The organism is Duganella sp. Root1480D1 (genome assembly GCF_001427305.1).
In the GTDB taxonomy this organism is placed as follows: Bacteria; Pseudomonadota; Gammaproteobacteria; order Burkholderiales; family Burkholderiaceae_D; genus Rugamonas.
In genome coordinates this window covers 111,699-169,369 of the sequence record NZ_LMFZ01000050.1, presented here as the reverse complement: position 1 = coordinate 169,369, position 57,671 = coordinate 111,699, and the positions used below count along the sequence as shown (strand labels likewise).

Genomic DNA, 57,671 nt, shown 5'->3' with positions numbered 1-57,671 from the left:
CGGCCAGATCTTGTCCGGCAGCGGCGATGGGGTCGGGTTCTTGCCGCCGCCCTTGCCTTTGCCGTTGCCATTGGTGCTGCCGTCCGGCGCCGGGTCGGTGTTTTTCCACGCGCCAGGCGATTTGCCGGCGCAAGCGCCCGGATCGTTAGGGCGAGCGCTGACCAGGCCGGACTGGAAGCCGGAAGGGCCGGCGCAAACGACCGCTGCCATGCCGGGCTGGCTGTGCAGGGTCAATAGAACGCCGGATGCTGCGGCACCGGCGCGGGTAAAGCGGCGGCGCGCAGCGCCTTTAGCGCTCAGTTGCTTGCCTGGCTGTTGTTCAATGGCCACGTCGTCGTCCTTGCGAATTGAGAAGGGCAGCTCTGCCACCCGCGATACTTAGTGAAGAAGCAAGTACCGTTCCAGATACGAGTTTCCCCTATGGAATAGCTGGAAAATCAGGCGCTTAGCCTCGCCAGAAGGGCTCAGGAAACCCCTCGGCCGGCTATCATACTATCTTGAACTGTAAGAATTCTCGACACCTACAGGAAACTATCCGTTTGATACTTCCAGTTTAGAAGAAGCTCTCCGGAATCACCAGGATATCGCCCGGGCGCATCGGCACATTGGCCGAAATATCGCCATCCTTGATCAGGTCGTTCAAGCGCACGGTGAACTGCTGCTGCTTGCCGTCGACCATGCGGATGATGCTGGCCTTGTTGCCGGCGGCAAACTCGGTAACGCCGCCCACGGCAATCATCACGTCCAGGATCGACATATCGCGGCGGTAAGGCAGCGATTGCGGCTTGGCGGCCTGGCCGATTACCCGGATCTGTTCGCCATAAGTACCGACGAAGCCGGTGACGATGACGGTGACGACCGGCTGCTGGATGAACTTGGCCAGCGCTTTTTCGATATCGCGCGCCAGTTCGGTCGAGGTCTTGCCGCTGGCCGGCAAGTCTTCCACCAGCGGGGTGGTGATCTTGCCGTCCGGGCGCACCGGCACCACTTGCGACACTTCCGGGTTGCGCCAGACGATGATGCTCAGGTTATCGCCAGGACCAATCAGGTAGTCGGTTTGCGGCACGACGCCGGCATCGGCAGGGGCGCCACTGTGGGGCGTGGAGCAGCCGCCCAGGCCCAGTGCACCGAGCACCACGGCGCTCGCGGCGAAGAGGCGGGCCAGCTTGGTTTGCATATTCACTTTATTCTCCTTGTTTGCTTTTTAGCATTGCCTGTTATACCACGAGTCTTGCAATTTTACCTTGCTATTTTTGTGCGCCGCCCTGCTGCAGCAGCTCATGCACGTGGCGCACCGGGATGGCATAGCTGATGCCGCTGGGGTCGGAAATCGCGCTTTCCTTCATGCCCTTGACCAGGGTCATATTAATTACCGCCACCACGGCGCCGGTTTCGGGATCATACACGGGGCTGCCGCTATTGCTGGGGTAAGCCGTGCCGTCGAGCTGGTAAATCGTGAACGGTGCGCCACGCTGGAGCTGCATTACGGCGCGCGGGTTGAGGCCGCGCGAATTCGGGGTCGGCAGGATGGCCGGCGTCTGCGCCGCCAGCAGGGCGCGGTGGGTGACCGGGTTCAGGCCCAGCATGATGCCCAGCGGGTAACCTGTAAACACCAGGTCACTTCCTTCGTCCAGCATATCGCTGCTGCCCAGGGTCAACGCCGGCAGCGGCGCGCCTTTCATGCGCAGGTGCACCAGGTCGTGCGCGCGGTCGATGGTGACCACGCTGGCCTCGCGGAACTGCAGCTGGTCGCCCTTGCCGGTGACGATGCCCAGGGTTTCCAGCTTTTCCGAATCGAGCGCGGTGACCGCATGGGCATTGGTGATAACCGACAGTCCGTCACCCACCACAAAGCCGGTCGCATGGAATACGATGGCGGGACTGCGGGTACGGTTGAAGGTGCCGATGCCGACCACGCTGGGCTTGACCGCGGCAATGGTGCGCGGCAGCGGAGCGGCCCCGGCCAGCGGGCTGGCGCAGCCCAGGCAGGCTGCCAGGAAAAGTGAAATCAGCTTGAGCATGCCGCCTCCAAAGTGGTGAATTGCCATAGGGAAATGTTAAATTCTTTTCGTCAGCAGTGCGCAACAGACATAAATTAATAGTAACAGGCAGCGCGTTCTGCTGTATGATAGAGATTAGATGTTATTTAGGCAATATTAGATGTGGGCATTGCGACAGTTTGCCTGCCTAACCAGGGATGAGTGATCGAGATGGCAGAAATTTTGGCATTGCTGTTGACCTTCTTAAAGGCAATCGGGAAATACCGCTGGTATGCAGTAGCAATCGCCTGGCTGGTCGCCGTGATCGGCTGGGCGGTGGTGTACCGCCTGCCCAATGACTACCAGGCCTCGGCCCGGGTGTATGTCGATACCCAGAGTATTTTGAAGCCGCTGATGTCGGGCATGACCACCACGCCCAACGTCGAGCAGCAAGTGATGTTCATGCGCCGTACCCTGATCAGCCGCCCCAATGTGGAGCGCGTGCTGCGCATGGTGGACCTGGATATCAAGGCCAAGGACAGCAAGGAAAAGGAAAAGCAGGTTGACGAGCTGATGACCGCGATCAAGGTCACCGGCACCGAGCGCGACGACATCTACACTATCTCCTACAAGAACGAGAACGCGAAACTGGGCAAGGACGTGGTGCAGGCGCTGCTGACCATCTTCGTCGAAGGCTCGTTTGGCGGCAAGAAGCAGGACTCGGAAAAGGCCGTGCAGTTCATCGACGACCAGATCAAGATGTATGAAGAACGCCTGGCAGCCGGCGAGAATGCGCTGAAGGAATTCAAGATCCGCCACATGGGCCTGCTGCCCCGCCAGGGCACCGACTACTCGTCCAACCTGGGCGACCTGTCGGAAAAACTGAACCAGGCGCGCCTGGAACTGCTGGAAGCCGAGCAGGCGCGCAATGCCATCAAACGCCAGATTGCCGGCGAAGACATGGCGCCCGCTGCCGATGCCACCAATATCGCCAACCCGGAACTCGACGGCCGTATTTCGACGCTGGAAAAGCAGCTCGACAGCCTGCGCATGCAGTACACCGAGGAACATCCGGACATTATTTCCACCAAGCGCCTGATTGCCAACCTGCAGCAGCGCAAGAAGGATGAGGCCAAGAAGGCGGCCAAGAACGGCGACCCGGGCATGGGGTACAGCCCGATGCTGCAGCAGATGAATGTGGCGCTGTCGGCGGAAGAAGCGCGGGTGGCGTCGCTGCGGGCGCGCGTCGGCGAATACTCCTCGCGCATGGAGCGCATGCGTTCGCAGAGCTCGGCTGCGCCGGAAGTGGAAGCGCAACTGGCCCAGCTCAACCGCGACTACTCGATCAACAAGGAAAACTATGAGAAGCTGGTGCAGCGCCGCGAAGCGGCCAAGCTGTCCGGCGACCTCAGCTCGGCGACCGACATGATGAGTTTCCGCGTGATCGACCCGCCGATCGTGCCGCAAACCCCGGTCGGCCCGAATCGCGCCCGCTTCTACTCGATCGTGTTCGTGGCAGCCCTGCTGTCCGGCCTGGGCAGTGCTTTCCTGATGAGCCAGGTCCGTCCTACCTTCCTCAGCCAGCACAGCCTGCGCGAAGTCACCGGCGTGCCTATCCTCGGCACCATTGGCATGAACTGGACCGAGCAGCAGCGCTCCTCGCGCCGGCGCCGGCTGTATGCCTTCGGCCTGGCTGTGGCCTCGCTGCTGACCGCCTTTGGCGGTGTCATGACCGTTACCTTGCTGCGCGCCGGTTGAGCTGCGCAACACCCAGGGAGTCCACCAAGTGAGCATTATTGAAAAAGCCGCCAACCGCCTCGGGCATCCGCGTCCTGCCGACGCCGCTGCCGAGGCCATCATCCCTCCGGCACCGGCCGCGGCACCGGTAGCTGAAGCAGTCCACGCGGCCCCGGCCGCTGCTGCTCCGGCTGCTGCCCCAGCCCCGGCTGCTGCGGCCCCGCTTGCAGCAGCGCCGGCCCCTGCGCCGGCAGTGCCGGCAGCGCCTGTCGCGGCACCTGTGGTGTCGGGCATGGCCACCTTGCAGCCGCATGGCGATGCCAGCCGCCGCACCACCCATACCGTGGAACTGGACCTGATGCGCATGCATGAGTCGGGGCTGGTCACGGCCGCCGGCGGCCGTACCGCGCTGGTGGAAGACTTCCGCATCATCAAGCGCCCGCTGATCAAGCGCGCCTTCGCTGCCCGCAAGCCGGGCGACAATCCGGGCAACCTGATCATGATTACCAGCTCGCTGCCGGGCGAAGGCAAGACTTTCTGCGCCATCAACCTGGCCATGAGCATTGCCATGGAACTCGACCACACCGTGCTGCTGGTGGACGCCGACGTGGCGCGCCCGTCGGTGCTGCGCACACTGGGCCTGCCGGCCCAGCGCGGCCTGATGGACATCCTGCTGGACGACAATGTCGACATGGCCGACGTCATGCTGCGCACCAATGTCAACACGCTGTCGATCCTGCCGGCCGGCACCAGCTCGCCGCGCGCGACCGAGCTGCTGGCCTCGCACATGATGAAAAACCTGGTGAATGAAATCGCGAACCGCTACCCGGACCGTATCGTGATCTTCGATTCGCCGCCGCTGCTGCTGACTTCCGAATCGCATGTGCTGGCCTCGAACATGGGCCAGATCGTGATGGTGGTGGAGTCGGAACGTACCACCCAGCACGCGGTCAAGGAGTCGCTGCGCCAGCTCGAGGGCTTGAGCAACGTCAACCTGATCTACAACAAGTCGCGTGAATTCCCGGGTACTGAAACCTATGATTATCACTATGGCTAAGCGCAGCCGCCTGGCCCTGCTGCCGCTGGCAGCGGGCTTGTGCGCAGCGTTCCCGGCCCAGGCCGCGTGGGATTTCACGCCGACCGCCATTGCGCGCGGCACCTATTCCGACAACGTCGCCCTGGCGCCGGACGAGCGCGCCGAAGGCGGCTTCGTGCTGCAGCTCACGCCCGGCTTCCAGCTGCTGAACCGTTCGCAACGGTTCGACTTCAGCCTCGACTACGCACTCAACCTGTACCAATATGCCGGCGGGCGCCCGAACAGCGCCAAGCGCCACAGCCAGGACTTGAACAGCCGGCTGAAGGCGCGCCTGGTGGAGGAAATGCTGTTCCTCGATGCCCAGGCCGGCATCCACCAGCAAGCGACGTCGGCCTTTGGCCCGCTGCAGGCCGGCAACGGCTATGCCGGCACCAACCGCAATGAAGTGCGCAGCTACCGCGTCAGCCCTTACCTGGTGCACCGCTTCGGCGCCTTTGCCAATGGCGAGCTGCGCTACAGCCACGATTCCCTGAGCACCGATAACGTCGGCATGCGCCGCAGCGATGGCAATACCCTCAGCGGGCAGTTGAGCAGCGGTCCCACCTTCCGCCGCTTCAGCTGGGATGCCAGCATGATGCGCGCGGTGATCGACGAGGAACTGCCGGTTCCCGGCGGCGCCAACCGCTCGCAAACCACCAGTTCCAAGGCCGCCAATGTCAATTTGCGCTATGCCGCCACGCAGCAGCTGAACGTTGGCGTGTTCGGCGGCTATGACGATTACGATTACAGCGGCCTGGGCGGGGCCCAGTCCGGTGCGGCCTACGGCGCCAACCTGCAATGGACCCCTTCGGCGCGCACCTCGGTGCAGGCGTCGGCCGGCCACCGCTTCTATGGCCCCAGCTACAGCCTGGCGCTGCAGCACCGCAGCCGCGGCACCGTCTGGAATGTGGTGTACAGCGATTCGGTGAGCAGCTCGCGCAGCCAGTTCCTCCTGCCGCAAGCCATCGACACCGCCGCCATGCTGGACAACCTGTTCCGCGCCCAGATTCCCGACCCGCTGCTGCGGGCTGCCGCGGTGCAGGCCTATATCCAGTCGGCCGGTCTGCCGCCCTCGCTGGCCACCAGCGTCAACTTCCTCAGCAACCGCTATTCGCTGCAGAAGCAGTTGAACGCTTCGGTGGCCTGGCAACTGGCGCGCACCACCAGCACCCTTAGCGTGTTCAAGAACAAGCGCCAGATGCTGTCCAGCCAGCAGGTCGACAGTGCCCTGCTGGGCAGTTCGCTGCTGTCGCTCAACGACAATACCGAGCAGACCGGCGCCATGGCCAGCATCAGCTACCGGCCGGGGGCGCAGACCGTGGCCAGCCTGATCGGCAACGCCATGAACATCAAATCGCTGAGCGATGCGCGCACCAGCCAGCACCGCGACCTGCGCTTCAACCTGTCGCGCACCTACAGCTCGCGCACCAGCGGCATCCTGGAGCTGCGCCACGTGAAGGGTTCCTCCGGCGTGGGCGGCCAGCAGTACACGGAAAATGCCGTGGCCGCCACGCTGACAACCAAATTTTAAGCAGTAAGGTTTGCCATGTATGAAAGTTACTACGGGCTAAGCGACAAGCCCTTCCGCCTGCGGCCCGACCCGCATTTCTTCTTCGGCAGCAAAGGCCATAAACGGGCCATGGCTTACCTGGAGTACGGCCTGTCGCAGGGCGAAGGTTTCATCGTGATTACCGGTGAAGTCGGGGCCGGCAAGACCACCCTGGTGCGCAACCTGTTCAACCAGATCGAGTCGGACAAGATCGTCACCTGCCACCTGGTCAACACCCACCTCAATTCCGACGACGTGCTGCGCGGCGTGGTCGGCGGTTTCGGCCTGCCATGCGAAGATACCGCCAGCAAGACCACCCTGCTGGGCCGCCTGGAAATCTTCCTGCGCCAGTGTGAGCAGGAAGGCAAGCGCGCGCTGCTGGTGGTTGACGAAGCGCAGAACCTGACGCCGAAAGTGGTGGAAGAATTGCGCATGCTGTCCAATTTCCAGACCGACGAGAAATCGCTGCTGCAGACTTTCCTGCTGGGCCAGCCGGAATTCCGCGCCACCCTGCACAGCCCCGGCATGTCGCAGTTGCGCCAGCGCGTCATCGCGACTTACCACCTGGGCCCGATGGACAGCAGCGAAAGCAATGCCTATATCGAGCACCGCATGCGCACCGTCGGCTGGAGCGGCAACCCGCACCTGACGCCGGCCGCCTATGCCGCCGTATTCGAGTACACCGGCGGCATCCCGCGCAAGACCAACCACCTGATGGACCGCCTGCTGCTGATGGGCTTCCTGGAAGAGATGACGGAGTTCTCCGATGCCGACGTCGAGACGGTGATCCGCGACATCCAGCAGGAGTTCCAGCCGCCGCCGGCCGCTGCGGCCGGCGATGGCGCCGCCGCGCCGGCTGCCAATGGCGCGGCCCATCAAGACATGGAAGCGGGCATGATGTTCGGCAGCCAGTACCCGGCGGTGCTGGACGAACGCATGATGCGCGTTGAAAAATCCCTGGCGTCGGTGCTGTCGATCCTGAAGAAGATCGTGCGTTCGCCTTCGTCTTACAACATCCACCAGGACAGCAACGAATGAGTGCCTTCCGTATCCTGTGCGTCGTCGGCGCGCGGCCGAATTTCATGAAGATGGCGCCGATCATGGCAGCTTTCGCCCAACTGAAACCGCAGGTTGAAGCGCTGCTGGTGCATACCGGCCAGCACTACGACGTGGCCATGAACCAGCAGTATTTCGATGCGCTGGGCATCCCGAGCCCGGACATCAACCTGGAAGTCGGCTCCGGCAGCCACGCCCAGCAGACCGCCGAAGTGATGAAGCGCTTCGAGCCGGCCATGGATGAAGTGCAGCCGGCCGCCGTGCTGGTGGTGGGCGACGTCAATTCCACCATCGCCTGCGCGCTGGTGGCGGCCAAGAAGGGCGTGCCGGTGATCCACGTGGAAGCGGGCCTGCGCAGCTTCGACCGTGCCATGCCGGAAGAAATCAACCGCGTGCTGACCGACCAGTTGTCCGACCTGCTGTTTACCACCGAGGAGAGCGGCGCCGACAACCTGGCCAAGGAAGGCATCGGCGCCGGGCGCGTGCACTTCGTCGGCAACGTGATGATCGATACCCTGCGCGCCAACCTGGCGCGCGCCATCCCGGCGCCGCAAATCGCAGCCGACGCCGGCCGCGCGGACTTCAAGGCCGGCAAGGGCGAATACGCCGTGCTGACCCTGCACCGCCCGTCGAACGTGGACGACAAGGCCGTGCTGCAAGGCCTGCTGGAAACCGCTGCCAGGATCTCCGAGCGCACGCCGGTGATCTTCCCGGTGCACCCGCGCACCCGCGCCACCATCGAGAAATTCGGCCTGAGCCACCTGCTGGACCGCCCGGAAGTGCTGCTGTTGCCGCCCATGGGCTACCTGGAGATGCTGGGCCTGATGAAGGATGCCCGCGTGGTGCTGACCGATTCCGGCGGCATCCAGGAAGAGACGACCGCGCTGGGCACGCCGTGCATCACGCTGCGCCACAACACCGAGCGCCCGATCACGGTCGACCAAGGCACCAACACCATCGCCGGCAACGACCCGGCGCACATCATGGCCGCCTACGAAGCGCAGCTGGCCGGCGCCGGCAAGGCCGGCCGCATCCCGCACTTCTGGGATGGCCGCGCCGCCGAGCGCATTGCCGCCATCGTGCTGGACTGGCTGAAGGCGCGGGGCTGAACATGGGCGCGGCCGTTCGCAATGCGATGACCATCGACGTGGAAGACTACTTCCAGGTGTCGGCGTTCGCGCCGCACATCAGCCGCGAGAGCTGGCCCCAGCGCGAGTGCCGGGTGGAAGCCAACATCGACCGCGTGCTCGGCATCCTGGACGACGGCAAGGCCAAGGGCACCTTTTTCACGCTGGGCTGGATCGCCGAACGCTATCCGGACATGGTGCGCCGTATCGTGGCTGGCGGCCATGAACTGGCCAGCCACGGCTACGGCCACCTGCGCGCGTCCGACCAGTCGCGCCAGCAGTTCATGGAAGATATTGCCAGCAGCAAGAAAATCCTGGAAGACATCGGCGGCCAGCAGGTGATCGGCTACCGTGCACCCAGCTTCTCGATCGGCCCGGCCAACCTGTGGGCGCTCGATGTGCTGCAGGAGGCGGGCTACCGTTACAGCTCCTCGATTTACCCGATTGCGCACGACCATTACGGCATGCCGGATGCGCCGCGCTTTGCTTTCCACCCGAACGGCGAGCAAGGCTTGCTGGAAGTGCCGATCACCACGGTGCGCATCGGCCAGCGCAACCTGCCGGCTGGCGGCGGCGGCTATTTCCGCCTGCTGCCGTATGCGCTGTCGCGCGGCATGATGCGCCGCGTGAACAGGGAAGACGGCCAGCCAGCCATTTTCTACTGTCATCCGTGGGAGCTCGATCCCGGCCAGCCGCGTCCTGCAGGCCTGGGACTGAAGACGCGCTTCCGCCACTACGTCAACCTGCATCGCATGGAGTCGCGCATCAGGGCCCTGACGCGCGATTTCGCGTGGGATCGCATGGACCGCATTTTCCTGGGGCAGCAATGACCTCGATTATCGAAGCGGCGGCAGAGCGCCGCGCGGCACGGGCCAAGGCCGAAGCGGAAGCGGCGACTGCGCTGGCGGTGGCTGCCAGCAAACCGGTAAGCCAGGCCCAGACCCAAGGGCCAGGCCCCGCTTCGCCGGTTCTGGTCCAGTTGCTCGGCAGCGGCGCCGACGAACGCGCCCGCTGGGACGCCTTCGTCCAGGCCTGCCCCGCAGCGACCTTCTTCCACCGCAGCGGCTGGCAAACCGTCATCGAGCAATGCTATGGCCACCCGACCTGGTTCTTCTATGTGGAAGAAGGCGGCGTGATCACCGGCGTGCTGCCGCTGGCGCGCATGAAAAGCCGCATGTTCGGCCACTACCTCGCCTCCCTGCCGTTCTGCGTCTACGGCGGCGTGGCAGCCAGCACCGACACCGCGCGCCAATTGCTGGACAAGGCCGCCGCAGAACTGGCCGCCGCGCTTGGCGTCGGCCACCTGGAGTACCGCAACTACGCGCCCGCCCATCCGGACGATCCGAAATGGCAGGGCAAGGACCTGTACTACACCTTCCGCAAGGCGATCAGCGGCAACGACGAAGAGAATATGAACGCCATCCCGCGCAAGCAGCGCGCGATGGTACGCAAGGGCATCAAGCTCGAGCTGCAAGGCGAGGTGGACGGCAACGTCGACCGCATGTTCACCGCCTATGCCCACAGCGTGCACCGCCTCGGCACCCCGGTATTCCCGAAGAAATATTTTGCCCTGCTGAAGGAAACCTTCCAGGACGACTGCGAGGTGCGCGTCATCACGCAGGACGGCAAGCTGGTGGCCGGGGTACTGAGCTTCTTCTTCCGCGATGAAGTGCTGCCTTACTATGGCGGCGGCATGGATATCGCGCGCGAAGTGGCCGGCAATGACTTCATGTACTGGAACCTGATGCAGGCCTCGGCCGCCAAAGGCTACCGCATGTTCGATTTCGGCCGCAGCAAGAAAGGCACCGGCGCCTTCGACTTCAAGAAGAACTGGGGCTTCACGGCCCAGCCGCTGCCTTACGAATACCAGCTGTTCGCGGCCGACGCGCTGCCGGACGTGAACCCGCTGAACCCGAAATACCAGCTTTTCATCAAACTGTGGAAGGCGATGCCGCTGCCGCTGGCGAATGCGCTCGGCCCTTTCATCGTCAAGAACCTGGGGTAAATCGTGGACGACCTGCTGCTGCTGGTGCATCGCATGCCCTATCCGCCGAACAAGGGCGACAAGATCCGCTCCTGGCATTTGCTCAAGCACCTGGCGCAACGCTATCGCGTGCACCTGGCCACTTTTGTCGACGATCCGGACGACTGGCAGCATGTGCCCGCCGTGCAGGCGGTGTGTGCTTCGTCGCACTTTGCCAAACTGTCGCCGCGCGCCGCGCGCGTGCGCAGCCTGGGCGCCATGCTGCGCGACCGCGCGCTGTCCTACGACTACTACCGCGACGCCGGTTTGCAAGGCTGGGTGAACCAGGCCATGCAGCAGCACGGCATCAGGCGCATCGTGGTGTTCTCCTCGCCGATGGCGCAGTTTGCGGAACCCTGGCCGCAAGCGCGCCGCATCATCGACTTCTGCGACGTCGATTCCGACAAATGGCGCCAGTACGCCGAGCGCAAGCCATGGCCGGCCAGTGCGCTGTTCGGTTATGAAGCCAGCCGCCTGCTGCGCTATGAACGCAAGATTGCCGCCGCCTTCGACGCGTCGCTGTTCGTGTCGGCGCCGGAAGCGGAGTTGTTCCGCACCCTGGCGCCGGAAAGCGCGGCGCGCACCGGCTGGTTCAGCAACGGCGTCGACACCGCCTATTTCGCCCCGGGCGATTTCGCCAATCCCTATGCGGCCGGCGACAAGGCGCTGGTGTTCTGCGGCGCCATGGATTACTGGCCGAACGTCGATGCCGTGCAGTGGTTCGCGTCCGAGGTGCTGCCTCCGCTGCGCGCGCGCGACCCTGCGCTGCGCTTCGTGATTGTGGGCGCCCGCCCATCGGCTGAAGTGCAGGCGCTGGCCGCACAACCGGGCATCACGGTCACCGGCACCGTGCCCGACGTGCGGCCTTACGTGGCGCATGCAGCGCTGTCGGTGGCGCCGCTGCGCGTGGCGCGCGGCATCCAGAACAAGGTGCTGGAAGCGATGGCGATGGCGAAGGCCGTGCTGGTCACGCCGCAGGCGCTGGAAGGCATCGATGCCGGCAGCGGCCGCGAACTGCTGCTGGCCGACGGCGCGCAGCAATGGATCGCCGCTGTTGGCGCGGCGCTGGCCGGCCCGCCAGCCGAACTGGACACCCTGGGCCAGGCGGCCCGCGACCGCGTGCTGGCAGCCTATAGCTGGGATGCCCGCCTGGCGCCACTGGATCGCATGATTGAAACCCCTGCTGCGCAGGATGCTGCTGCAGCTCCAGCCCTTTGGACCCCGGCATGAATACCGTACCTTCCACCGGACCAGCCGCCCAGCCCGGCGCGGCCCGCAGCCCTGTCGCCGCCGCCCGCAACGCGCTGCTGGTGGCCCTGGTCATGTTGCTGCCGCTGCTGGTGTTCCACGAAACGGCCTTGAGCGTGGCCGAAATCTGGCGGCGCTCGGAAACCTTTGCCCACGGCTTTTTGATCCTGCCCATCAGCCTGTGGCTGGTATGGCGCCAGCGCGCTGCGCTGCAGGAATTGCCGCTGCAGCCGTATTGGCCGGGTTTGCTGCTGCTGGCCGGCTGCGGCGCGGCCTGGCTGCTGGCCGACCTGGCCGAAGTGGGCATCGTGCGCCAGTATGCGCTGGCCGCCATGCTGCCGTTGACCGTGCTGGCGGTGCTGGGCAAGCGCATTGCCGGCGCGCTGCTGTTCCCGCTGGCCTTCATCCTGTTCGCGGTGCCGGTGGGCGAAAGCCTGGTGCCGCCGCTGATCGACCTGACCGCCAACTTCACGGTCGATGCACTGCGCCTGAGCGGCATCCCGGTGCTGCGCGACGGTAATAACTTCTCCATCCCCAGCGGCAACTGGTCGGTGGTGGATGCCTGCAGCGGCCTGCGTTACCTGATCTCCTCAATCACCCTGGGCTGCCTGTTTGCCTATCTGAGCTACCGCACGGCCTGGCGCCGCGCCGCCTTCGTGCTGGCCTCGATCCTGGTCCCGGTGGCAGCCAATGGCGTGCGTGCCTATATGATCGTGATGATGGGCCACCTGAGCGGCATGACGTTGGCGGTGGGCGTCGACCACCTGATCTACGGCTGGGTATTCTTCGGCATCGTGATGCTGCTGCTGTTCTGGGTCGGCAGCTTCTGGCGTGAAGACGGCCAGGTGGAAAGCAGCAGCCCGGCCGCCGCCGCGCCGGCGCTGCCGTTGCCATTGCGTCCGCTGGCCGGGGTGGCAGTCGCCGTGCTGGCCGTGCTGGCGGTGTGGCCGGCGCTGGCCTCGCGCGCCGAACAAGCCGCGCCGCTGGCGCCGGCAGCCACGCTGGCGCTGGCCTCGCCGACGCCGGCCGGTCCGGAGTTCACGTCCTGGCAGCCCGACTATGCCCCGGCCAGCAGCACGCTGCGCCAGTTCTTTGCCGGCACGCCGCCGGTCGGCCTGAACGTGCTGTTCTACCGCGATGCCCCGGGCAGCGCCAAGCTGGTCAGCTCAAGCAACCGCCTCGGCCAGCCCAAGGCCGCCTTCCGCGAAAACAGTGCCGACCTGCGCGACGAAAGCTTCGGCGGCCGCCATATGGCCGTGCGTGAAGCCATGCTCGGCTATGAGGGGCGGCGCCTGCTGGTGTGGCAATGGTACTGGGTGAATGGCAGCATGACGAGCAGCAACTATGTTGGCAAATTGTTACAGATCAAGGGGAAACTGCTGTCCGGCAACGGCGATGGCGCAGCCGTGATGGTATTCTCGCCTTACGACGAAGACCCAGCCGTGGCGCGCGCCGCCATGCGTGCCTTCCTGGATAGCAACCTCGCGCCGCTGGATCAGTCGCTGGCCCTCACCCGACGTCCCTGATTTCCTGCCATGAACGACATCCCCCTCATCGTCCACCTGACGTATGCGCTAGATTTTGGTGGCATGGAAAACCTCATGGTCGAGCGCATCAACCGCATGCCGGCCGAGCGCTACCGCCACGCCATCGTGTGCCTGACGCGCGTCAACCCGGACTTCGTCAAGCGCATCAACAAGGCGGGCGTCAGCGTGCACACGCTGGGCAAGCGGCCCGGCCTGTCGCCGGCCACCCATGGCGTGCTGTGGCGCCTGCTGCGCGAGCTGCAGCCGGCCGTGCTGCACACCTATAACTTCTCGGCCATCGAATATGCGCCGGCGGCGTTGCTGGCCGGGGTGCCGGTGCGCGTCAACGGCGCCCATGGCCGTGACCATACCGATCCGGACGGCAGCAACCGCAAGCACAATTTCCTGCGCCGCCTGATGCTGCCGTTCTACGACGTGTGCTATGCCAATTCGGCGGCCATGGAGCAGTGGAACCGCGACGTGATCGGCGTGCCGCCGGCCAAGAGCCGCATGCTGGCCAACGGCATCGACGCCGAGCGCTTCCGCGCGCGCGGCGAAGGCGAGGCGCGGCCCTTCTTCAACGACGGCGAGATCGTGATCGGCACCGTCGGCCGCGTGCAGGACGTGAAAGACCACGCTACCCTGATGGATGCCTTCCTGCTGCTGCGCGACCTGATGCCGCAACAGCGCGAGCGCCTGCGCCTGGCGGTGGTCGGCGACGGTCCGCTGCTGCAGAAGCTGCGCGAGAAGGCGGCGGCTGCCGGCATTGCCGACGCGGTCTGGCTGCCGGGCGCCCGTAACGACGTACCGGACATCCTGCGCAGTCTGGATGTCTTCGTGATGTCCTCGATCGCCGAGGGCACGCCCGGCTCTGCGCTGGAAGCCATGGCCAGCGGCTTGCCGGTGGTGGGCACGCGGGTGGGCGGCATTCCGGAAGTGATCGACAACGGCGTCACCGGCCAGCTGGTGCCGCCGTCCAATGCAGCGGCCATGGCGGTCGCGCTGAAGCACTATGTGGAAGCGCCGGCGCTGGCGCGCCGCCATGGCAATGCGGGACGCGAGCGGGTGCTGCGCAAATACAGCATGCCGGCCATGGTCGCCGGCTACCAGGACATGTACGACAGCTTGTGCGAACGCAAGCTCAAAATAAGAAAGCCAGTACCATCATGTGCGGAATAACAGGGATCATGGATGCGCGCGGCGAGCGCGCGGTGGACGAGGCGCTGCTGCGCCGCATGAACGACACCCAGCACCATCGCGGGCCCGACGAGGGCGACGTCTACATCGAGCCGGGCGTGGGCTTCGGCCACCGCCGCCTGTCGGTGATCGACATCGCCATGGGCCAGCAGCCGCTCGGCAACGAGGACGGCAGCGTGATGGTCTGCTACAACGGCGAGATCTACAACTACCGCGAACTGACGGCGCAGCTGAAGGCGCTCGGCCACACGTTCAAGACCAGGAGCGACACCGAAGTGATCGTGCACGCCTGGGAAGAGTGGGGCGAGGATTGCGTGCACCATTTCCGCGGCATGTTTGCCATCGGCCTGTGGGACCGCAACAAGCAGGTGATGTTCCTGGCGCGCGACCGCCTGGGCGTCAAGCCGCTGTACTACGCCATGACGCCGGACGGCTGGTTCGCCTTCAGCTCGGAACTGAAAGCGCTGCGCATGCACCCGTCGCTGCCGCGCGACATCGATCCGCATGCGGTGGAAGACTATTTCGCCTATGGGTATGTGCCGGAGCCGAAGACCATCTACAAGGGCGCGCTCAAGCTGTCGCCAGGTTTCCGCCTGACCCAGAAAGTCGGCGCGCCGCTGGCCGTCCCGGAGCAGTTCTGGGATGTGCCATTCAAGCTGCACGAAAAGATGACCGAGAGCGATGCCCAGGGCGAGCTGGTGGAGCGCCTGCGCGAAGCGGTCAAGATCCGCCTGGTGGCGGAAGTGCCGCTGGGCGCCTTCCTGTCCGGTGGCGTCGATTCTTCCGCCGTGGTGGCGATGATGGCCGGCCTCGACGAAGGCGCCGTGCACACCTGCTCGATCGCCTTCAAGGACAAGGCTTTCGACGAATCGGAATACGCGCAGCAGGTGGCGCAGTTGTACAAGACCGACCATTTCGTGGAAACCGTCGACACCGACGACTACGGCCTGCTCGACACCCTGGCCCACCTGTACGACGAACCCTATGCCGACAGCTCGGCGATCCCGACCTACCGCGTGTGCCAACTGGCGCGCAAACGCGTCACCGTGGCGCTGTCGGGCGACGGCGGCGACGAGAACCTGGCCGGCTACCGCCGCTACCGCTATGCGATGGCGGAGCAGAGCGTGCGCGGACGCATTCCGGAAGCGCTGCGCAAGCCGGTATTCGGCACCCTGGGCCGCGTCTATCCGAAGGCCGACTGGGCGCCGCGCGTATTCCGCGCCAAGACCACCTTCGAAGCGCTGTCGCGCGACCTGGTGGAAGGTTATTTCCACGGCGTGTCGATCATGTCGGACGCCATGCGCGCGCGCCTGTTCTCGGCCAGGTTCCGCGCCGGCCTGCAAGGCTATAGCGCGATCGACGTGATGCGCGGCCATGCGGCCAAATCGCCGACCGACAATCCGCTGTCGATGATCCAGTACCTGGACATGAAAACCTACCTGCCGGGCGACATCCTGACCAAGGTCGACCGCGCCTCGATGGCGCACGCGCTGGAAGTGCGGGTGCCGCTGCTGGACCACAAGCTGGTGGAATGGATTTCCGGCCTGCCGCCTGACATGAAGCTGAAAGGCAGCGAGGGCAAGTACATCTTCAAGAAAGCCATGGAGAAGTACCTGCCGCACGATATCCTGTACCGCCGCAAGCAGGGCTTTGCCGTGCCGCTGGCGGCCTGGTTCCGCGGCCCGCTGCGCGAGCGCGTGCAGCAAGCCTTGCTGGGACCGACCCTGGCCGATACCGGCATGTTCAACCAGGACTACCTGCGCGAACTGGCGGAGCAGCACCTGTCCGGCCGACGCGATTACAGCGCCCCGATCTGGTCGCTGCTGATGTTTGAAGCCTTCCTGAAAAAAGAGATGCAGGCATGAGTATCCGTATCCTGCACGTGCTGGACCATTCGATCCCGCTGCACAGCGGGTATACCTTCCGCACGCGCTCCATCCTGCAGGCGCAGCGCGCGCGCGGCTGGCAGACCTTCCATATCACCAGCCCGAAGCAGGGCGCGTCCAGTGCGGCGCGCGAAACGGTCGACGGGCTGGAGTTTTACCGCACGCCGCCGGCCAGCGGCCCGCTGGCCAGGCTGCCGGTGCTGAACCAGGTGGCAGTCATCAACGCGCTGGCGGCGCGCCTGCTGGAAGTGGCGAAGGAAGTGAAGCCGGACGTGCTGCACGCGCACTCGCCGGCACTGAACGCGGTGGCTGCCTTGCGCGTGGGCCGCAAGCTAGGCATCCCGGTGGTATATGAGATCCGCGCCTTCTGGGAGGACGCCGCGGTCGACCACGGCACCAGCAAGGAATGGGGCCTGCGCTACCGATTGACGCGCGCCATGGAAACCTGGGCGCTGCAGCGCGTCGATGCAGCCACCACCATCTGCGAAGGACTGCGCAGCGAGATCATCGGGCGCGGCATCCCGGCCAGGAAGATTGAAGTGATCCCGAACGCGGTCGATATCGGCGATTTCGCCGTCGGCGGCGCGCGCGACGAAGCGCTGGCGCAGCAACTGGGCATGGACGGCAAGACCGTGCTGGGCTTCATCGGCTCCTTCTACGCCTATGAAGGCCTGGACATCCTGCTCAACGCCTTGCCGGCCATGCTGGCGCAGCGTCCCGAGATCCGTGTGCTGCTGGTGGGCGGCGGGCCGCAGGATGCGGCGCTGCGCGCGCAAGCCAGGGCGCTCGGCGTCGAAGACAAGGTGGTGTTTACCGGCCGCGTGCCGCATAGCGAGGTGCAGCGCTACTACAACCTGGTGGACGTGCTGTGCTACCCGCGCCACAAGATGCGCCTGACCGACCTGGTCACGCCGTTGAAGCCGCTGGAGGCGATGGCCCAGGGCTGCCTGATGGTGGCCTCCGACGTCGGCGGCCACAAGGAATTGATCGACGACGGCCGTACCGGCGTGCTGTTCGCCGCCGGCGATGCCGCGGCGCTGTCGAAGCAGGTGCTGGCGCTGCTGGAAGCGCCGCAGAAATGGCAGGAATTCCGCCAATCGGGCCGCCGCTTTGTTGAAGAGGAACGCAACTGGACCGCCAGCGTGGCGCGCTACCGCAACGTCTACGGCAGCATTACGGAGAAGGCCCTGGCATGAACGCGCCGCAGCAAGCATTCGCCGCCGTGCCGTGCGCCACGGATGCGCCGGAGGTGCAGCGCATTGCGCTGGTCGGCCCCTTGCCGCCACCGTCCGGCGGCATGGCCAACCAGGCTTTGCAGCTTGCCGGCCTGCTGCGCGATGCCGGCATAGCGGTGGAATTCGTGCAGACCAATGCGCCGTACCGCCCGGCCTGGACCGGCAAGCTGCGCGGCGTGCGCGCCCTGTTCCGCATGTTGCCCTATGTCGCCGGCTTGTGGCGCGCCGCCGGCCGCGTGCAGGTATTCCATGTGATGGCCAATTCGGGCTGGTCCTGGCATCTGTTTGCGGCGCCGGCGATCTGGATCGCGCACTTGCGCGGCACGCCGGTGGTGGTCAACTACCGGGGCGGCGAGGCTGCCAATTTCCTCAAGCAGGCCGCGGCCTGGATACGCCCCAGCCTGCGCCGCTGCGCCGCGCTGGCCGTGCCATCGGGCTTTCTGGCCCATGTCTTCGGCCAGCACGGCATCGATTCGGTGATCGTGCCCAATATCGTCAACCTGGAGCGCTTTGACGCCGGCGGCGCATCGCGTGCCCGCGGCGCCTTGCGCCTGCTGGTGGCGCGCAACCTGGAAGACATCTACGACAACGCCAGCGCGCTGCGCGCTTTCGCGATCGTGCGGCAAACCCATCCCGAGGCCCAGCTGACGGTGGCCGGGTCCGGCCCGCTGCGCAGCGAGCTGGAACAACTGGCGCTGGGACTGGGCGTGGCGCATGCCGTGCACTTCACCGGCCGCGTCGATACTGCCGACATGCCTGCCCTGTACCGCAATGCCGACATCATGCTGAACCCCAGCCTGATCGACAATATGCCCAATTCCGTGCTGGAGGCACTGGCCAGCGGCGCCCTGGTGGTCAGCACCAATGTCGGTGGCGTGCCTTACGTGGTGGAAGACGGCAAGACCGCATTGCTGGTGCCGCCGGCAGATCCGGCGGCGATGGCGCAAGCCGTGCTGCGCCTGGCCGAACAACCGGCGCTGGCGGAGGCGCTGCGCAGCGCCGGCCGCGCCAGCGTGGCGCAATATGCCTGGTCCAGCGTCAAGCCGCGCCTGCTGGAAGTGTACCGCCAGGCGCTGGCAAGCAAAGGAGGGCGCCGCCCATGATCTACACCGCCCTGGTTTCCGGCGTGCTGTTCCCGCTGCACGAGAAGCTCAAAAAGCACAGCAGCGTGGCCGTGCGCCGCCATATGGAGCAGACCCAGTACTGGCCGCCAGCCAGGCTGCAGGAGCTGCAGATCGAACGCTTGCGCGCCTTGCTGCTGCGCGCCCAGCGGCATGTACCGTATTACCGTGAAGCCTTTGCCCGCACCGGCTTCGACGCCGCGCGCGACTTCAAGGGCGTGCCCGACCTGGTGCGCCTGCCGTTGCTGGACAAGGCCGCGATCCGCGAAAATATCGAAGCGCTGAAAGCCGACGACGCCCGGAACCTGGTGCGCTACAACACCGGCGGCTCGACCGGGGCGCCCCTGACCTTTTTCGTCGGGCGCCACCGCGTCAGCCACGATGTCGCCGCCAAATGGCGCGCCACGCGCTGGTGGAACGTCGACATCGGCGACCGCGAAATCGTGATCTGGGGTTCGCCGATCGAACTGAGCGCGCAGGACCGCGTGCGCATGGTGCGCGACACCCTGATGCGCACCGAACTGATGTCGGCCTTCGCCACCACCGAAGCCGGGCTCGATGGCCACGTGGAGCGCATCCGCCAGCGCAAGCCGAAGATGCTGTTCGGCTATCCCACCGTGCTGGCGCGCATCGCCTCGCATGCCGAAGACAAGGGCATCCGCCTCGACAAGCTGGGCATCCGCGTCGCTTTCGTCACTTCCGAATGCCTGTACCAGTCGCAGCGCGAGCAGATCGAGCGGGTGTTCGGCTGTCCGGTGGCAAATGGCTACGGCGGCCGCGATTCCGGTTTCATCGCCCACCAGTGCCCGGCCGGCAAGCTGCACATCACCAGCGAAGACATCGTGATCGAGGTGCTGGACCCGGAGGGCCGGCAACTGCCGGCCGGCGAATCGGGCGAAATCGTGGTGACCCACCTGCAGTCGGGCGACTTCCCCTTCATCCGCTACCGCACCGGCGACGTCGGCGCGCTGGACCCCGCGCCATGCAGTTGCGGCCGCACGCTGCCGGTGCTGAAGGAAATCCACGGCCGCACCACCGACTTCCTGATCAACCAGGACGGCACCCTGATCCACAGCGCCGCGCTGGCCTACATCATGCGCGACCTGCCGGCGGTGCGCGCCTTCAAGGTGATCCAGGAGACCCTGGACTGGACCCGCGTGCAGATCGTGTACGACGGCCAGTTCGACGACAAGGCAAGGCAGGTGGTCGAGGCCGGCTTCCATGCGCGCATGGGCAAGCAGGTCAGGATCGAAGTGGAGCTGGTGCCGGAAATCCTGCCGGAAAAGAGCGGCAAATACCGCTATTGCGTGACCAAGCTGGAGACCCCATGGAACGCCTTGACGAAGTAAGCCCGGAGGCGCCATGCGCGACATAATCATTACCCTGATCGTATTCGGCTCGCTGCCGTTCGTTTTCAAGCGGCCGTTCTATGGCGCTGTGCTGTGGGTCTGGATCAGCGTGATGAACCCCCACACCCAGAGCTGGGGCTTTGCCCAGAGCATGCCATTTGCCGCCATCATCGCCGGGACCACGCTGCTGGCCATGATGGCCAAGCCGAAGGAAGTATCGCTCCCCAACACGGCGCTGACCTGGCTGCTGCTGGGCTTTAGCGCCTGGATGTGCCTGACCACCCTGTTTGCGATCGGCCCGGAAGACCCATGGCCGGCGCTGAACAAGGTGTTGAAGATCATGGGCATGACGGTGGTGGTGGCCATGCTGGTACGTACCCGCAAGGATATTGAAATGCTGGTCTGGACCATCGTCATTTCGCTCGGCTTCTACGGCGTGAAGGGCGGCCTGTTCACCATTCGCAGCGGCGGTGCCTATCGCGTGTGGGGCCCGATGGGTACTTTCATCGAAGGCAACAACGAGATTGCGCTGGCCCTGATCATGGTGGTGCCGTTGATGATGTACCTGGTGCCGCTGATCGCCAACAAGTGGGGCAAGCGGGCGATGTGGATGGCGGCGGGCCTGTGTGCGCTGGCTTCCCTGGGCTCCTATTCGCGCGGTGCGGCGCTGGCGCTGGGCGCCATGCTCGCTTTCCTGTGGCTGAAGAGCCATGAAAAAGCCAAGCTGGGCGCGCTGTTGCTGGTGCTGGCGCCGCTGGCGCTGGTGTTCATGCCGGAGCAGTGGCACGCCCGCATCGATACCATCAACACCTATGAGCAGGACGGTTCGGCGATGGGCCGCATCAACGCCTGGCGGATGGCGATCAACCTGGCGGCCGACCATCCCTTGTTCGGCGGCGGCTTCCAGATCTACAACAGGTTCATCTTCCAGCTGTATGCCCCGGTGCCGGACGATATCCACGCCGCGCACAGCATCTATTTCCAGGTGCTGGGCGAACATGGCTACGTCGGCCTGGCGCTGTTCCTGCTGATGTACCTGGTGGTGTGGCGCAGTGGGGCCTGGGTGGTCAAGCACGCGGACAATATTCCCGAACTGGAATGGGCGACGCGCCTGGTGCGCATGATGCAGGTCAGCCTGGTCGGCTTCATGGTGGGCGGGGCTTTCCTCAGCCTGGCCTATTTCGACGTGCCTTACTACATCATGGTGATCATGATGGCGACCCGCCTGCTGGTTGAACGGATGCTGAAAGAGCGCGCGGCCAACCCGCCCGTGGTGCAGCAAGAGGAGGCGCAAGGTGTGGCTTAAACAGCAGATCGAACGCGGCGCGCTGTCGCTGCTGTCGGGCGGCGGTCGCCGGGCACCGGCGATCCTGATCTACCACCGCGTGCTGCCGCAGGCAGACCCGCTGTTCCCGGGCGAAGTGTATCGCGAGCAGTTCGAGCGCCAGCTTGGCTGGCTCAAGTCGCGCTTCAATGTGCTGCCCCTGCTCGACGCGGTGCGGCTGGCGGCGCAAGGGCGCCTGCCTGCGCGCAGCGCCTGCATCACCTTCGATGACGGTTATGCCGACAACGCCGAGGTTGCGCTGCCCGTGCTGCAGCAGCACGGCTTGCACGCGACCTTCTTCATAGCGACCGGCTTCCTGGACGGCGGCCGCATGTGGAACGACACCGTGATCGAAACGGTGCGCCGCGCGCCGGGCGAAGTGTTTGACGCGACGCCGTTGGGCCTGGGCCGGCATGCCATCGATAGCTGGGACGCCCGCCGCAAGACGATCGGGGCCCTGATCGGCCAGCTCAAATACCTGCCGATGGAACAGCGCCTGCAGGAAGTCGGCAAAGTGGCCAGCCTGGCCGGGGTGGAATTGCCGCGCGACCTGATGATGAGCAGTGCGCAGTTGCGCAAGCTGCATGGCGCCGGCATGGGCATCGGCGGCCACACGGTCAACCATCCTATCCTGGCGCGCTTGCCGGCCGACGAAGCGCGGCAGGAAATCGCGCAGGGCCGGGCGGCACTGGAAACGGTGCTCGATGCCCCGGTGCGCGTGTTCGCTTACCCGAACGGCAAGCCGGGCCAGGACTACCTGCCGGAGCATGTCGCCATGGTGCGCGAGATGGGCTTCGATGCGGCAGTCTCCACCTCGTGGGGCGCCAGCCGCGGCGAGACCGACTGGTACCAGCTTCCCCGCTTCACGCCCTGGGACCAGGGCATCGGCAAGTTCGGCTTGCGCCTGGCGCGCAATATGCTGCAGCAGGCAGACCGGGTTTAAGCGTCGCCGCTGCCGCCCTTGCGCAGGCGCGACAGCAGGGCGGCAGTCTGGTCGTTGAGCGGCAAGCCGTGGCGCCGTAAAAGCTGCACGTGCAGCACCAGGTTTTCCAGCACCAGCTTGGCCGCCACCGCGAGCAAAGTCAGGCGGCGGTCTTCTTCGCTGAAGCTTTCCATGGCGTCGGCCATTTCGCACAAATGGTTGGCGACCAGCTCGCGCAATTCCTGTTCATTGAAGGGCAGGTCGGCAAAGTCGATCGGGTCTTCCTGCTCCACTTCGTGCATCAGCTGCTCGAGTTGCTGCGGGGTGATTCCCATGCGTGGCTCCAGTTATGCACACGAGTTTATTGTAGGCCAAAGCGCGCTAGAATAGCTTTCCCATGGCCCAGATCATCTTCACCCAGCAGTTGGCGCGCTTCCTGCCGGTTCCCACCTTGGAAACCCAGGCGGACAACGTGCGCGCGGCGCTGGACGGGGCCTTTGCTGCAAACCCGCGCCTGGGGGCCTACGTGCTGGACGAACAAGGCCGCCTGCGTGCCAACGTCGTGGTGTTCATCGACGGCAAGCGCAGTGAGCTCGACGAGCCATTGCGCAGTGATTCCAGGATCTATGTGCTGCAAGCTTTATCCGGAGGATGACATGGCAGACCGCGCTTTCATTGCAAGCCGCAAAGGCTTGTTCGAACTGGCCCATCGCAATGGCGAATGGACGCTGGAGGAGGACAAATCCTTTTTCGGCGATCCGCTGTCGATGGTGCTGCACGATGCACGCGATGGTGCTACCTATGCCTGCCTGAACCTGGGGCACTTCGGCGCCAAGCTGCACCGGCGCGATGCCGGCAGCACAGAGTGGAAAGAGATCGCGGTGCCGGCCTATCCAGCCAAGCCGCAGGACAGTACCGACAAGGTGGACTGGACCCTCAAGCAAATCTGGTCGCTGGAAGCGGGCGGCCCGGACCAGCCGGGCGTATTGTGGGCCGGTACCCTGCCGGGCGGCCTGTTCCGCTCCAACGACCGCGGCGAGAGCTGGCAATTGGTGGAGTCGCTGTGGAACGTCCCCGAACGCACGCAATGGTTCGGCGGCGGCTACGATGTGCCGGGCATTCACAGCATCTGTGTCGACCCGCGCGACAGCAACTCGGTGCTGGTGGGCGTCTCCTGCGGCGGCGCCTGGCTGACGCGCGATGGCGGCGCAAGCTGGCAGCTGCGTACCAAGGGCATGGCGGCGCGCTACATGCCGCCCGAGATGCAAGATGCCGGCGCGGTGCAGGACCCGCACCGCATCGTGCGCTGCGCAGCGGAGCCGGACGTGCTGTGGTGCCAGCACCATAACGGCATCTGGCATTCGCGCAATAACGGGGAGAGCTGGGAGGAAGTCACGGCGCCGCTGTCGAGTTTTGGTTTCGCCGTGGCGGTGCATCCGCGCGACGGCAACACCGCCTGGTTCGTGCCGGCCGTGGCCGACCAGCAGCGGGTGCCGGTGGCGGCGGCGCTGGCGGTCAACCGCACTGCGGATGGCGGCGCCGGCTTCAGCACCTTGCGCGGCGGCCTGCCGCAGGAGCACTGCTATGACCTGGTGTACCGCCACGGGCTGGCGGTGGCCGACGACGGCAAGACCTTGCTGATGGCATCGACCACAGGCGGCGCCTGGCTGTCCACCAACGGCGGCGAACACTGGCAAACCATTTCCACCACGCTGCCGCCGGTGTACGCGGTACGCTTTAATTGATGCCGTAGTAGGACAGGAACATTTCGACGGTGGCGGTGATGACCGCCTCCTGTTCCTGCGCCGTCAGCGGCGTTTTGCCCATCGCTACCTGCGGCCATAGCGCGAACGATTTCAACTGGCCTTGCAGCATATGCGACATGAAGGCCGGGTCGCCGGCCTTCAGCACCTTGTCTTCCTGGGCTGCACGCAGGAAGCTGGCCACGCCTTCTTCCTTCTTACCCAACTTGGTCATCATGTCGCCGGCGCGTTGCGGAGCGTGGATTGCTTCCGCGATGGCGACGCGCACCAGGTCCAGGAAGTAGGCGTCGCGCAGCATGGCCATTTTCTGGCGCATCAATTCCATCAATTGCGGCTTGAGCGGCTTGCCTTGCTGGTAGCCGATGGCGTTCAGGGCGGCACTGCAATCCCACAGCTCCTGCAGGATCTGCTCGAACAGTTCGTCCTTGCTGGCGAAGTGGTTGTACACCGTGCGCTTGGAAACGTTGGCCGCGGCCGCGATGCGGTCCATGCTGGTGGCTTCGAAGCCACGAGCACGGAATTCGGCAATAGCGGCCGTGATGATGGCGGCGCGCTTGCGGTCAGTGAGTTTGTCGGGTTGGTTCATAAAGAATATTTTACACCGGGTAGTTTACTTTTCCCAAAGTAGAAACTACACTGTGTAGTGTAATATTTTGCGTGAACCCTGTGCCAACTGGAGCAAGCCCCATCATGACTAGCCTTATTTGCAATGCTGCCGATTCCCGCCCTGCGTACCGGAATGATGCCCCGCGCCAGCAGCCGGGCTTCCTCAAGACGCTGAAGATCTTCTGGGAATTCACCTTCAATAAGCCGGCCAATACCGTGCCTGCCCAGTCCTTGCCGATGCAAGTGCTTACTCGCGAGCAATTGCTGTCTGCGCCTGACGATACCCTGTTCCGCCTGGGACACTCGACCATCCTGTTGAAGCTGAAGGGGGAGTTCTGGCTGACCGATCCGGTATTTTCCAAGCGCGCTTCGCCGGTGCAGTGGGCCGGTCCGGCGCGCTTCCACGCGCCGCCGATCAGCATTGCCGAGCTGCCACCGATCAAGGGCGTGATCTTGTCGCACAACCACTATGACCATCTCGATTACGCCGCCGTCCGCGAACTGGAAGCCAAGACCGAATACTTCCTGGCGCCGTTGGGCGTCGGCGACACGCTGGTTTCCTGGGGTATTCCGGTCGAGAAGGTGCGCCAGCTTGGCTGGTGGGAATCGGTGTCGGCCGGCAGCCTGAAGCTGACCGCCACCCCGGCCCAGCACTTTTCCGGGCGCACCCTGTGGGACAGTAACAAGACCCTGTGGGCCTCGTGGGTGATCGAGAGCGGCGGCCTGAAAGTGTTCTTCAGCGGCGATACCGGCTACTTCAAGGGTTTCAAGGAAATCGGCGAGCGCTTCGGCCCGTTCGACCTGACCTTGATGGAGACCGGGGCTTACGACCCGCAATGGCCAGACATCCATATGCAGCCGAAAGAAACCATGCAAGCCCATATCGACCTGCGCGGCAAGGTCATGCTGCCGATCCATAACGGCACCTTCGACCTGGCCATGCATAGCTGGGACGACCCGTTCGAGCAGATCACCGCCCTGGCCGCGGCACGCGGCCAAACCCTGGCCACGCCGATGATCGGCGAAGCCCTCGATGTCGCCCAGCCGCAAGCGACTGGCGCTTGGTGGAGGATGCCATGAAACCGTATCAGCAATTCCTGAAAATGTGGTCGCTGCCGCGCCCGGCGTCCTTGGCGCAGCCCGCCGATGGTGATACAGTCGGGAAATATTTACTTCCTGCTAATTGGCCCGATGCGCCTATCGACATCCCTGCCAGCCGTGCTGCTGTGCCTGCTCAACCTGCCCGCACTTGCTGAGGCATCCGCCGCTCCGATTGAAAAGCTGACCGCGAAGCTGCAGTCCTGCCCCAAGCCGGTGTGGCCAGCCGAGTCGCTGCGGAACGGCGAGGAAGGTTCGGTTGTGCTGGCCTACCTGATCGGCATGGATGGCCGGGTCATTGAGTCCAGGGTGGAGAAATCCAGCGGCCACCCGCTGCTGGACCTGGCGGCGCAGGACGGTCTCGCGAAGTGCCTTTTCGCATCCCCCGAAACGATCGGCCGCCGCGAGCCGACGTGGACCAGGATGAGCTACTTCTGGACCCTGGAAGGCGGCGAGACGCCTGAAGAAGCCAAGGGCCGCCTCGATGAGTTACGGGCGCAGGCGGCTGCCGGCAATGCCGAGGCAATTTACCGATTGAGCTGGCGCTATTTTGGCGGGGATGCGGAAGTCGGGAAAAACGTCCCTGAGTCGCTGCGATTGCTTCGCCAGTCCGCCGATATGGGCTATGTGCACGCGCAGGTAGCGTTGTCGATGGTGCTTGAGGTTGGCCGTTTCGTCGACAAGGACTTGGCGCAGGCGATTGCGTGGGCGAAAAAAGCCGCGGCGCAGGGGGACTCAGGCGCGCAATTGAACCTGGCGCGGATCCTGTTCGAGGCGCCCGAGGAGTCGCAGGATGTTGCCCTGATGTTCGACATGTTGGAAAAGGCGGTCGCCCAAGGCGAGCCTGAAGCCAAAACCCTGCTTGGGATGCTGCTGATTCACGTCGATGACGGCGATAAACAGCGCGGTCTGCGGCTGGTCGTCGATGCCGCGGAAGCGCAAAACCGGATTGCGCAATATGACCTCGCCAGCCTCTACGAACAAGGCGAGCTGCTGCCAAAGGATATTGCCAAAGCGCGCGCACTGTACGAGCGCTCGGCAGCGGGCGGCTACCCGCCAGCCAGGGATGCGCTGCTCAAGCTTCCACGTTGATCAGCTTGCCGATTGTCTGACCCAAGGCGTTGAGGGTGGGCTGCTTCGGCAAGAGCCCGGCGGGGATGCGTTGTTCGATCGCATGGTCCAGGCGCGGCGAACTCAAGGCCGGCGCGGCGGCGGACTGGGCGCGCGAGCTATCCTGTTGGGCTTTGGTGAGCGATTGGGTGTCAAATTGCAGCAACGCGCGGCTGGCGTCCAGCCTGTCCTCATTCTGCGCCACCTGGTCGCGATCCTGCTGGACCTTGCGTTCGGCGTAGGCCACGGCAATCTGCAGAGAGTTGATGGAATTCAGCGAGACCACGAATCTACCCTTCGTCGCAATCTTTCACTCAGGCACCTTTGTCAGGGTAGGCGAAAACAAGGGTGAATGCTAGAGCTCAGTTTGCAAGCGAAAAAAAGGGCGCCGCAGCCTTGGAAAATCCTGCGACGCCCGGAGGGGAACTGCTAAAGGACTAAGGGAGGGTTACGGCATCAGAAGCGGTAGGCCAGCGACAGCTCCCAGCTGCGGCCAAACAATGGGCGCGCGTTGATCGGGCCGCTGCCGCCGGTGGTCAGGCGCGAGTTGCCTTCGGTCAGGCCGAGCTCGTTGGTGATGTTGTTGCCGCTCAGGCGGATCTCGATCTTGTCGCCGATGGTGACCAGGGCACCCAGGTCGACCGTCTTGTACGACGGCAGGTATTGCAGGTTGGACTGGTCGGCCCAGCGGTCGCCTACGTAGGTGTAAGTGCCGTACAGCTTGAGCGAATTGTTCTCGCCCAGCGGAATGCGGTAGGTCGGCGTGAAGCGGTATTGCAGTTTCGGTTGGCGCTGCACCAGCTTGCCTTCGGTCAGCGGGTTGTCCTTGTATTTCGAATCCTGCCAGTTGCCGGACAGGCTCAGCGACAGGTCGCGGATCGGGCGCACCGCCAGTTCCACTTCCACGCCATCGCCTTTGGAGCCGGACACCGAATTCAGGATGGTGCCGTTCGACAGGATCTGCTGGAAGGCGATGCCTTCGAAATCGGTGTGAAAGTAGTTGATGTAGGCGCTGTACAACTGGCCGGCCGTCTTGAAGCCCACTTCGTATTGCTTGATCTTCGGCGTCGGCAGGAAGCTGCGGTCATCGACCTTGGCTTGGGTGCCGGCATTGCGCAGGTCGTCGAAAGCGATGAAGGTGTGGCCCATATTGGCGCGCGCGAACACGCTGATGTCCTTGGCCAGCTTGTAATTGCCGCCCACGGTGAAGCTGTTGGCGGAATCGCTGCGGTTGAGCGCCGTGTTGGAACCGGTCGGCATCGAGGTATTGTTGTTGTAGACCGTCAGCGGATTGTTGTCCGTATCGCCGGTGGCCAGGTTGGAGATCGTTGCGTCCAGCTTCTGGCGCTCGCGGCGCACCCCACCGTCGATCTTGATCTTGTCGTTGACCTTCCATTCGTTGGCGATAAACAGGGCGGTATTGCTGCCGTCGTAAGATGCGACCGGGGCGTAGAACACGCTGCCATCCTTGCCGTTGTTGGAGACGATGACGCCGTTGTCCAGCTTGACGTTGATCAGGCGCGCATTCGGTACGGCCGTCATCAGGTGGCTGCTACCCAGGTACCACACGTCGTCCGAAGAATAGTTGGCGAAGTAGCCGCCGACCGTCAGTGTGTTGTCCTTGATCCATTCCTTGCTGACGCGGATTTCGTCGGTGAACGATTTCAGCTTCTTCTGGACTGCCCACAGGCCGGCTTGCACCACTTGCTGGTTGCCGGCGACTGGCGTGCCATCGAGGTAGGTTGCAGTGGCAGTGGTGCCGCCATTCGCTGCCAGCGCGGCGGTGTTGTAGGCCGACATGCTCAGCGGGTTGTTACCGGTGAACATGGCAATCGTGTTCAGGTCGCCATCAAAGTGATTGAACTTGTTCGACACATTCCAGCCATTGAGATTCTGGTCGAACTCCATGCCCAGCACGGTCGACTTCAGGCCGCGGCCATCGCCCAGGTCAAAATTCAGCGTTTTGCCCGGCGCGGCCTCCACGGTGAAGCGGCGCATTTCGTTGCTCATCAGCGTGCCCTTGAGCGGGTCGAAGCCTGGGAATTCGCTGATGGTGCGCCCCTCATCGCTGGAGACCAGCGGCACGCCAGTGTAGAAGGCGTTCTTGTCGTCGGTACGGCGCACGTAGAAGGTGGCTTCGCCCTGGTCCAGCTTGCGGGTCAGGGTAGCGCTGACCTGGCCGCCGTCATCGGATGGGAAGCCGGAATCGCGCACGCCGTGGGTGTTGCGGTAGAAGCCGCCGATGGTGCCGTACCAGCCATCGGAAATCTTGCCGCCGTAGAAGACGTCAACGCGGCGCAGCTCGCCGGTGCCGGTGGTGAAGCGCACCGAACCTTCCGGCGTGTCGCCGCCTTTTTTCAGGATGAAGTTCATGGTGGCGCCCGGCTGGCCGCTGGAGAAGATGGTGCTCGGGCCGCCGCGCAGCACTTCCACGCGTTCAATGGTGTCATCCAGCCGGAAGGCCGAGGAGCCTTCGAAGAAGGACAGGGTTGAGACTGGATACAGCGGATTGCCCTGCATTTGCACCGACACGAACGGCGAATCGGAACCGGACGGGAAGCCGCGTACCTGGATATTGGCACCGGACTGGCCGCCGGTCGATTCGGCAAAAGCACCCGGCACCAGCTTCATGACGTCGGCGGTGCTGATCGGGGCGGCTTGTTTCAGTTGTTCTTCCGACGCGGTGGTGATGGAAAAGGCGGAGTCCAGCTTGCGCACGCCGCGGGCGGAGGCCACGCCGGTCACGACCACTTGCTGGATTTCTTTCTGGACGGCGGCGTCTGCCGCAGCCGGGGCTGGCGCGGCTTCCGCCGTGGCTTGCTGGCCTTCCTGTTCCGCGGCCTGCGCCTGGCCGATCAAGGTCAGTACAGCGATGGAAATGGACGACAACAGGAACTTCCGATGGTTTTTCATACGTGTCTCTTCTTTCGTTTTATGTGATTCGGCTTCCAAGGCCTGACCATTGAAACAAGAAATGATATCGATGTCAATCTAAATGTTATCGATGTCATTTTGTTGTTGCGTGGTTTGGAAATCTGTCATAATGCCTCGCATGGCTGTCAATAAAACTATGGAAGACCTCGCCAAGCTGGCAGGGGTTTCGAAAATTACCGTATCGCGCGCCCTGCGTGGCAGTCCCCTCGTAACGGAAGAAACGCGGGAGAAAGTGCGCCAGATCGCGGAAGCCCAGGGCTACCGCTTGAACGTGAGTGCACGCAACCTGCGCATGGGGCGTTCGTATTCGGTGGCAGTTGTGGTGGAAATGACACCCGAGAAGGGCCGGCCGATGTCCGACCCTTACCCGCTGGAGCTGCTGGGCGGGATCACGCAGGAGCTGACGACAGCCGGCTACAGCGTGGTGCTGACCTCGCGCCAGTTGCTGGACACGGCGCCGGTGCAAGGCGCCGACGGCTTGATCCTGCTGGGCCAGGGTTCGCATGGCGAAGCGGTGACCGCGCTCAAAAAGCGCAGCCAGCCGCTGGTGGTGTGGGGCGCGCCAGGGGCGGGCTCCGGCACCGTGGTGGTCGGCAGTGACAACCGCAAGGGCGGTATCAGTGTCGCCCAGCGCTTCATCGAACTGGGGCGCAAGAAGGTGTTGTTCCTTGGCGACGTGGACCACGCCGAGGTGCAGGAACGCTGCGCAGGTTTTATCGACGCGCTGGGAGGGCAGGGTAGCGTGCATATCATGCGGCCGAAGGCATTCACCTTCGAAGCCGGCTTTGATTGCCTGGATTCCCTGCTGAAGAAGAAAGGCTTGTCGTTCGACGGCGTGTTTGCCGCCAGCGACTTGCTGGCGATGGGCGCGATCCGTGCGCTGGCAGAACGCGATGTGCGTGTGCCGGAGCAGGTCTCGGTCATTGGCTATGACGATACGCCGGGTGCTGTGAGTTTCGTGCCGCCGCTGTCCAGCGTGCACCAGTACCTGCGCGATGGCGGCGTGCTGTTGGCGAAGAAGATGCTGGATTTGCTGGAGGGGCGTCCCGTGGCTTCCGAAACCTTGCCGACCACGCTGATCGTCCGCGCTACATAAAAATTTTTTATACGGAATCCAAACCGGTTTGAATGAACAAGAAGGATGAAGATGCAGCATACTTACCCCCTCGATGCCTGGTGTATCCGCGAAACGTCCTTCGATGCGGCGTCGAATTTCCTGGATGAGACCCTGTTCGCGCTCGGCAATGGCTACATCGGCCTGCGCGGCACGCCGGAAGAAGGTTACGCCGGCCCGTCTGGCACGTCGCTGGACGGCAGCTACCTGAACGGCTTCTACGAATCGGAACCGATCCAATACCCCGAAAATGCTTACGGCCTGGCGCGCAACAACCAGTTCATGCTGAATGTGCCGAACGCCAAGGGCATCGCCTTGTGGCTTGGCGAAGAGCGCTTCGACCTGCTGCAGGGCCGGGTGGAGCGCTATGAGCGCCGCCTGGACTTCCGCACCGGCCTGCTGGAGCGCGACATCGTCTGGCAGGCGCCGTCCGGGCGCCGCCTGCAAGTGCGCAGCCGCCGCCTGGTCAGCTTCGCCAGCAAGCATCTGTTTGCGATCGAGTTCACGGTGACGCCACTTGGTTTCGATGGCGCCCTGCGCCTGGAATGCACGGTCGACGGCGTGGTGCGCAACCTGGAAGCGGGCGACGATCCGCGCGTCGGTTCCGCCACAACCGGCCCGGCGCTGGCCTTGGCGGGTACCGAGCTGGCGCCGCACTTTGCCGCCCTGCAGCAGCGCACCCACAACAGCGGCTTCACGCTGGTGACCGCTGCCGCACAGGTGATCGATGCGCAGCACATCTTCGCGCAGCGCGCCGAAGGTTCGCGCCTGGTGCAGTCATACGCCGTTGACGTCCGCGATGGCCAGACCGTGCGCCTGGTGAAGTACGGCTGCTATTACAGCTCGCGTGACTACGCGGCCGATGAATTGCTGGCACGCTCGCGTGCCGAACTGGAAGCGGCGCGTGGCCTGGGCTTCGACAAACTCGCCGCGCAGCAGGAAGCTTACCTTGCCGACTTCTGGGCGCAGGCCGATGTGGAAGTGGCCGGCGACGACGCGCTACAGCAGGGCATCCGCTTCAACCAGTTCCACCTGCTGCAATCGGTGGGCCGCGATGGCAAGACCAATATTTCTGCCAAGGGTGTAACGGGCGAGGGCTACGAAGGCCACTACTTCTGGGACACCGAGATCTACATCTTCCCGTTCTTCCTGTACAACAAGCCCGAAATCGCGCGCAAGCTGCTGGAATACCGCTATGCCGGCCTGCCCGCCGCACGCGAACGTGCGCGCCAGATGTCGCATGCCAAAGGCGCCTTGTACCCGTGGCGCACCATTGCGGGCGAGGAGTGCTCGGCTTACTTCCCGGCCGGCACCGCGCAGTACCACATCAACGCCGACGTGGCTTACTCCATCAAGCAGTACATGGATGCGACGGGCGACGACGCCTACCTGCTGCAATACGGTGCGGAGATTTTGATTGAAACTGCGCGCATCTGGCTCGGCATCGGCAGCTACAACCGCGCCGGCGCTTTCGTCATCAATGAAGTGACCGGGCCGGACGAGTACACGGCGCTGGTGAACAATAACTACTACACCAACGCGATGGCAAAGCTGCACATGCAGTTTGCCGCCGCGGTCGGGGAGCGCATTGCGCACGAACACCCTCAGGAATGGGCGCGCATCGCCGCTGCCGTAGCGCTCGACGATGGCGAGCTGGGACAGTTCCAGCTCGCAGCCGATGCCATGTTGCTGCCATACGACGCAGCACTCGGCATCCACCCGCAGGACGACAGTTTCCTCGACAAGAAAGTGTGGGATTTCGAAAGCACGCCAGCCGACAAATATCCGCTGCTGCTCAACTACCACCCGATGGTCATTTACCGCCACCAGGTCTGCAAACAGGCCGACGTGGTGCTGGCGCTGCTGCTATTGAGCGAGCAGTTCACGCTGGAGGACAAGAAGCGCGACTTCGACTATTACGAAGCCGTGACCACGCACGATTCCTCGCTGTCATCCTGCATCTTCAGCATCATCGCGTCCGAAGTGGGCTATGAAGGTAAGGCCTATGACTACTTCATGGAGACTGCACGGCTCGACCTGGATAACACGCACGGCAACACCCACTACGGCGTGCACACCGCCGCCATGGCCGGCACCTGGCTCGGCGTGGCCTACGGCTTTGGCGGCATGCGCGTAGTGAACGGTGAGGTGCGCTTTGCGCCGAGCATGCCGAAGCAATGGCAGCACTACCAGTTCCGTATCCACCTGCATGGCAGCCTGCTGCAAGTACGCGTCACCGCGGGTGGAACGCAGTACACGCTGCTGCGCGGTGAAACGCTGGCCTTCCAGCATCGCGGCGTGCCCGTCACCGTCAGCCCGGCTGCGCCGGTTCAGGAGCTTGCATGAAAGCCGTTATCTTCGACCTCGATGGCGTGATCACCGATACCGCCCACTACCATTTCCTGGCCTGGCAAAAGCTGGCGCAGTCGCAGCAGGTGCACTTCGACGAAGCCTTCAACGAAAACCTGAAGGGCATCGACCGCATGGGCTCACTGGAGCAGATACTGGCCGGCGCACCTCGCACTTATAGCGATGCAGAAAAGCTGGCGCTGGCCGACACCAAGAACGAGCATTACAAGACGCTGATCGCCGGGATGTCGCCCGCCGACCTGCTGCCCGGCGCAGTTGCAGCGCTGGACTGGTGCCACGCGCAAGGCTTGAAGGTGGGCCTTGCGTCAGTGAGCAAAAACGCCTTCACGGTGCTGGAAAGGCTCGGCATCACTGATAAGTTCGACTATGTCGTAGACGCGGCGACGATCGCGCGCGGCAAACCCGATCCCGAAATCTTCCTGCGCGCTGCGTCGGAACTGGGCGTAGACCCGGCCGATTGCGTTGGCGTGGAGGACGCCGTTGCCGGCGTCACCGCCATCAAGGCGGCTGGCATGTACGCCATCGGTGTAGGCCAGCCGGCCACCCTGTGGCAGGCAGACACGGTGATCCCGGGACTGGAACAATTCAAAAATATAATGGAGACACTATGCAAAACCGGCGCATCATCTGGGTCCTGTTCCTGATCTACTTTACATTCGCCATCCTGTTGAACAGCGTTGGCACGGTGATCCTGCAGGTCATCAACAACTACGGCGTCAGCAAATCCGCAGCCAGCGTGCTGGAAGGCTTCAAGGATTTGCCGATTGCCGCGGTGTCCTTCCTGGTGGCGAGTTTCCTGCCGCGCATCGGATACAAGAAGGCGATGCTGACCGGGCTTGCCATCGTTACGGCGGCCTGCCTGTCGATGCCGTTGCTGCCCTCCTTCCTTACGACCAAAATGTTGTTCCTGTGCGTTGGCATTTCCTTCGCGCTGGTGAAAGTGTCGGTCTATTCCACGCTCGGCCTGGTCGCTGCCGACCGCCGCCAGCATGCTGGCATCATGAATACCCTGGAAGGCTTTTTCATGGTTGGCGTGCTGTGCGCCTACTGGGTGTTCAGCTTCTTCATCGATTCCGCCGACCCTCGCTCGCAAAGCTGGCTGCATGTGTACTGGGTGCTGGCCGCCTTGTGCGCACTGACCTTCACGCTGTTGCTGGCGACGCCTTTCGACGAGCGCCTGGCCGCGCCGCCCGAAGCACGCAGCCTGCCGCAGGAGTTCGCCGCCATGCTCAAGCTGTTCTTCAAGCCCTTGGTGTGCGTCTTCGTGTTGACTGCCTTCCTGTACGTCCTGATCGAACAGAGCGTCGGGACCTGGCTGCCGACCTTTAACAACGAGATCCTGCACCTGCCTGCCGCCATGAGCGTGCAGGTCACCAGCATTTTCGCTGCCTGCCTGGCCGCTGGCCGCCTGTCGGCAGGGGTGCTGATGCGCCGCATGAACTGGTACCCGGTGATGAACGCCTGCCTGCTCGGAATGGGGGCCGTGGTGCTTGTCGCGCTGCCAATGACGCACGATGTAGTGGTGGGACCTGGCGCGGGATGGGGGGACGCGCCGCTGGCGGCCTTCCTGTTCCCGCTAATCGGCCTGTTCATGGCGCCGGTCTACCCGGGCATCAACTCGGTGATGCTTAGCTCCCTGCCCAAGCACCAGCACTCGGCGATGACTGGCCTGCTGGTGATCTTCTCCGCGCTGGGCGGCACTACCGGTTCGCTGATTACCGGCTACGTATTCGGCGCGGTCAGCGGTCACTTCGCGTTCTACCTGACGCTGGTGCCGATAGCGATCGTGCTGGTGACGCTGTACTTCTTCAAGCGTGCCGTCGATGGCAGCGACGGCGGGCTGGAGGCACCGGCTATAATTTCGCAATGAACCTGAAGAGCCTGGCCGACAAACTCGGCATGTCGAAGACAACCGTCAGCCGTGCGCTGAACGGCTATCCGGAAGTCAGCGAGTTGACGCGCGAGCGCGTGCTGCGGGCCGCGCGCGAATCAGGCTATGAGGCCAATCCCATGGCCCGCAGCCTGGCGGTGGGGCGCAGCAATGTGCTCGGCACGATTTATCCGCTGCTGCCGGCCGACCTGGGCGACTCCATGTTCCTCGAAGTGGTGGGCGGCATGTCGGAAGTGCTGGAGCAAAAGCGCATGAACTTCATCATCGCACCAGTGTCGCCAGCGAACGAAATGCCATCCTACGAGCAGATGGTGCGTGGCCGCCGTGTCGATGGCCTGGTAGTCAGCCGCACGCTGGTGCATGACGAGCGCATTGCCTATCTCGCCAGGGCCGGTTTCCCCTTCATCGCCCACGGACGCACGCAGCTCGACGCACCTTACGCCTGGTTCGACTATGACAACGAGGCTGGCATCCGCATGGCGCTGGAGCGCTTGCTGTCGTTGGGCCACCAGCGCATCGCCATGATCAGCGCGCCCTTGGCAATGAATTTTGCCGCCCAGCGCCGCGCCAGCTTCCTAGCCACGCTGGCTGGCGCCAGGCTGTCATCCGATCCCCGCCATCTGGTCGATGACTGCATCGATCGCCGCGCCGGCCACGCCGCCGTACAAACATTGTTGGGCATGACGCCGCGCCCCACTGCCATCGTGGTCGACAACCATCTTGCCGGCGTTGGCGCGGTACGCGCGCTGCTCGACGCGGGCATTGCGATCGGCAAGGACATCTCCCTGATCGTCTGGGGCAGCATGGCCGATACCCTGGCCGACATCGACGTCACCACCATCGACCAACCCAACGCCCGCGCCGCCGGCGCCAAAATGGCCGACATGCTGCTGGCGCGCATCAACGGCAAGCCCGCTGCCAGCCTGCAAGAGCTGTGGCAGCCAGCGCTGCTGACCGGCGCCACTACCGGTCCGGTCGTAAGCTAATTACTCAGCCAGTGGCAGGATCGCTTGGCGGTAAGGTTGCGCTTCGTTTTCGACGTACCAGTTGGCCCATAGACGGTTGCGCGAGCGGCCGTCTTCCATGCGGTCCGGTTCGAGGCTCAGGTAATTGCGGGCGCCGATGTAGCGATGGGCGGTGCCGGGGAATTTGTACATCGAGGTCGTGATGCCGCCTTCCAGTTGCTCTACCTTGTCGCCAACGTGTTCAAGGTAGAACAGCGCCATCGCCGGTGGCGGCGGGTGCACGATGCCGGAAGATGTCAGTTGGTGGATCGTAATTGGCTTGCCGTCATGCCGCTTCTGGCTCGATTCGATGGCGCCGATCGCGCCCACGTGGACGTCGCCGGAGAGAATGGTCACGCGGCCGCCGGTGCGTTGCGACCATTCCTGCAGGCGATGGATAAGGCGCAGGCGTTCCCACTGGTGGGTGCGGCTCAGCCAGTGGTCTTTCAGATCGTCTTCCAGTTCCTGCTGGCCGGGCAGGGCGCACAGCAGCATTTCCAGCGTGCTGAAGTCCGGATGCACGACGGGGATGCTGGACATGATCAACAGGTGTTTGCAATCCTTCTGCGCTTCGAGCCAGGCATAGGCTGCCTGCCACGATTGATCACCCATGACGGTGTCCGGCGTGCGCTCGCTGCGCAGGTCCAGGACCAGCAAGCCGTAGTCGCCGACGCGCACGGCGTTGGTGAAGCCTGGTTGCGAAGGCAGCCGCATTGGCACGTCGGCTTCTGTTGTGCTGTGCTGCTGGAACAGCAGGAAGTAGTCGCGGGCTATGTTGTAGATCGCCTTGAACACGGGCGACTGCTGGAATTTGTCCGGATACGAGCCCCATCCATCGATGATGTCGTGATCGTCCCACATCATCACAGTCGGCACGGTAGCGAACATACGCGCCACATGCGGATATGCCCAGACCTTCAGGTAATTCCCGAAGAAGAAATCGTCGATCTCGGTTTGCAGCGACTTGGTGATCGGCTTATTGGCAAGCTTCTTGTCGTTCGGCGCCGCTGCCCAGTCGTTCAATGCGGTGGTGCTCCACATCGCATCGCTGTAGATTTGGTCGCCGCCCATCAACAGCAGGTGATAAGGGCGCTGCACATGGTTGTCGTGCATCTTGTTCCAGACCGGATCCTGCGGGATGTCCTTCATCTTCTTGTAATCGGAGAAGCCGTTGCAGGAGGTGTAGGCGCAGGTGGGGGCGCTGTCTCGCGCGGGGACGGAGAACGTAAAGGCTTGCCCGTCGACGATGTACTGGACCTGCTGCTCGCGAGTGGCATGCTGCTCGATGGTGAACCGCCAGCTTTCGACGGTATGCACGGCGCGCTTGTGCAGGCGGCTGCGCAAGCGGCGCGATTCGACGGCCAGCGGGCGCACGGCGGCGGCCGCACCGGGCAGCACGGCAGCCGTTACTGAGGGCGGCACTTCGCCCGACCATACCACCAGCGCGCTGACGGTCCACATGCCGTCGGCACAGCCACAGAACTTCAGGATCGGACCAAGAACTACCGCCATTGCCACCCTCTCGATATTGGTAAATAATAAATATTACCGTGGATCTCGAAAGGAAGACAGTGAACGTCAGGAACATCGTGGCATTTATGCTTTCAAGCTTGGCGATGCAGCAGGTTTCGGCGCAGGCGATGGATTCGCGGGAATTCCCGACGCCTGAAGGCGTGCGTCATTTCATGGTGATGCAGCCGCGCGACCTTGGTGGCGACCTGCATCCTTTGCTGATTTTGTTGCATGGCCACGGCAGTTCGGGAACATTCATGCTGGGCCAGGATCCCTTTTTCGGATATCAGCCGCAGGGCTGGCATCGCCTGGCGGCGCGCGAGAATTTACTGGTCATCGCGCCACAGGGCGTAAAGGCGAAGGACGGCAAGTTCGCATGGAACGATTGCCGGGGCGATGCGACGACCAACGCAAGCACCGATGACGTTGCGTTCATATCGGCGTTGATTGACAAGGCGATCAAGTCTTATCGCGCCGATCCGCGCCGTGTCTATGTGTTCGGTAGTTCCAATGGCGGCGGCATGGCCTATCGGCTGGGGATTGAACTTGGGCCAAAGCTCGCTGGCATTGCGGTGCAAAGTGCCTTGATGCCGGCGCATAGTGCTTGCAGGGCACCGGCGCATCCCTTGCCGGTCTTTGTGTCGCATGGGACAGCGGATAAGATCGCGCCTTTTGCTGGCGGTGAAATCGGTGCGCTGGGCTTGCGTGGGCGGGGGACGGGTTTGAGTGCGGACGAGTCGGTGGCAATATGGCGCCAATTGGCGGGGCTGCCGGCGAAGCCGGTGACTTATCGTTTCCCGCAGGGGGAAGCTGCGACATCGGCGACACGCTTTGTCTGGGGCGACGATCCACGCGGTGTCCAGGTGGAATTCCTGCGCATCGATGGCGGGGGACATAATTGGGCCTCGAAGCGCGATGAGATGCCGTGGCTGTTGCGAAAGCTGGTGGGGGAAATGAACCGGGATGTGGATACTGAAGAGGAGGTTTGGAACTTCTTCAGGGATAAACGTGCTTTGGCTAACTGACGGCCTGCGGTGCGGGCTTTAGCCTGATGACATACTCTTTTTTCAGGGAGGCTGTCATGGGGAAGTATTTCTTGGCTTGGCTGTTGGGGGTGCCGGGGATTGTGCTGCTGCTGGTGTGGCTGTTCTTCCACTAAAACCGGTAAACCGGTGTCAGACCCATGGGGTCTGACACCTTACTTCGTTACATATTGCGGCGGTATTGGCCGCCGACTTCGAACAAGGCGGTCGTGATCTGGCCCAGGGAGCAGACGCGGGCTGCGTCCATCAGCTTGGCGAACACGTTTTCGTTGTCGATGGCGGCTTTCTGCAGCGCTGCCAGGGCGGCCGGTGCTGCATCCGCATTGCGGGCGTGGAAATCCGCCAGGCGGGTCAGCTGCGATTGCTTTTCATCGTCAGTGGAACGGGCCAGTTCGATGGTGGCCGGGGCTTCCGAACCTTTCGGGTTGCGGAAGGTGTTCACGCCGATGATTGGCAGCGAGCCGTCGTGCTTCTTGTGCTCGTACAGCAGGGACTCTTCCTGGATCTTGCCGCGCTGGTAGCCGGTTTCCATCGCGCCCAGCACGCCGCCGCGTTCGGCGATGCGTTCGAATTCCTGCAGAACGGCTTCTTCCACCAGGTCGGTCAGCTCTTCGATGATGAAGGCGCCCTGGTTCGGGTTCTCGTTCTTCGCCAGGCCCCATTCGCGGTTGATGATCAGCTGGATCGCCAGTGCGCGGCGGACGGATTCGTCGGTCGGCGTGGTGATCGCTTCATCGTAGGCGTTGGTGTGCAGCGAGTTGCAGTTGTCGTAGATCGCGATCAGCGCCTGCAGCGTGGTGCGGATGTCGTTGAAGTCGATTTCCTGTGCGTGCAGCGAACGGCCGGAAGTCTGGATGTGGTACTTCAGCTTCTGCGAACGGTCGTTGGCGCCGTATTTCTCTTTCATCGCCACGGCCCACAAGCGGCGCGCTACGCGGCCCAGCACCGTGTATTCCGGGTCCATGCCGTTGGAGAAGAAGAACGACAGGTTCGGTGCGAAATCGTCGATGTGCATGCCGCGCGCCAGGTACGCTTCCACGAAGGTGAAGCCGTTGGACAGCGTGAAGGCCAGCTGCGAGATCGGGTTCGCGCCCGCTTCCGCGATGTGGTAGCCGGAGATCGACACCGAATAGAAGTTGCGCACCTGGTGGTGCACGAAGTATTCCTGGATGTCGCCCATCACCTTCAGCGAGAACTCGGTCGAGAAGATGCAGGTGTTCTGGCCCTGGTCTTCCTTCAGGATGTCGGCCTGCACGGTGCCGCGCACATTCATCAGCACCCAGTCCTTGATCTTCTGGTACTCGTCTTCGGAAGGCTGGCGCTTGTTCTCTTCCACGAACTTGGCGATCTGCTGGTCGATGGCGGTGTTCATGAACATCGCCAGGATCGCAGGCGCAGGGCCGTTGATGGTCATCGAGACCGAGGTGCTTGGGTTGCACAGGTCGAAGCCGTCGTACAGCACTTTCATGTCATCCAGGGTCGCGATGGACACGCCGGAGTTACCGATTTTGCCGTAGATGTCGGGGCGGATCGCCGGGTCGGCGCCGTACAGGGTGACGGAGTCGAATGCGGTCGACAGGCGCTTGGCATCCATGCCGGTCGAGACCAGCTTGAAGCGGCGGTTGGTACGGAATGCATCGCCTTCGCCTGCGAACATGCGGGTTGGGTCTTCACCTTCGCGCTTGAATGCGAACACGCCCGCGGTGAACGGGTAGGAGCCCGGGACGTTTTCCAGCATCAGCCAGCGCAGCAGCTCGCCGTGGTCTTCGTACTTAGGCAGCGAAACCTTGCGGATCTTGGTGCCGGACAGGGTGTGTTGCACCAGGCCGGTACGGATTTCCTTGTCGCGAATCTTCACGACGTATTCGTCGCCGGCGTAGGCTGCCTGCATGTCCGGCCATTGGGCCAGCAGCTTCTTGGAGCCGCCGTCCATGGCGTGGTCGCGCTCGATGATCAGGTCGTCGAAGTCGGCCACCGGCTTGCCTGCGACAGCCATCATGCGCTTGGATTCCTGCAGCTGCTGGCGTTCACGTGCCAGCTTGGCTTGTGCTTGCGTTTTCTTGTGGTAGCCGCGCACGGTGTCGGAGATTTCGGCCAGGTAGCGTGCACGTGCCGGCGGCACGATCACGTTCTTGCCGGAGCTGAAGCGCACGTCCATCGGGGCCAGCACGCCTTTGCTGGTCTTCAGGCCTTTACCGGCCAGCACCGGCAACAAGCCTTGGTACAGGGCGGTCACGCCGTCGTCGTTGAAGCGCGAAGCCTGGGTGCCGAATACCGGCATTTCTTCCGGACGCTTGCTCCACATTTCGCGGTTGCGCTGGTATTGCTTGGCCACGTCGCGCAATGCGTCCTGCGCGCCTTTGCGGTCGAATTTGTTGATCGCGATGAAGTCGGCGAAGTCCAGCATGTCGATCTTTTCCAGCTGCGATGCGGCGCCGAATTCCGGCGTCATCACATACATGGATACGTCGACGTGCGGCACGATCGCGGCGTCGCCCTGGCCGATGCCGGAGGTTTCCACGATCACCATGTCGAAGCCGGCCACTTTGCAGGCTGCGATCACGTCAGGCAGGGCCTGGGAAATCTCGGAACCGGCTTCGCGGGTCGCCAGGGAGCGCATGAAGACGCGGGTCTTGCCGTTCCAGGGATTGATCGCGTTCATGCGGATACGGTCGCCCAGCAGCGCGCCGCCGGATTTGCGGCGGGACGGGTCGATCGAGATCACGGCGATGTTCAGCGCGTCGCCCTGGTCCAGGCGGATGCGGCGGATCAGTTCATCGGTCAGCGAGGACTTGCCTGCGCCACCGGTGCCGGTGATGCCCAGGGTTGGGGCGGTGACCGCTTTAGCTGCGTCGGCCAGTTCCGCGCGCAGCTTGTCGGAGGCCTTGCCGTTTTCCAGCGCGGTGATCAGCTGGGCGAGCGGGCGGTGGCGTTGTTCGATATCGCCGCTGCGGATCGCGTCCAGTTGGGTCGGCGAGTAGGTGGACAGGTCGACGTCGCACTGCTGCACCATCCACTGGATCATGCCGACCAGGCCCATACGCTGGCCGTCTTCAGGCGAGAAGATGCGGGTCACGCCGTAGTCGTGCAGGTCGGCGATTTCGCTCGGGACGATCACCCCGCCGCCGCCGCCGAAGACCTTGATGTGCGAACCGCCGCGCTGGCGCAGCAGGTCGATCATATATTTGAAGTATTCGACGTGGCCGCCCTGGTAGGAGGAGATGGCGATGCCTTGCACGTCTTCGGTCAGGGCCGCGGTAACCACTTCGTCCACCGAGCGGTTGTGGCCCAGGTGGATGACTTCGGCGCCCTGCGATTGCAGGATGCGGCGCATGATGTTGATCGAGGCGTCGTGGCCGTCGAACAGGGACGCGGCGGTGACAAAGCGCACTTTGTTCGCGGTCTTGGCCTGCTCTGGCTCAGCGGACAGTTTCTTGGCGTTGGCGAGGTCGTTCATGTTTTGTTCCTTGGAACGGGGGATTTTTGATTATATGACGTTTACGTTAACGTCAAGTCAAGCGATTCTAAAACCGGTAAACCGGTGTCTGACCCGCAGGGTCAGACACCCCGTTCACGCGGCCGTCGCAGGTCAAGTGTCAGACCTTGCGGGTCTGACCGGACGGCGCCCCGGCTGGTTTACCGGTTTTAAGCGGCGTGCGCCTGAGAGCCGCCCTTAAACGCTGCCATCATCTTCGCGCGATTCACCTGGTATTCCGCCACAGCCTTTTCCTTCACATGGCCAAAGCCGCGGATCTTCTCCGGCAGGTTGGCAATCGCCACCGCCTGCTCATGGTTCGCAGCCGACAAGCCAGCCAACAGCTCAGCAATAACCCCGCGGAACTCGGTAATCAGCGCGCGTTCCATCTTACGCTCCTCGGTGTAGCCGAAGATGTCAAACGTACCGCCACGCAGGCCCTTGAACTTGGCCAGCACGGTGAACGCCTTCCACATCCACGAACCGTATTCCGCCTTGACCAGGTGGCCCTTGGCATCCTTCTTCGCGAACAGCGGCGGCGCCAGGTTGAACTTCAGCGAGAAATCGCCTTCGAACTGGGACTTGAGCTGCTCCACGAAGCGGCCATCGGTGTACAGGCGCGCCACCTCATATTCATCTTTATAGGACATCAGCTTGAACAGCGACTTGGCAACCGCCGTCGACAGCTTGTTGCCGAGGGCCAGCAGGGCCTCTTTCGAGCGTACCTGCTGCACCAGGTCTTCATAGGTCGCGGCGTAAGCAGCATCCTGGTAAGCGGTCAGGAACTCGACGCGCTGCTTGATCACGGTTTCCAGCGACTGTGGCATCTGCACCACGACCGCCTGGGTCGGGGTCGCGACTTTTTCCACGCGCTTGAAGTCCACGGCGGCACGGCGGCCCCACAGGAAGCTCTTCTTGTTCGATTCAACGGCCACACCATTCAGCTCGATGGCGCGCAGCAGGGCGGCTTCGCTCAGCGGGATACGGCCTTTCTGGAAGGCGTAACCCATCATGAACAGGTTGGACGCAATCGAGTCGCCCATCAGCGCAGTCGCCAGCTTGGTGGCGTTGATGAAGTCGACCGACTGTGCACCGCCGACGGATTCGGTGATCAGTGCTTCCACGCTTTCAGCCGGGTACTGCCAGTCGGCGTTCTGCGCAAAGGTGCCCGGCGGCTGCTCGTGCTGGTTGACGATGGCGAAGGTACGGCCTGGGCGCATCTTCGACACGGCATCGTAGGCGCCGGAAGTCAGCATGTCGCAACCGAGGATCAGATCTGCCTCGCCGGTGGCGATACGTTGCGCGCGCAGGTGGGCCGGGGTCTTCGCCACTTTGACGTGGGAAGTCACGGAGCCGTTTTTCTGCGACATGCCGGTCATGTCCAGCACGGAAGCGCCTTTGCCTTCCAGGTGCGCGGCCATGCCCATCAGTGCGCCGACGGTAATCACGCCGGTGCCGCCGATGCCGTTGATCAGGATATTGTATGGATGCTCGATGCTTGGCAGTACCGGCGCAGGGATATCGCCCCAGTCGTCAGTCTTTGCGGTGCCGGTCTTGGTCTTCTTCAGCGTGCCGCCTTCAACGGTGACGAAGGATGGGCAGAAGCCCTTGGTGCACGAGTAGTCCTTGTTGCAGGAAGACTGGTCGATGGTGCGCTTGCGGCCGAATTCAGTTTCCTTCGGCAGGATCGACACGCAGTTGGACTGGATGCCGCAATCGCCGCAGCCTTCGCACACGGCTTCGTTGATGACCATGCGCTTGCTTGGGTCAGGGAACTCTCCCTTCTTGCGGCGGCGGCGTTTCTCGGCGGCGCAAGTCTGGTCGTAGATGATGACGGTGCAGCCCGGCAGTTCGCGCATTTCGCGCTGCACGGCATCCATGTCCTTGCGGTCGTGCAGGGAAACGATGTTCGGCAGGGCGGAACGGTCGGTGTAGCGCGACAGGTCTTCGGTCACCAGGGCGATGCGCTTGATGCCCTCGGCAGCCATCTGCTGTGCGATCATTGGCACGGAGACAGTGCCGTCGACCGGCTGGCCGCCGGTCATTGCAACGGCGTCGTTGTACAGGATCTTGTAAGTGATGTTCACTTTCGCAGCTACGGCTGCGCGGATCGCCAGGTAGCCGGAGTGGAAGTAGGTGCCGTCGCCCAAATTCTGGAACACGTGCGGCACTTTGCTGAATGCAGCCTGGCCGATCCATGGCGTGCCTTCACCGCCCATATGGGTGGTCAGCTTGTTCATCTCAGGGTAGATCGAAGTCGCCATCACGTGGCAGCCGATGCCGGCCAGCGCGAAGGAACCTTCAGGTACCTTGGTCGAGGTGTTGTGCGGGCAGCCGGAGCAATAGAAGGCTGGGCGGAACGGGGTCTCGATCGCCTTCTTCAGCACTGCGTCCTTGGCTTCCAGGAAGGACAGGCGGGCCTTGATCTGGTCCTGGATGGAGGTGTCGGCAATATAGCGCGCCACGCGGCTGGCGATCACGCGCGCTACCTGCGACACGGAGAAGTCAGCCTTCGGCGGCAGCAGCCATTCACCGCGCGGGGCAACCCACTCGCCCTTGTCGTCGAACTTGCCGATGATGTGCGGGCGCACGTCGTCGCGCCAGTTGTACAACTGCTCTTTCAGCTGGTATTCGACGAACTGGCGCTTTTCTTCCACCACCAGGATTTCGTCCAGGCCTTGCGCGAATTCGCGCACCGAGTCCGGCTCCAGCGGCCATGGCATGGAAACCTTGAACAGGCGCAGGCCAACCTTGGCGGCCATCGCTTCGTCGATACCCAGTTCTTCCAGCGCTTCCAGCACGTCCAGGTAGGATTTGCCGGAGGCGATGATGCCCAGCTTGGCGTCCTTGGAATCGATCGTGGTGTGATTCAGCTTGTTCTCGCGGGCGTAAGCCAGGGCCGCGTAGATCTTGTAGTCCTGCATTAGCGCTTCCTGGTTGCGCGCTTGCTGGCCCAGCGGAATCGAGGACAGGCGGGCATTCAGGCCGCCTTCCGGCATCACGAAGTCCTGCGGGATCTTGACGTCGACGCGGAATGGATCGGCATCGATCGACGCGCTCGATTCCACGGTGTCAGCCAGCGCCTTGAAGGCAACGGCGCAACCGGAGAAGCGCGACATGGCCCAGCCGTGGATACCGAGGTCGATGTATTCCTGCACATTGCATGGATACAGCACCGGGATCATGCAGGCGGAGAAGATGTGGTCCGACTGGTGCGGCAGGGTTGAGGAGTACGCGCCGTGGTCGTCGCCGGCCACCAGCAGGATGCCGCCGTTCTTCGACGTGCCGGCATGGTTCATGTGCTTGAAGACGTCGCCGCAGCGGTCCACGCCCGGGCCCTTGCCGTACCACATGGCGAACACGCCGTCGTACTTGGCCGGGCCGATCAGGTCAACCTGCTGCGAACCCCAGACAGCGGTCGCCGCCAGGTCCTCGTTCACGCCCGGCACGAATTGCACATTGTGCTTTTCCAGGTGCTTTTGCGCCTTCCACAGGGTCTCGTCCAGGCCGCCCAGCGGGGAGCCGCGGTAGCCGGAGATGAAACCGCCGGTGTTCAGGCCGTCGCGCGCATCACGCAATTGTTGCATCATAGGCAAGCGCACCAGCGCCTGGATGCCGGACAGGAAGACTTTACCGGTGGTGGAAGTGAATTTGTCGTCGAGGGTGACGTCGTGTAGTACGGGCGAGTTGCTGCCGTCTGGCATGGTGGCTGTCTCCAAAATCATGATTCGGTGCGTGCCTGGCATTGGTTGGCGCCGGGTAAGCGCGTCCTTGCCTAAGTCACAACGCCTGCGGGTGCGCAGGCCTTTTCAACCTTGAAGTTTACGGGTTACTTTACGTATACGGAAATACGGTTTGGGGATGGGGGTATAAGAAAAAATGATGGCTAGACGAAGAATTCTGGTGGCGGCGGCAGTGTTATTCGCCAGTCCGCGGCTGGCGCTGGCCGGCGTGGCGCGCAAGATGCAACTGGTGACCAGCCATTTGCCCTCGCTGGTGCATGAAAGCGGCGAGCCCGGCGGTTTGCAGGAACTGGTGGCGGAGCTGTGCAAGCGGGCCGGCGTGGCGCCGGCGACCCAGTTCGTGCCCTGGCGCCGTGCGCAATTCCTGGCCACCACCATGCCGGCAACGGCCATCTATCCGCTGACCCGCCTGCCCGAGCGCGAGGCGCAATACCGCTGGCTGGTGCCGCTATTTGAGGAGAACTATGTGCTGCTGGCAGTTCGCGGCAAGTTGCTGCCGGTGGAGCAGATGAAGGACAAGCGCATCGCCCTGCTGCGTGGCGCGGCCCAGGCGGCCATCTTGAAAGAGCAGGGCTTTACGCGCTTTGTCGAGGCCAGTTCGATCGATGAAGTGCACCGCTTCCTGCTGGGCGGCATGGCGGACGCCGCCTTCGGCGAGCGCCGTATTATTTCTGCGTCCCTCAAAGGCCACGGGGCCAGCGAAAGCGGCTTCGACACCAGCGCTCCAATACGCACCACCACGGCCTGGCTGGCAGGATCCCTGGATTTCGACGAGGCCGACATTGCCCTGTTTCGGCGCGCCCTCGAGTCTCTGCAGGCCGACGGCACCGTGCGCCGCATCCTGGCCAGGCACAAGCTGGCCTGAAAGTGATATTGACGTAGGGAAATGCGACAGGCATTATTTAGCAAATTTGCCATGCCGTTGAATAATGAATAACTCGATTTCCGAGGCGTCCCTGCGCCTGCGCGATGCCATCCGCGAAGCAACCGATGGCCTGGTCGAGCGCGACCAGTTGGCCGAACTGATGATCCTCGCCGCCGTCGCGCAAGAGCACTTGCTGGTGGTCGGGCCGCCGGGGACAGGGAAAAGCGCTGTGGTGCGCCGCGTTGCCCATAGCCTGGGCGGCAAGTACTTCGAATACCTGCTGGGCCGCTTTACCGAACCGTCCGAATTGTTCGGCCCGGTCAACCTGGCGCGCTTGCGCGAGGGCGTGGTCGAAACCGAGACGGCAGGCATGTTGCCGGAAGCGGAAATCGCCTTCCTTGACGAAGTGTTCCTGGGCTCGACTGCGATCCTGAACACTTTGCTGGGCCTGCTCAATGAACGCCAGTTCCGCCGCGGCCATACCCAGATCAAGTGCCCGCTGCGCCTGTGCGTCGGTGCCGCCAATGGCTTGCCGGAGGATGAAGGATTGGCGGCATTCGCCGACCGCTTCCTGCTGCATACTTTCGTTGACCCGGTACCGGACAACCGCCTGGAAGACTTGCTGGCCGGCGGCTGGCAAGTCAATCGCCGCAGTGTCGCAGCGCGTGCCGAGCTGGCTTCGCTGGACTTGTTGAACCGCGCCGTGCCGCAGGTCGACATGGCACCGGTGCGGCCAGCGCTGGCCCATGCGATCCGCTTGCTGCGCGAGGCAAATATCCCGCTGTCGGACCGCCGCATCGTCAAATCGCAAAGCCTGATCGCTGCCGCAGCCACCCTGGCCGGCCGCAGCGCAGCCACCGTCTCCGATTTGTGGCCGCTGTTGTACGCGATCCCGACCGATGCCGGCCAGAAGAGCGCGCGTGAAGTGCTGCGCGAAGTGCTGGCGGAGGCGCGCCATCCGCTGCTGCTGTCGGTCACGGAAAGCGCGGCGCAACACCCCGAAGCGCGCGTGGCCCGCCTGCTGGAGAGCGCCAACGCCTTGCTGGGCGAAGGCAAGCCGGCGCCGGAGCGCGGCCAGGTGGAAGCCCTGTTGCGCGAAATCGACGCGAACTTTGACGCCCGCAATATGCCGGCCGACCTGGCGGAGCGCCGTGCCCAGTTGGTGGGCACCATGAGCTGGGCCTGATGGCAATGCAATGGCTTGTGCAGGAACCGGCGCTGGCGCCGGCAGGTGCGGTGGCATGCGGCAGTGCGGCGCGCGACTTGCTGCGGCAATTGCAGCTGCGTTCGCACGAACAACGCGGTGGCCTGCGCTTCGTCGCCACGGCCGACATGCTGGTGCTGATTGGCGACGCCAGCCAACTGCCATGGGTCGACGGCATCCGCTATTGCGCGGCATCGCCCGAGGCGCCCATGCTATGGCTGCCAACCCTGCTGCGCCCCGGCCAGCCAGTCGACCTGTTGCAACAGCGGCTGCTGCATGAGGCGGGCCGCGGCCCAGTGCTGTTGTGGCCGGAGCCGCCGTGCTTCATGCCGCTCGATGCAGCCGCTCCGCTCGATGAGGCGGCGTTGCAATGGCTGGCAGGAGTGCTGTCATGAATTTGCATCCGCAATTGACGCCCTGGGCGCCATGGCTCAGCCTTTTTGAACCGACGCTGGTGCAACCGGTGGGCGACCTCCTGCTGCGCCTGGCCCCCATGCTCGGTCCGTTGACCCGGGTGTCGGCACGCCAGCAGGTCGAACCGGGCGGCGTGGGCGATATCGTGCAACGCGGCAGCTACGAACGCCTGCTGCTGACGGAGTGGGCCTACGCCGACGTGGCGCCCGAGGAGTTTATCCGCCGCGCCGCCAATAACGAGCTGCTGTTCACCGGGCCCGAACCTTCGACCAGCCAGCAGCCATTACGCAGCGTGGCGCTGTTCGATGCAGGCCCGATGCAACTGGGCGAGGCTCGCCTGGTGCACATCGCCATGTTCATCCTGCTGGCCCGGCGCGCCCAGTTGGCTGGGGCGGAGTTCCGCTGGGGATGGCTGCATAAACCCGGCGAACTGCGCGACAGTAGCAACGAAGCTGCCATGGCCGCGCTGCTCGGTGGCCGCACGCTGCAGGCTGCCGACGAAGCGATGCAGGAGGAATGGTCGCAAGCGCTGGGCACGCAGCAGGACGATTGCTGGCTGGTTGGCGCGCAAGCCAGCATTTGCCCGCCCCAGGCACGCCATCGCGTCAGCATCGAACGCATGCTGCTGGAGGAGAGCCTGGAAGTCATCCTGCAGCAAAAAGGCGCACGCCGCGAGATCAAACTGAACTTGCCTGCGCAAGATACCTGCACCCGCGTGCTGCGCCATCCATTCGAAAGGAAAGTGCCGAAGACGGCTACCCAAGGCTCGCGCCTGAAACCTTCGCTGAAGTATCCGCCGCGTTTCAGCTCCCATGCAAGCTGGCTGGCGGTGACCATGATCGATGGCCGCACGACGTTCTACCGGGTACCTCAGCGCGCGGGTGCTGAGCCAGGCAAGTCGCGCGTCGTCAACAAGGCAAAAGGCGAAATCCTGGCGGTGGGGGTCTACAAGAATTGCCAGGGTATGGTGGTCCTGGAACAGGGCAAGCTGGCTTTCCGCGATTTTCCAGGGCCGTTATTCAATCGAAGAACCGCACCCGTGGAGCGCCCGGATCTACGGCAATTCTCCGCGCTGCCGGGTGGTGGCAGGCTGCTGGATGCGTTTCATTTTTCGGCAGCCCGAGGCAATCGCGAATGGGTCTACGTATTGGACTATGGCGGCAGGCTGGTTTGCTGGCAACGCACCGCCGGGAAGGAAATCGAAACGGAATTCGAAGTTGTTGCTGAAAACGTCGTCGGCGCATGGCAGTTCGGCAAGACGCTTCGATATGCCTACGCGCACAAAGGCACTGAAACGGTCGTCATACACCTCACTCCGTCCAGCGGCGAAAGAATTGAGCATGGTTCCTGGAGCGAAGCGACCTTGAGAGCCTGCTTCGCCCCTCAGCTGTCGGCCTTCCTGGAAGCAAACGGCGAGGGAGCATGGGTTGTCCGGAGCGATGCCGAATGGGCGAGGACGGTCGTCGAAGACCAAGGTGAAGTGCTGGGATGTATCGATACCAAGCTGGAAACCTTCCCCGGCCTGCTGGTGCTGAACAGGCGCCGCTCACGGATCGAATTTCGCGCGCGTAACACACAGCATGTGCTGATCAAGTTCCGCGAGGCGGCGGCCAAGGTCAGTTTCGACCCGATCAGCCGGCGCGTGGCCTGGATTGGTGCGAAATCGCATACCTTGACAGTGCAAAGCATCGACGAAGACGTGCCGCTGCTGACCGTGGTGCCGTTTGGAGAAAACCATGTCGAATAAAGTCCGCCGCCCGGTTTTCGAGGGCAGCCAGTTGGTGCGGGCCATCTGGTTCGACTGCGCCATGCTGGGTGATGGCGTGGCACGCCAGCGCGTGCTGGCGCACTGGGAAGGCGGCGCTCATGTCTACAGCCTGCATAACGGCTATCTGCTGGTCTTGCCGCGCGCCCGCCGCACCGATTGCCGCCAATTGGCCGGCTTGCCGCTTTGCGAAGATGGCAGCCTGCTGGCCAGCGCGCCGCTGGCGGTCGACGAGCGTGCCGGCATTGCACCCGGCAGCGCCGTGATCGTGCAGGACGCGCGCCTGTTCGCCTTCCCACTGGCGCCCGGCATGCGCCTTGAGCCCTGGCGCTGGCTGGAGTTGGATGGCCTGGTCATGCGAGAGCCCTTGCGCATGCCGTTGCCGGCATTTTCCAGCCAGATGCCTGGGCGGGCCGAAAAACCTGCCGAGGTACGCGAAATCCTGGGTTCTGTTCCTCCGCCGAGTGCGGCGCGAGAACGCTTCCTGGAAGAAATCCGCGCCGCAAAACAGGGCAAGCCCAAAGGGAAACAAGCTGGCCGGGAAGGCTTGCGCGCCGCCGCGAAGTCGGCAGCTTCCGGCATTGCCCTGACGGCGCTGGCATTGCCTGTCGGCGCGCTCGCACTGCTTGGCGGCTTGTTGGGCGGCCTGCTTGGCGGCCGGGCCGGCCAAGGCCAGGCCGGTGGCACGGGGAACGGCAGGGCAGCCGGTGCGGGCACAGGACGCGGACAACAGGCACCGGCTCGTTCCGGCTTCATGCGCCAGATGCTGGAAAAACTGGCCATGGTGACCAGGGCCACGGAGCTGCTGGGCATGCGCCAGGCCGCCTACCTGCGCAAGACCATGAACATGTTCGAGAAAGGCGACCTGCACGAAGCACTGCGCCACGCCATTCCGCTCGACTCGGAGAGGCAACTGTCGCGGCAGGCTTTCGGCACGCCGCGCCGCCGCAGCAGCCTGGATATCACCGGCCCGAGCCATGGCGGCAGCAGTATCGGCCTGGACGCGCAGATGCAAGATCATTTGCGCCAGATGTATCGCCGCGCATTTGCCAACCTGGACCGCGAAGGAAAAATCGACGAAGCGGCCTTCGTCCTGGCCGAGTTGCTGCAGCAGGGGCAGGAGGCGGCGGATTACCTGGAGCGCAAGGAGCGCTTCAGGCAGGCCGCACAGATGGCCGAGTCGATGGAACTGCAGCCAGCCATCGCAGTGCGCCTGTGGATCAAGGCCGGCGACATCGAGCGCGCACTCGGCCTGGCGCGGCTGCACAATGCCTACGCCGAGGCGGTAGCCGCCCTGGAGCGCTCGGGCCACCCCTACGCGGCGGAATTGCGCCTGCAATGGGCGGAAGACCTGGCCGCGCGTGGCTTGCTGGCGCAGGCGGTCGAGGCAATCTGGCCCTTGGCGGAAAAGCGGGACAGGGCGCTGGAGTGGATCCGCATGGCAGAAGCGGCCGACGGCCACCTGGGCGTGCAGATGCTGGTGCGGCGCCTGGCGCTCGATGCGGGCAGCCTGGCCGACAGCGTGCCGGCCATCCAGTTCCTGTTGCGCGGGCAGGGCGAAGATGCCCAGGCCCGGCGCGCGCTGGCAGCCGAATGCCTGGCGGCGCTCAAGCCGCATTCGCAAGCGACGCGCCGCCTGGCGCAGGAATTGTTGCGCGTGGTGCTGGTGGAACGCATGGCGCATCGCAATGCCTTGCGCAAGGATGTCATCCAGGCTTTACTGACGCTGGCGGAACATACCAGCCTGAAGGCGGACATGCCGCCCTTGAACCTGCCGCATGACGCCAATGGCTGGCCAGTCTGCCAACGCGGCGATACCCTGAACAAGACGCTCGAGGAGCGCGGCCTGATGCGCATCCACGATGCGCGGCGGCTGCCGGATGGCGGCTACCTGCTGGCGCTGGGCGAGGCCGGTGTCCTGCGCGTGCGGGCCGACGGCAAGCAGCAGGCGCACTTCCCGGTTCCCGCCAGCCACCTGGTGCTGGCCGGCAGCGGCGAAAAGGCCCTGGCCCTGGTACGGCGCGACAGCAACGTCCGGGTCAGCCGCCTGGACCTGCTGCAACGCCGTGCCTCCGACTGGTTCACGCAACCGCTGCGCCACTGGGCGCGCTCCTACGACGGCGCCAGTTGGAGCGTGATCATAGGCGACCGCCTGATCGCTTGCGATACGGCCAGCGCCGGCTTTGCAGCCTTATGGCAGGTCGCCGACCTGCCCGGCCAGATCAGCGGATTCCATGAAGAGAACAATATCCAGGCGCTGCTGCTCCACGGGCCGGACGGCGTGCAGCAATGGCGTTATGCCCTGCCGGCAAGGCGCTTGTTCCAGCGCGATATTTTCGACATGCCGGAGGGCGTGGACTATGCCTTGCCGAATACGGCCGGCGACACGCCCTTGTTCCTGGGGCGCAGCGAACAGGGCTCTGTCATGCTGGCGCCGGCCAAGCGGCTGGATTTTCCGCCGGTTCCACCGAATGCCAGCCACTGCCAGGCGAGCGGCATGCTGCTGTTCCATTGGCAGGAAGCGGACAGCGGCGACTGGCGTTGCGCCGGCGTCGAACTGGCCCAAGGCAAGCGCGTACTGGAAATCGTGCTGCCGCGCGCCCGCGCTGGCAGCGTCGCGCTGCAAGACGGCCACCTGCTGGCCTTCGACCAGGATGGCCGGCTGATCGATATCGACCTGAATACCAGCAATTCCCGCACGCTAGTGCTAAGCTGAAAGTTCCCAGGCCGTTGAGCCCGTGTCCCACCCTGGGGTCACACCCCAACCGAGACACGGGCTCAACCGAGAAGACGGGCGCCAGGCCAGGTGTTGCGCTGGCAGAGGTCGGTGGCGACTTGCTGCGTCAGCGCGGCAATCGCATTGGCGGCGTTGGTCAGGGGGATGTTGCGCGAGGCGCACAAGACGACGGTGCGGCTGATGGCAGGGTTGTTGATGCGCACGCTGCGCATCTGGCCCAGTTCGATTTCCGGCAAGACCGGGGCTACCGGCAAGATGGTCGCACCCATGCCAGCCATGATGGCGGACTTGAGGATGGCGATCGAGTTGATTTCGATGACATTGCCGATCACCAGGCCGGCGGCGCGTGCCATGGCTTCGATGCGTGGACGCACGCCATGTTGCAGTCCCGGCAAGATCAAGGTGGTGTTCAGGGCTTGCTGCAAGGTGACGGTGTCGTTGTCGGTAAACCACACTGCGTCATGGCGGCAGATGAAGCGCAGCTCTTCTTCCGCCAGCGGGGTGGTGGAGAAGGGCGTCAACTGGCCATCGTCGAACAGGACCGCCAGGTTAACCCGCCCGCTTTTGAGCTGTTCTGCCAGGTTTCCGGTCAGTTCTTCGGTCAACTGCAGCGTAATGTCGGGATATTGCTCGCGCGCGGCGGTCAGCAGGGGCAGCGCCAGGGCACCGGAAATGCTGTGCGGCAGCCCCATGGTGACGCTGCCGGAGGGGCGGGCCGACTGGGTGACGGCGGAGCGGGCATCGGCGACCTGTTTCAGGATGGCCTGGGCATGGTCGTAGAACACCTTGCCGGCATCGGTACTGACCACGCCCTGGGCACTGCGGTGCAGGAGCTGGGCGCCAAGTTCTTCCTCGAGCTGGCGTAGCTGCTGGGTCAGAGCGGGTTGTGCAACATGCAATACCAAGGCGGCGCGCGACAACGATCCGTGGTCGACGATGGCTACAAAATAGCGCAGTTGGCGGAGTTCCATATTCCCGTAGGATAACATTGTGTATACTTATTCTAACGTTCTTCACGCAATTACCTCGCGAGCCCCACCATGTTAAAGAAAGTCGATTCAGCGCAGTTAAAGGTCGGCATGTATATCCACGACCTGAGCTGTGACTGGATGACCCATCCGTTTGTCCGCAACCGCTTCGAGATTTCGAGCCAGGAGCAGATCCAGAAAATCATCCAGGCCGGCATTCACGACGTGGTGATCGATGCATCCAAAGGGCTGGACGTGGAGGATGCGCCCTCGCTGGCGGAGGCCCAGGCCGCCACCGAGCGTGAAGTGGAAGAAATCGCGAAAGAGCCGTCGCGCATCATCCGCACCTCCCTCGGCGAGGAGTTGCAGCGCGCAGCCCAGATCCGCCACCAGGCTGCCGGCGTGGTGCGCAACGTGATGGCTGATGCCCGCCTCGGCAAGGCAATCGAAATCGGCTCCGTGCAGCCGGTGGTGCAGAACATTACCGAATCCATCCTACGCAACCCGGGCGCCCTGCTCGGCCTGCTGCGCATCAAGTCCAAGGACGATTACACCTTCCTGCACTCGGTCAGCGTGTGCGCGCTGCTGGTGGCTTTTGCCAATGCGCGCGGCATGGAGGAAAACATCGTTCGCGAAGCCGGCCTCGGGGGCTTGCTGCACGACACCGGCAAAGCCCTGGTGCCGGACGCCATCCTCAACAAGCCGGGCCCGTTGACCGACGAAGAATTTGCCATCATCAAGAAGCACCCGATGGATGGCTTCAACATCCTGCAGCAATCGCCCGACGTGCCGGCGCTGGCGCTGGACATCACGCGCCACCACCACGAACGGCGCGACGGCACTGGCTACCCGGACAAGCTGGCCGGCGACGATATCAGTGAAATGGCGCAGATGGCAGCAATTGTCGACGTTTACGATGCAATTACTGCCGACCGCGTATATCACAAGGGGCTTCCGGCAGCGGCCGCCCTGCGCAAGATCCACGAGTGGAGCAAGCACCATTTCAATCCGAAACTAGTGCAGGAATTCATGCGCTGCGTCGGCATTTACCCGGTCGGCACCCTGGTCATGCTGGAATCGGGCCGCCTTGGCGTCGTAGTCGAGCCGCACGAAAGCAACCTGCTGGCGCCGAAGGTGAACGTGTTTTTCAACACCAAGAAGAATGTCTACATCAAGCCGGAAACAGTCGACCTGTCGCGTGGCCTGGGCTTTGGCGGTGGCGACAAGATCGTCGGCCACGAATCGCCTGCGAAGTGGCAGGTGGACCCGATGCGCTTCCTGACCCTGGCTGGGGCCTGACGGTCAGAAGAATTCGGCAGTATCGTTGGATTCGACGGTCTGCAACTGGCCACCGCTGACCAGTTCGTCGTAATGGCAGGCCATATTGCGGCCATGGCTCTTGGCGTAGTACAGGGCCTGGTCGGCACGGCCGAGGATGATCACTGGCGCTTCATAGGCGCTGATGCTGACGAAGCCGACGCTCACGGTCACCTGTCCCACCTGCGGGAACTCGTGCTGTTCTACGTTCATCCTGAAGCGTTCGATGATCTTCTTGGCGTTATCCAGCGTAGATGAACGCAGCAGCACCACGAATTCCTCACCGCCGAAGCGGAACACCCGGTCCTGCGCGCGGAAGGATGACTGCAGCAGGTTGGCGATCAGGATCAGTACCTCATCGCCGTACAAGTGGCCAAATTTATCGTTAACTGCCTTGAAATGGTCGACATCGACCACGGCCAGCCATTGTTTTTCCTGGTCTTGCGGATTGCGCCGTTCGAGGCCGTCGGGCGGCACCGCCAGCACATCATGCTCGGCCGACGCCTGCAGCATCTTGGCCAGCTGGTCGTCGAAAGTCTTGCGGTTCAACAGGCCGGTCAGCGAGTCGCGCTCGCTGTAATCGAGCAGGTTCTGGAAATTGCGGTACACGCTGACAATGCCGCCAATGATATGGATGGTATCGCTGGTGTAAGGGGTCGGATTGACGATTTCCAGGCAGGTATCGGCCTTGTCGCCCATCCAGATCGGCAGCCAGAGCGTGTGCTCACCTTCGGGCGACATGTAGTCGGCGCTCGACTCATGGTGGGCCAGGCAGCGCGCCAGGGCCGGGAACAGGCTGACCGGGTCACCCGGGGTGGCCGGGTCCTGGTATTCCTCCATGCGCGCAGGCCGGCCTTGCTCGATGACGGCGCGCGGACGGACGTAGAGCTGGCCGCGCACATTGACGATGCTCAGCACACGTGCCTGCGTGGCGGACGCCAATTCCGCTACCGCCGAGATCACCGAGATGTCGAGCATCGTATGATCGCGGTGGCCGGTCATGTCCACCATATGTTTCAGAAGGGAATCCATGTGAGTGTCCGTTAACTAGGCGCTCAGCGGCAAAGCAAGGGGCTTTCTAAAGAATAGCTGATCAGGATAAATCTTTTTTGCATTCTCGGCAATTAACTTTGCGTAGTCTCATGCAAAACGCGACCTCATTGCAACACACCTCCCACGCCTACAGTTTGACATAGAACACCGCACAGCGAGAAAAAGTTCTGTGCGGAAAGCTTGCGCAATGTCAACTTGCTCGTAGGAATGGCTCCTATAGTGAAGCCAATGATGCGCCACCCAGGCATCAGAGTTTTCCTAGCGAAGGAGATCATCATGAAAGCACTTTCTGCAGTGAGGCGTTTCATCAGGGATGAGCGGGGCGTGACGGCAATCGAATATGGCCTGATCGCTTCGCTGATTGCACTTGCGGTAGGCACGGCCATGACCAGCGTCTCGAGCGAGCTGACAGCCGTGTTCAACCGTGTGGTCGATGCACTGACGCCTTGATGGGGTGGCTGGCGCCTGGCGGCGGCCGGGTCGCCAGCCTTTTCTCTATGAGCGGACTCGAAATCATCTTGCTGTGCCTGGTGCTCCAGGCCGCAGTATCGGACCTGGCCTGGCGCCGGATTCCCAATGTGCTGGTGGCGGCGGGCCTGCTGCTGGCGCTGGCGCTCCATTGGCGGCTGGGCGGGGGCAGCGCGCTGCTGGCGCAGGGCTTGGCGGGCGCGACGGTGGGCTTGCTGCTGTTCCTTCCTCTTTATGCACTGGGCGGGATGGCGGCTGGCGACGTCAAGCTGGCGGCCATGGCGGGCAGCTTCGTCGGGCCCTGGCAGGCGCTGCAGCTTTCGCTGTTGAGCGCGATGGCGGGCGGCGTGCTGGCCTTGTGCTGCCTGCAACTGGCGCGCTGGCGCGGCGGCAAGGCGGAAGGCATGCCATATGCCGTGGCAATCGCTGCCGGCACCGTGGCGAGCGTTGTGTTGGCGCATCGCTGACCTTTGCTCCGCCTCAATATCCATCCGGAAACCTATGGCTATCATCGTTTCCTACAGGAGGTCACCATGATCGATTTTGCAGACGATGAACAGCCGCTGTTGCCCATCCCGCCGCGCACGGTGCGCGACACCGGCCTGGAGCCGGCCCTGCTGGCCGAGCTGGCTGGCAAGGCTTTGCTGGGGGCGGGTAAATGCCATTTGTCGGTGCTGACCAGCCGCTTGCGGCTGTCGATCAATGTGTTGCGTGAAGTGCTGGACGGCCTGCAAGGCGAGCAGTTGGTGGAAGTCGCATGGCGCGGCGATTCCGAGATCGACGTGCAGTACCAGCTTACCGGCATCGGCCGCCAGCGTGCGGCGGAATGGCTCGACCGCGCACCATATGCGGGCCCGGCGCCG

The 57,671-nt window shown here is 63.6% G+C and carries 47 protein-coding genes (2 of these 47 cut by a window edge); 35 read left to right on the top strand and 12 right to left on the bottom strand.

What is annotated here, in order from left to right; translation table 11 throughout:
- The 3 genes from ASD58_RS29990 to ASD58_RS29980 all read right to left on the bottom strand — a co-directional run.
- Positions 1-369, bottom strand: the 5' portion of a protein-coding gene (locus ASD58_RS29990) for a hypothetical protein (RefSeq protein WP_057266148.1). It extends 315 nt beyond the left edge of the window; the window shows 369 of its 684 coding nt (coding positions 1-369); the start codon lies at positions 367-369; its stop codon lies off the left edge, out of view.
- 184 nt (positions 370-553) lie between these two features.
- Positions 554-1,177, bottom strand: coding sequence for an XrtA/PEP-CTERM system exopolysaccharide export protein (locus ASD58_RS29985; protein ID WP_057266145.1), 624 nt, complete (start codon positions 1,175-1,177; stop codon positions 554-556).
- 70 nt (positions 1,178-1,247) lie between these two features.
- Complete coding sequence (locus ASD58_RS29980) at positions 1,248-2,021, bottom strand: serine protease (RefSeq protein ID WP_057266143.1); 774 nt, start codon at positions 2,019-2,021, stop codon at positions 1,248-1,250.
- Between the two features lie 189 nt (positions 2,022-2,210).
- Here ASD58_RS29980 and ASD58_RS29975 point away from each other — a divergent pair, with 189 nt between their 5' ends.
- The 16 genes from ASD58_RS29975 to ASD58_RS29900 are packed head-to-tail and all read left to right on the top strand — an operon-like array spanning position 2,211 to position 22,375.
- Positions 2,211-3,737 (top strand): XrtA system polysaccharide chain length determinant, encoded by a 1,527-nt coding sequence (locus ASD58_RS29975; RefSeq protein WP_057266141.1) that lies wholly within the window; start codon positions 2,211-2,213, stop codon positions 3,735-3,737.
- A 28-nt stretch (positions 3,738-3,765) separates the two neighbouring features.
- The gene (locus ASD58_RS29970) at positions 3,766-4,773 is read left to right on the top strand and encodes an XrtA-associated tyrosine autokinase (RefSeq protein ID WP_057266139.1); all 1,008 of its coding nucleotides are present in this window, start codon (positions 3,766-3,768) and stop codon (positions 4,771-4,773) included.
- Complete coding sequence (locus tag ASD58_RS29965; protein ID WP_057266137.1) at positions 4,766-6,322, top strand: TIGR03016 family PEP-CTERM system-associated outer membrane protein; 1,557 nt, start codon at positions 4,766-4,768, stop codon at positions 6,320-6,322. Before ASD58_RS29970 ends, ASD58_RS29965 begins: the two co-directional genes overlap by 8 nt.
- A 15-nt stretch (positions 6,323-6,337) precedes the next feature.
- Positions 6,338-7,378 (top strand): XrtA/PEP-CTERM system-associated ATPase, encoded by a 1,041-nt coding sequence (locus ASD58_RS29960; protein ID WP_057266135.1) that lies wholly within the window; start codon positions 6,338-6,340, stop codon positions 7,376-7,378.
- Positions 7,375-8,505 carry a non-hydrolyzing UDP-N-acetylglucosamine 2-epimerase gene (gene wecB, locus ASD58_RS29955; protein ID WP_057266133.1) on the top strand — a complete coding sequence of 377 codons (1,131 nt, stop codon included), beginning with the start codon at positions 7,375-7,377 and terminating at the stop codon, positions 8,503-8,505. The genes ASD58_RS29960 and wecB overlap by 4 nt, the downstream gene beginning before the upstream one ends.
- A 2-nt stretch (positions 8,506-8,507) precedes the next feature.
- Positions 8,508-9,353: an XrtA system polysaccharide deacetylase gene (locus ASD58_RS29950; protein WP_057266131.1), complete on the top strand. Its 846-nt coding sequence runs from the start codon at positions 8,508-8,510 to the stop codon at positions 9,351-9,353.
- Positions 9,350-10,528: a FemAB family XrtA/PEP-CTERM system-associated protein gene (locus ASD58_RS29945; protein ID WP_082565787.1), complete on the top strand. Its 1,179-nt coding sequence runs from the start codon at positions 9,350-9,352 to the stop codon at positions 10,526-10,528. The genes ASD58_RS29950 and ASD58_RS29945 overlap by 4 nt, the downstream gene beginning before the upstream one ends.
- Before the next feature lie 3 nt (positions 10,529-10,531).
- Positions 10,532-11,776, top strand: a complete 1,245-nt coding sequence (locus ASD58_RS29940; protein ID WP_057266128.1) for a TIGR03087 family PEP-CTERM/XrtA system glycosyltransferase — start codon at positions 10,532-10,534, stop codon at positions 11,774-11,776.
- Positions 11,773-13,320: an exosortase A gene (xrtA, locus tag ASD58_RS29935; protein WP_082565786.1), complete on the top strand. Its 1,548-nt coding sequence runs from the start codon at positions 11,773-11,775 to the stop codon at positions 13,318-13,320. The genes ASD58_RS29940 and xrtA overlap by 4 nt, the downstream gene beginning before the upstream one ends.
- A gap of 9 nt (positions 13,321-13,329) precedes the next feature.
- The gene (locus ASD58_RS29930) at positions 13,330-14,499 is read left to right on the top strand and encodes a TIGR03088 family PEP-CTERM/XrtA system glycosyltransferase (RefSeq protein WP_057266126.1); all 1,170 of its coding nucleotides are present in this window, start codon (positions 13,330-13,332) and stop codon (positions 14,497-14,499) included.
- On the top strand, positions 14,487-16,382 hold the full coding sequence (locus tag ASD58_RS29925; RefSeq protein WP_057266124.1) for an XrtA/PEP-CTERM system amidotransferase: 1,896 nt from the start codon (positions 14,487-14,489) through the stop codon (positions 16,380-16,382). Before ASD58_RS29930 ends, ASD58_RS29925 begins: the two co-directional genes overlap by 13 nt.
- A 2-nt stretch (positions 16,383-16,384) precedes the next feature.
- Positions 16,385-17,599 carry a TIGR04063 family PEP-CTERM/XrtA system glycosyltransferase gene (locus ASD58_RS29920; RefSeq protein WP_057266282.1) on the top strand — a complete coding sequence of 405 codons (1,215 nt, stop codon included), beginning with the start codon at positions 16,385-16,387 and terminating at the stop codon, positions 17,597-17,599.
- Positions 17,596-18,741 carry a glycosyltransferase family 4 protein gene (locus ASD58_RS29915; RefSeq protein ID WP_082565785.1) on the top strand — a complete coding sequence of 382 codons (1,146 nt, stop codon included), beginning with the start codon at positions 17,596-17,598 and terminating at the stop codon, positions 18,739-18,741. The genes ASD58_RS29920 and ASD58_RS29915 overlap by 4 nt, the downstream gene beginning before the upstream one ends.
- Complete coding sequence (locus tag ASD58_RS29910; RefSeq protein WP_057266122.1) at positions 18,738-20,108, top strand: phenylacetate--CoA ligase family protein; 1,371 nt, start codon at positions 18,738-18,740, stop codon at positions 20,106-20,108. Before ASD58_RS29915 ends, ASD58_RS29910 begins: the two co-directional genes overlap by 4 nt.
- Positions 20,109-20,121: 13 nt before the next feature.
- A complete protein-coding gene (locus ASD58_RS29905) occupies positions 20,122-21,414 on the top strand; it encodes a putative O-glycosylation ligase, exosortase A system-associated (RefSeq protein ID WP_057266119.1) in 1,293 nt (430 codons plus the stop codon).
- Positions 21,404-22,375, top strand: a complete 972-nt coding sequence (locus tag ASD58_RS29900; RefSeq protein ID WP_229210156.1) for a polysaccharide deacetylase family protein — start codon at positions 21,404-21,406, stop codon at positions 22,373-22,375. The genes ASD58_RS29905 and ASD58_RS29900 overlap by 11 nt, the downstream gene beginning before the upstream one ends.
- Here ASD58_RS29900 and ASD58_RS29895 read toward each other — a convergent pair.
- Entirely contained in the window at positions 22,372-22,689 is a 318-nt protein-coding gene (locus ASD58_RS29895) for a hypothetical protein (RefSeq protein ID WP_057266117.1), read from the bottom strand. The genes ASD58_RS29900 and ASD58_RS29895 overlap by 4 nt on opposite strands.
- A 62-nt stretch (positions 22,690-22,751) precedes the next feature.
- On the opposite strand from ASD58_RS29895, the gene ASD58_RS29890 reads away from it, so the two are divergent.
- Both ASD58_RS29890 and ASD58_RS29885 read left to right on the top strand, forming a co-directional pair.
- Positions 22,752-23,009, top strand: coding sequence for a MoaD/ThiS family protein (locus ASD58_RS29890; RefSeq protein ID WP_057266115.1), 258 nt, complete (start codon positions 22,752-22,754; stop codon positions 23,007-23,009).
- Position 23,010: 1 nt separating this feature from the next.
- Entirely contained in the window at positions 23,011-24,099 is a 1,089-nt protein-coding gene (locus ASD58_RS29885) for a hypothetical protein (protein WP_057266114.1), read from the top strand.
- On the opposite strand, the gene ASD58_RS29880 is transcribed toward ASD58_RS29885, so the two are convergent.
- Positions 24,092-24,703, bottom strand: coding sequence for a TetR/AcrR family transcriptional regulator (locus ASD58_RS29880; protein WP_057266112.1), 612 nt, complete (start codon positions 24,701-24,703; stop codon positions 24,092-24,094). The genes ASD58_RS29885 and ASD58_RS29880 overlap by 8 nt on opposite strands.
- Positions 24,704-24,807: 104 nt before the next feature.
- Here ASD58_RS29880 and ASD58_RS29875 point away from each other — a divergent pair, with 104 nt between their 5' ends.
- Positions 24,808-25,803, top strand: a complete 996-nt coding sequence (locus tag ASD58_RS29875; protein WP_057266110.1) for an MBL fold metallo-hydrolase — start codon at positions 24,808-24,810, stop codon at positions 25,801-25,803.
- Between the two features lie 66 nt (positions 25,804-25,869).
- Entirely contained in the window at positions 25,870-26,913 is a 1,044-nt protein-coding gene (locus ASD58_RS30965) for a TonB family protein (protein WP_082565784.1), read from the top strand.
- On the opposite strand, the gene ASD58_RS29865 is transcribed toward ASD58_RS30965, so the two are convergent.
- On the bottom strand, positions 26,897-27,217 hold the full coding sequence (locus ASD58_RS29865) for a hypothetical protein (protein WP_057266108.1): 321 nt from the start codon (positions 27,215-27,217) through the stop codon (positions 26,897-26,899). The genes ASD58_RS30965 and ASD58_RS29865 overlap by 17 nt on opposite strands.
- Positions 27,218-27,387: 170 nt before the next feature.
- A complete protein-coding gene (locus tag ASD58_RS29860) occupies positions 27,388-29,844 on the bottom strand; it encodes a TonB-dependent receptor (protein WP_057266106.1) in 2,457 nt (818 codons plus the stop codon).
- A gap of 139 nt (positions 29,845-29,983) precedes the next feature.
- Here ASD58_RS29860 and ASD58_RS29855 point away from each other — a divergent pair, with 139 nt between their 5' ends.
- Genes ASD58_RS29855 through ASD58_RS29835 form a run of 5 tightly spaced genes read left to right on the top strand, consistent with a single transcriptional unit; the run spans position 29,984 to position 36,226 of the window.
- Complete coding sequence (locus tag ASD58_RS29855; RefSeq protein ID WP_229210155.1) at positions 29,984-30,961, top strand: LacI family DNA-binding transcriptional regulator; 978 nt, start codon at positions 29,984-29,986, stop codon at positions 30,959-30,961.
- A gap of 51 nt (positions 30,962-31,012) precedes the next feature.
- Positions 31,013-33,325: a glycoside hydrolase family 65 protein gene (locus tag ASD58_RS29850; RefSeq protein WP_057266276.1), complete on the top strand. Its 2,313-nt coding sequence runs from the start codon at positions 31,013-31,015 to the stop codon at positions 33,323-33,325.
- Positions 33,322-33,993: a beta-phosphoglucomutase gene (gene pgmB, locus ASD58_RS29845; protein ID WP_057266102.1), complete on the top strand. Its 672-nt coding sequence runs from the start codon at positions 33,322-33,324 to the stop codon at positions 33,991-33,993. Before ASD58_RS29850 ends, pgmB begins: the two co-directional genes overlap by 4 nt.
- Complete coding sequence (locus ASD58_RS29840; RefSeq protein WP_057266099.1) at positions 33,957-35,219, top strand: sugar MFS transporter; 1,263 nt, start codon at positions 33,957-33,959, stop codon at positions 35,217-35,219. The genes pgmB and ASD58_RS29840 overlap by 37 nt, the downstream gene beginning before the upstream one ends.
- Positions 35,216-36,226: a substrate-binding domain-containing protein gene (locus ASD58_RS29835; protein WP_057266098.1), complete on the top strand. Its 1,011-nt coding sequence runs from the start codon at positions 35,216-35,218 to the stop codon at positions 36,224-36,226. Before ASD58_RS29840 ends, ASD58_RS29835 begins: the two co-directional genes overlap by 4 nt.
- Here the strand turns inward: ASD58_RS29835 and ASD58_RS29830 are convergent, their stop codons facing one another.
- The gene (locus ASD58_RS29830; RefSeq protein WP_082565783.1) at positions 36,227-37,756 is read right to left on the bottom strand and encodes an alkaline phosphatase D family protein; all 1,530 of its coding nucleotides are present in this window, start codon (positions 37,754-37,756) and stop codon (positions 36,227-36,229) included.
- A 59-nt stretch (positions 37,757-37,815) separates the two neighbouring features.
- Here ASD58_RS29830 and ASD58_RS29825 point away from each other — a divergent pair, with 59 nt between their 5' ends.
- Positions 37,816-38,781, top strand: coding sequence for a PHB depolymerase family esterase (locus ASD58_RS29825; protein ID WP_229210154.1), 966 nt, complete (start codon positions 37,816-37,818; stop codon positions 38,779-38,781).
- Positions 38,782-38,962: 181 nt separating this feature from the next.
- Here the strand turns inward: ASD58_RS29825 and icmF are convergent, their stop codons facing one another.
- Together icmF and ASD58_RS29815 are read right to left on the bottom strand one after the other, a co-directional pair.
- Positions 38,963-42,256, bottom strand: a complete 3,294-nt coding sequence (gene icmF / locus ASD58_RS29820; protein ID WP_057266092.1) for a fused isobutyryl-CoA mutase/GTPase IcmF — start codon at positions 42,254-42,256, stop codon at positions 38,963-38,965.
- Between the two features lie 188 nt (positions 42,257-42,444).
- The gene (locus tag ASD58_RS29815; protein ID WP_229210153.1) at positions 42,445-45,978 is read right to left on the bottom strand and encodes an indolepyruvate ferredoxin oxidoreductase family protein; all 3,534 of its coding nucleotides are present in this window, start codon (positions 45,976-45,978) and stop codon (positions 42,445-42,447) included.
- A 211-nt stretch (positions 45,979-46,189) separates the two neighbouring features.
- On the opposite strand from ASD58_RS29815, the gene ASD58_RS29810 reads away from it, so the two are divergent.
- From ASD58_RS29810 to ASD58_RS29790, 5 genes are all read left to right on the top strand, one after another.
- A complete protein-coding gene (locus ASD58_RS29810) occupies positions 46,190-46,882 on the top strand; it encodes an ABC transporter substrate-binding protein (protein WP_229210152.1) in 693 nt (230 codons plus the stop codon).
- 64 nt (positions 46,883-46,946) lie between these two features.
- Positions 46,947-48,068 carry an AAA family ATPase gene (locus ASD58_RS29805; protein WP_057266091.1) on the top strand — a complete coding sequence of 374 codons (1,122 nt, stop codon included), beginning with the start codon at positions 46,947-46,949 and terminating at the stop codon, positions 48,066-48,068.
- Complete coding sequence (locus ASD58_RS29800; RefSeq protein ID WP_057266089.1) at positions 48,068-48,481, top strand: hypothetical protein; 414 nt, start codon at positions 48,068-48,070, stop codon at positions 48,479-48,481. The genes ASD58_RS29805 and ASD58_RS29800 overlap by 1 nt, the downstream gene beginning before the upstream one ends.
- Positions 48,478-50,247: a hypothetical protein gene (locus ASD58_RS29795; protein WP_057266087.1), complete on the top strand. Its 1,770-nt coding sequence runs from the start codon at positions 48,478-48,480 to the stop codon at positions 50,245-50,247. Before ASD58_RS29800 ends, ASD58_RS29795 begins: the two co-directional genes overlap by 4 nt.
- The gene (locus ASD58_RS29790; RefSeq protein ID WP_057266085.1) at positions 50,237-52,981 is read left to right on the top strand and encodes a bpX6 domain-containing protein; all 2,745 of its coding nucleotides are present in this window, start codon (positions 50,237-50,239) and stop codon (positions 52,979-52,981) included. Before ASD58_RS29795 ends, ASD58_RS29790 begins: the two co-directional genes overlap by 11 nt.
- A 62-nt stretch (positions 52,982-53,043) precedes the next feature.
- Here the strand turns inward: ASD58_RS29790 and ASD58_RS29785 are convergent, their stop codons facing one another.
- Positions 53,044-53,973: a LysR substrate-binding domain-containing protein gene (locus tag ASD58_RS29785; protein WP_057266083.1), complete on the bottom strand. Its 930-nt coding sequence runs from the start codon at positions 53,971-53,973 to the stop codon at positions 53,044-53,046.
- Positions 53,974-54,042: 69 nt separating this feature from the next.
- On the opposite strand from ASD58_RS29785, the gene ASD58_RS29780 reads away from it, so the two are divergent.
- Entirely contained in the window at positions 54,043-55,269 is a 1,227-nt protein-coding gene (locus ASD58_RS29780) for an HD-GYP domain-containing protein (protein WP_057266081.1), read from the top strand.
- Positions 55,270-55,272: 3 nt separating this feature from the next.
- Here the strand turns inward: ASD58_RS29780 and ASD58_RS29775 are convergent, their stop codons facing one another.
- Positions 55,273-56,319 (bottom strand): GGDEF domain-containing protein, encoded by a 1,047-nt coding sequence (locus ASD58_RS29775; RefSeq protein ID WP_057266078.1) that lies wholly within the window; start codon positions 56,317-56,319, stop codon positions 55,273-55,275.
- 297 nt (positions 56,320-56,616) lie between these two features.
- Here ASD58_RS29775 and ASD58_RS29770 point away from each other — a divergent pair, with 297 nt between their 5' ends.
- The 3 genes from ASD58_RS29770 to ASD58_RS29760 all read left to right on the top strand — a co-directional run.
- The gene (locus tag ASD58_RS29770) at positions 56,617-56,790 is read left to right on the top strand and encodes a Flp family type IVb pilin (RefSeq protein ID WP_057266076.1); all 174 of its coding nucleotides are present in this window, start codon (positions 56,617-56,619) and stop codon (positions 56,788-56,790) included.
- Between the two features lie 47 nt (positions 56,791-56,837).
- On the top strand, positions 56,838-57,275 hold the full coding sequence (locus ASD58_RS29765; protein WP_057266074.1) for a prepilin peptidase: 438 nt from the start codon (positions 56,838-56,840) through the stop codon (positions 57,273-57,275).
- Positions 57,276-57,341: 66 nt separating this feature from the next.
- Positions 57,342-57,671, top strand: the 5' portion of a protein-coding gene (locus ASD58_RS29760) for an ATPase (protein WP_057266072.1). It continues 960 nt past the right edge of the window; the window shows 330 of its 1,290 coding nt (coding positions 1-330); its start codon is at positions 57,342-57,344; its stop codon lies beyond the right edge, outside the window.

What these genes read in the sequence shown, in the direction of transcription:
- ASD58_RS29880 (WP_057266112.1), bottom strand. Translation starts at nt 24,703, where the DNA reads ATGAACCAACCCGACAAACTCACTGACCGCAAGCGCGCCGCCATCATC.
- ASD58_RS29875 (WP_057266110.1), top strand. Translation starts at nt 24,808, where the DNA reads ATGACTAGCCTTATTTGCAATGCTGCCGATTCCCGCCCTGCGTACCGG.
- ASD58_RS29785 (WP_057266083.1), bottom strand. Translation starts at nt 53,973, where the DNA reads ATGGAACTCCGCCAACTGCGCTATTTTGTAGCCATCGTCGACCACGGA.
- ASD58_RS29925 (WP_057266124.1), top strand. Translation starts at nt 14,487, where the DNA reads ATGTGCGGAATAACAGGGATCATGGATGCGCGCGGCGAGCGCGCGGTG.
- ASD58_RS29910 (WP_057266122.1), top strand. Translation starts at nt 18,738, where the DNA reads ATGATCTACACCGCCCTGGTTTCCGGCGTGCTGTTCCCGCTGCACGAG.
- ASD58_RS29975 (WP_057266141.1), top strand. Translation starts at nt 2,211, where the DNA reads ATGGCAGAAATTTTGGCATTGCTGTTGACCTTCTTAAAGGCAATCGGG.
- ASD58_RS29770 (WP_057266076.1), top strand. Translation starts at nt 56,617, where the DNA reads ATGAAAGCACTTTCTGCAGTGAGGCGTTTCATCAGGGATGAGCGGGGC.
- ASD58_RS29885 (WP_057266114.1), top strand. Translation starts at nt 23,011, where the DNA reads ATGGCAGACCGCGCTTTCATTGCAAGCCGCAAAGGCTTGTTCGAACTG.
- ASD58_RS29985 (WP_057266145.1), bottom strand. Translation starts at nt 1,177, where the DNA reads ATGCAAACCAAGCTGGCCCGCCTCTTCGCCGCGAGCGCCGTGGTGCTC.
- ASD58_RS29945 (WP_082565787.1), top strand. Translation starts at nt 9,350, where the DNA reads ATGACCTCGATTATCGAAGCGGCGGCAGAGCGCCGCGCGGCACGGGCC.
- ASD58_RS29895 (WP_057266117.1), bottom strand. Translation starts at nt 22,689, where the DNA reads ATGGGAATCACCCCGCAGCAACTCGAGCAGCTGATGCACGAAGTGGAG.
- wecB (WP_057266133.1), top strand. Translation starts at nt 7,375, where the DNA reads ATGAGTGCCTTCCGTATCCTGTGCGTCGTCGGCGCGCGGCCGAATTTC.
- ASD58_RS29805 (WP_057266091.1), top strand. Translation starts at nt 46,947, where the DNA reads ATGAATAACTCGATTTCCGAGGCGTCCCTGCGCCTGCGCGATGCCATC.
- xrtA (WP_082565786.1), top strand. Translation starts at nt 11,773, where the DNA reads ATGAATACCGTACCTTCCACCGGACCAGCCGCCCAGCCCGGCGCGGCC.
- ASD58_RS29965 (WP_057266137.1), top strand. Translation starts at nt 4,766, where the DNA reads ATGGCTAAGCGCAGCCGCCTGGCCCTGCTGCCGCTGGCAGCGGGCTTG.
- ASD58_RS29930 (WP_057266126.1), top strand. Translation starts at nt 13,330, where the DNA reads ATGAACGACATCCCCCTCATCGTCCACCTGACGTATGCGCTAGATTTT.
- ASD58_RS29765 (WP_057266074.1), top strand. Translation starts at nt 56,838, where the DNA reads ATGAGCGGACTCGAAATCATCTTGCTGTGCCTGGTGCTCCAGGCCGCA.
- ASD58_RS30965 (WP_082565784.1), top strand. Translation starts at nt 25,870, where the DNA reads ATGGTGATACAGTCGGGAAATATTTACTTCCTGCTAATTGGCCCGATG.
- ASD58_RS29790 (WP_057266085.1), top strand. Translation starts at nt 50,237, where the DNA reads ATGTCGAATAAAGTCCGCCGCCCGGTTTTCGAGGGCAGCCAGTTGGTG.
- pgmB (WP_057266102.1), top strand. Translation starts at nt 33,322, where the DNA reads ATGAAAGCCGTTATCTTCGACCTCGATGGCGTGATCACCGATACCGCC.
- ASD58_RS29775 (WP_057266078.1), bottom strand. Translation starts at nt 56,319, where the DNA reads ATGGATTCCCTTCTGAAACATATGGTGGACATGACCGGCCACCGCGAT.
- ASD58_RS29950 (WP_057266131.1), top strand. Translation starts at nt 8,508, where the DNA reads ATGGGCGCGGCCGTTCGCAATGCGATGACCATCGACGTGGAAGACTAC.
- ASD58_RS29795 (WP_057266087.1), top strand. Translation starts at nt 48,478, where the DNA reads ATGAATTTGCATCCGCAATTGACGCCCTGGGCGCCATGGCTCAGCCTT.
- ASD58_RS29780 (WP_057266081.1), top strand. Translation starts at nt 54,043, where the DNA reads ATGTTAAAGAAAGTCGATTCAGCGCAGTTAAAGGTCGGCATGTATATC.
- ASD58_RS29860 (WP_057266106.1), bottom strand. Translation starts at nt 29,844, where the DNA reads ATGAAAAACCATCGGAAGTTCCTGTTGTCGTCCATTTCCATCGCTGTA.
- ASD58_RS29835 (WP_057266098.1), top strand. Translation starts at nt 35,216, where the DNA reads ATGAACCTGAAGAGCCTGGCCGACAAACTCGGCATGTCGAAGACAACC.
- ASD58_RS29830 (WP_082565783.1), bottom strand. Translation starts at nt 37,756, where the DNA reads ATGGCGGTAGTTCTTGGTCCGATCCTGAAGTTCTGTGGCTGTGCCGAC.
- ASD58_RS29850 (WP_057266276.1), top strand. Translation starts at nt 31,013, where the DNA reads ATGCAGCATACTTACCCCCTCGATGCCTGGTGTATCCGCGAAACGTCC.
- ASD58_RS29855 (WP_229210155.1), top strand. Translation starts at nt 29,984, where the DNA reads ATGGCTGTCAATAAAACTATGGAAGACCTCGCCAAGCTGGCAGGGGTT.
- icmF (WP_057266092.1), bottom strand. Translation starts at nt 42,256, where the DNA reads ATGAACGACCTCGCCAACGCCAAGAAACTGTCCGCTGAGCCAGAGCAG.
- ASD58_RS29960 (WP_057266135.1), top strand. Translation starts at nt 6,338, where the DNA reads ATGTATGAAAGTTACTACGGGCTAAGCGACAAGCCCTTCCGCCTGCGG.
- ASD58_RS29890 (WP_057266115.1), top strand. Translation starts at nt 22,752, where the DNA reads ATGGCCCAGATCATCTTCACCCAGCAGTTGGCGCGCTTCCTGCCGGTT.
- ASD58_RS29840 (WP_057266099.1), top strand. Translation starts at nt 33,957, where the DNA reads ATGCAAAACCGGCGCATCATCTGGGTCCTGTTCCTGATCTACTTTACA.
- ASD58_RS29800 (WP_057266089.1), top strand. Translation starts at nt 48,068, where the DNA reads ATGGCAATGCAATGGCTTGTGCAGGAACCGGCGCTGGCGCCGGCAGGT.
- ASD58_RS29980 (WP_057266143.1), bottom strand. Translation starts at nt 2,021, where the DNA reads ATGCTCAAGCTGATTTCACTTTTCCTGGCAGCCTGCCTGGGCTGCGCC.
- ASD58_RS29815 (WP_229210153.1), bottom strand. Translation starts at nt 45,978, where the DNA reads ATGCCAGACGGCAGCAACTCGCCCGTACTACACGACGTCACCCTCGAC.
- ASD58_RS29915 (WP_082565785.1), top strand. Translation starts at nt 17,596, where the DNA reads ATGAACGCGCCGCAGCAAGCATTCGCCGCCGTGCCGTGCGCCACGGAT.
- ASD58_RS29905 (WP_057266119.1), top strand. Translation starts at nt 20,122, where the DNA reads ATGCGCGACATAATCATTACCCTGATCGTATTCGGCTCGCTGCCGTTC.